The sequence below is a fragment of the Tropicimonas sp. IMCC6043 genome, from assembly GCF_004146235.1.
Lineage (GTDB): Bacteria > Pseudomonadota > Alphaproteobacteria > Rhodobacterales > Rhodobacteraceae > Tropicimonas.
In genome coordinates this window covers 1-55,745 of the sequence record NZ_SELO01000003.1, presented here as the reverse complement: position 1 = coordinate 55,745, position 55,745 = coordinate 1, and the positions used below count along the sequence as shown (strand labels likewise).

Annotated in this window: 52 protein-coding genes (1 of these 52 running past the window's edge); 30 read left to right on the top strand and 22 right to left on the bottom strand. The window is 66.0% G+C overall.

The genetic code is table 11. The annotated features are described in order from the left end of the window. From EU800_RS04565 to EU800_RS04540, 6 genes are all read left to right on the top strand, one after another. Positions 1-1,566, top strand: partial view of an ABC transporter substrate-binding protein gene (locus EU800_RS04565; protein WP_129629014.1) — the 3' portion only. Its footprint begins 18 nt before the window's first position; the window shows 1,566 of its 1,584 coding nt (coding positions 19-1,584); its start codon lies beyond the left edge, outside the window; its stop codon occupies positions 1,564-1,566. 179 nt (positions 1,567-1,745) lie between these two features. Continuing rightward, positions 1,746-2,429 carry a GntR family transcriptional regulator gene (locus EU800_RS04560; RefSeq protein WP_242500403.1) on the top strand — a complete coding sequence of 228 codons (684 nt, stop codon included), beginning with the start codon at positions 1,746-1,748 and terminating at the stop codon, positions 2,427-2,429. Positions 2,430-2,508: 79 nt separating this feature from the next. Next, positions 2,509-3,429, top strand: a complete 921-nt coding sequence (locus EU800_RS04555; protein WP_371685578.1) for a TRAP transporter substrate-binding protein — start codon at positions 2,509-2,511, stop codon at positions 3,427-3,429. A gap of 74 nt (positions 3,430-3,503) precedes the next feature. Further along, on the top strand, positions 3,504-4,004 hold the full coding sequence (locus EU800_RS04550; protein ID WP_129629010.1) for a TRAP transporter small permease: 501 nt from the start codon (positions 3,504-3,506) through the stop codon (positions 4,002-4,004). Between the two features lie 4 nt (positions 4,005-4,008). Next, complete coding sequence (locus tag EU800_RS04545; RefSeq protein WP_129629008.1) at positions 4,009-5,283, top strand: TRAP transporter large permease; 1,275 nt, start codon at positions 4,009-4,011, stop codon at positions 5,281-5,283. A gap of 11 nt (positions 5,284-5,294) precedes the next feature. Then, complete coding sequence (locus EU800_RS04540) at positions 5,295-6,338, top strand: L-idonate 5-dehydrogenase (protein ID WP_129629006.1); 1,044 nt, start codon at positions 5,295-5,297, stop codon at positions 6,336-6,338. 110 nt (positions 6,339-6,448) lie between these two features. Here the strand turns inward: EU800_RS04540 and EU800_RS04535 are convergent, their stop codons facing one another. The 6 genes from EU800_RS04535 to EU800_RS04510 all read right to left on the bottom strand — a co-directional run bounded on the left by EU800_RS04535 (position 6,449) and on the right by EU800_RS04510 (position 12,888). After that, a complete protein-coding gene (locus tag EU800_RS04535) occupies positions 6,449-6,691 on the bottom strand; it encodes a FeoB-associated Cys-rich membrane protein (protein WP_129629004.1) in 243 nt (80 codons plus the stop codon). Then, entirely contained in the window at positions 6,691-9,195 is a 2,505-nt protein-coding gene (feoB, locus tag EU800_RS04530; RefSeq protein WP_129629002.1) for a ferrous iron transport protein B, read from the bottom strand. The genes EU800_RS04535 and feoB overlap by 1 nt, the downstream gene beginning before the upstream one ends. Beyond that, positions 9,188-9,517 (bottom strand): FeoA family protein, encoded by a 330-nt coding sequence (locus tag EU800_RS04525; RefSeq protein WP_207209852.1) that lies wholly within the window; start codon positions 9,515-9,517, stop codon positions 9,188-9,190. The genes feoB and EU800_RS04525 overlap by 8 nt, the downstream gene beginning before the upstream one ends. 152 nt (positions 9,518-9,669) lie before the next feature. Continuing rightward, a complete protein-coding gene (locus EU800_RS04520) occupies positions 9,670-10,833 on the bottom strand; it encodes a UDP-galactopyranose mutase (RefSeq protein ID WP_129629000.1) in 1,164 nt (387 codons plus the stop codon). A gap of 94 nt (positions 10,834-10,927) precedes the next feature. Next, positions 10,928-12,160, bottom strand: a complete 1,233-nt coding sequence (locus EU800_RS04515) for a glycosyltransferase (protein WP_129628998.1) — start codon at positions 12,158-12,160, stop codon at positions 10,928-10,930. Beyond that, positions 12,157-12,888: an HAD family hydrolase gene (locus tag EU800_RS04510; protein WP_129628996.1), complete on the bottom strand. Its 732-nt coding sequence runs from the start codon at positions 12,886-12,888 to the stop codon at positions 12,157-12,159. Before EU800_RS04510 ends, EU800_RS04515 begins: the two co-directional genes overlap by 4 nt. Before the next feature lie 120 nt (positions 12,889-13,008). Here EU800_RS04510 and EU800_RS04505 point away from each other — a divergent pair, with 120 nt between their 5' ends. Continuing rightward, a complete protein-coding gene (locus EU800_RS04505; protein ID WP_207209851.1) occupies positions 13,009-13,632 on the top strand; it encodes a DUF2127 domain-containing protein in 624 nt (207 codons plus the stop codon). A gap of 29 nt (positions 13,633-13,661) precedes the next feature. On the opposite strand, the gene EU800_RS04500 is transcribed toward EU800_RS04505, so the two are convergent. Beyond that, the gene (locus EU800_RS04500; RefSeq protein ID WP_129628994.1) at positions 13,662-14,843 is read right to left on the bottom strand and encodes an alpha-D-ribose 1-methylphosphonate 5-triphosphate diphosphatase; all 1,182 of its coding nucleotides are present in this window, start codon (positions 14,841-14,843) and stop codon (positions 13,662-13,664) included. A 223-nt stretch (positions 14,844-15,066) separates the two neighbouring features. On the opposite strand from EU800_RS04500, the gene EU800_RS04495 reads away from it, so the two are divergent. Then, the gene (locus EU800_RS04495; protein WP_129628992.1) at positions 15,067-16,053 is read left to right on the top strand and encodes an aldo/keto reductase; all 987 of its coding nucleotides are present in this window, start codon (positions 15,067-15,069) and stop codon (positions 16,051-16,053) included. 249 nt (positions 16,054-16,302) lie between these two features. On the opposite strand, the gene EU800_RS04490 is transcribed toward EU800_RS04495, so the two are convergent. From EU800_RS04490 to EU800_RS04465, 6 genes are read right to left on the bottom strand one after another with little or no spacing between them, the layout of a single operon-like run. Next, positions 16,303-16,686 carry a Na+/H+ antiporter subunit G gene (locus tag EU800_RS04490; RefSeq protein WP_129628990.1) on the bottom strand — a complete coding sequence of 128 codons (384 nt, stop codon included), beginning with the start codon at positions 16,684-16,686 and terminating at the stop codon, positions 16,303-16,305. Between the two features lie 14 nt (positions 16,687-16,700). Beyond that, positions 16,701-16,970, bottom strand: coding sequence for a K+/H+ antiporter subunit F (locus EU800_RS04485; RefSeq protein WP_129628988.1), 270 nt, complete (start codon positions 16,968-16,970; stop codon positions 16,701-16,703). Further along, complete coding sequence (locus tag EU800_RS04480; protein WP_129629562.1) at positions 16,967-17,458, bottom strand: Na+/H+ antiporter subunit E; 492 nt, start codon at positions 17,456-17,458, stop codon at positions 16,967-16,969. The genes EU800_RS04485 and EU800_RS04480 overlap by 4 nt, the downstream gene beginning before the upstream one ends. A gap of 15 nt (positions 17,459-17,473) precedes the next feature. Continuing rightward, positions 17,474-19,000 carry a monovalent cation/H+ antiporter subunit D gene (locus tag EU800_RS04475; protein WP_129628986.1) on the bottom strand — a complete coding sequence of 509 codons (1,527 nt, stop codon included), beginning with the start codon at positions 18,998-19,000 and terminating at the stop codon, positions 17,474-17,476. Next, complete coding sequence (locus EU800_RS04470) at positions 18,997-19,413, bottom strand: Na+/H+ antiporter subunit C (RefSeq protein ID WP_129628985.1); 417 nt, start codon at positions 19,411-19,413, stop codon at positions 18,997-18,999. The genes EU800_RS04475 and EU800_RS04470 overlap by 4 nt, the downstream gene beginning before the upstream one ends. Position 19,414: 1 nt before the next feature. Next, positions 19,415-22,318 carry a monovalent cation/H+ antiporter subunit A gene (locus EU800_RS04465; RefSeq protein WP_256369754.1) on the bottom strand — a complete coding sequence of 968 codons (2,904 nt, stop codon included), beginning with the start codon at positions 22,316-22,318 and terminating at the stop codon, positions 19,415-19,417. Between the two features lie 241 nt (positions 22,319-22,559). Here EU800_RS04465 and EU800_RS04460 point away from each other — a divergent pair, with 241 nt between their 5' ends. From EU800_RS04460 to EU800_RS04445, 4 genes are all read left to right on the top strand, one after another. Then, positions 22,560-23,822 (top strand): SulP family inorganic anion transporter, encoded by a 1,263-nt coding sequence (locus EU800_RS04460; RefSeq protein WP_129628981.1) that lies wholly within the window; start codon positions 22,560-22,562, stop codon positions 23,820-23,822. A 135-nt stretch (positions 23,823-23,957) separates the two neighbouring features. Next, on the top strand, positions 23,958-24,923 hold the full coding sequence (locus EU800_RS04455) for a TAXI family TRAP transporter solute-binding subunit (protein WP_129628979.1): 966 nt from the start codon (positions 23,958-23,960) through the stop codon (positions 24,921-24,923). A 211-nt stretch (positions 24,924-25,134) separates the two neighbouring features. Continuing rightward, entirely contained in the window at positions 25,135-27,762 is a 2,628-nt protein-coding gene (locus EU800_RS04450; protein WP_129628977.1) for a TRAP transporter permease, read from the top strand. A 10-nt stretch (positions 27,763-27,772) separates the two neighbouring features. After that, positions 27,773-28,201: a universal stress protein gene (locus tag EU800_RS04445; RefSeq protein ID WP_129628975.1), complete on the top strand. Its 429-nt coding sequence runs from the start codon at positions 27,773-27,775 to the stop codon at positions 28,199-28,201. A 48-nt stretch (positions 28,202-28,249) separates the two neighbouring features. On the opposite strand, the gene EU800_RS04440 is transcribed toward EU800_RS04445, so the two are convergent. From EU800_RS04440 to EU800_RS04430, 3 genes are read right to left on the bottom strand one after another with little or no spacing between them, the layout of a single operon-like run. Beyond that, on the bottom strand, positions 28,250-29,485 hold the full coding sequence (locus EU800_RS04440) for an efflux RND transporter periplasmic adaptor subunit (RefSeq protein ID WP_129628973.1): 1,236 nt from the start codon (positions 29,483-29,485) through the stop codon (positions 28,250-28,252). Between the two features lie 4 nt (positions 29,486-29,489). Further along, a complete protein-coding gene (locus tag EU800_RS04435; RefSeq protein ID WP_129628971.1) occupies positions 29,490-31,874 on the bottom strand; it encodes an ABC transporter permease in 2,385 nt (794 codons plus the stop codon). Then, the gene (locus EU800_RS04430; RefSeq protein WP_129628969.1) at positions 31,868-32,596 is read right to left on the bottom strand and encodes an ABC transporter ATP-binding protein; all 729 of its coding nucleotides are present in this window, start codon (positions 32,594-32,596) and stop codon (positions 31,868-31,870) included. Before EU800_RS04430 ends, EU800_RS04435 begins: the two co-directional genes overlap by 7 nt. Positions 32,597-32,807: 211 nt before the next feature. On the opposite strand from EU800_RS04430, the gene EU800_RS04425 reads away from it, so the two are divergent. The 3 genes from EU800_RS04425 to EU800_RS04415 all read left to right on the top strand — a co-directional run bounded on the left by EU800_RS04425 (position 32,808) and on the right by EU800_RS04415 (position 35,545). After that, positions 32,808-33,440, top strand: a complete 633-nt coding sequence (locus EU800_RS04425) for an ATP-dependent Clp protease proteolytic subunit (RefSeq protein ID WP_129628967.1) — start codon at positions 32,808-32,810, stop codon at positions 33,438-33,440. 173 nt (positions 33,441-33,613) lie between these two features. Continuing rightward, complete coding sequence (clpX, locus tag EU800_RS04420; protein WP_129628966.1) at positions 33,614-34,873, top strand: ATP-dependent Clp protease ATP-binding subunit ClpX; 1,260 nt, start codon at positions 33,614-33,616, stop codon at positions 34,871-34,873. 288 nt (positions 34,874-35,161) lie between these two features. After that, positions 35,162-35,545: a RidA family protein gene (locus tag EU800_RS04415; RefSeq protein WP_129628964.1), complete on the top strand. Its 384-nt coding sequence runs from the start codon at positions 35,162-35,164 to the stop codon at positions 35,543-35,545. Positions 35,546-35,626: 81 nt separating this feature from the next. On the opposite strand, the gene EU800_RS04410 is transcribed toward EU800_RS04415, so the two are convergent. Further along, entirely contained in the window at positions 35,627-37,234 is a 1,608-nt protein-coding gene (locus EU800_RS04410) for a DUF1254 domain-containing protein (RefSeq protein ID WP_129628962.1), read from the bottom strand. Between the two features lie 235 nt (positions 37,235-37,469). On the opposite strand from EU800_RS04410, the gene EU800_RS04405 reads away from it, so the two are divergent. Genes EU800_RS04405 through EU800_RS04395 form a run of 3 tightly spaced genes read left to right on the top strand, consistent with a single transcriptional unit; the run spans position 37,470 to position 38,743 of the window. Continuing rightward, complete coding sequence (locus EU800_RS04405) at positions 37,470-37,856, top strand: NADH:ubiquinone oxidoreductase subunit NDUFA12 (protein ID WP_129628960.1); 387 nt, start codon at positions 37,470-37,472, stop codon at positions 37,854-37,856. Positions 37,857-37,913: 57 nt separating this feature from the next. Beyond that, a complete protein-coding gene (gene mlaD / locus EU800_RS04400; RefSeq protein WP_129628958.1) occupies positions 37,914-38,363 on the top strand; it encodes an outer membrane lipid asymmetry maintenance protein MlaD in 450 nt (149 codons plus the stop codon). After that, positions 38,363-38,743, top strand: a complete 381-nt coding sequence (locus EU800_RS04395) for a DUF2155 domain-containing protein (protein ID WP_129628956.1) — start codon at positions 38,363-38,365, stop codon at positions 38,741-38,743. Before mlaD ends, EU800_RS04395 begins: the two co-directional genes overlap by 1 nt. Here EU800_RS04395 and aat read toward each other — a convergent pair. The 3 genes from aat to accB form a co-directional block, all read right to left on the bottom strand. Further along, positions 38,707-39,342: a leucyl/phenylalanyl-tRNA--protein transferase gene (aat, locus tag EU800_RS04390; protein WP_129628954.1), complete on the bottom strand. Its 636-nt coding sequence runs from the start codon at positions 39,340-39,342 to the stop codon at positions 38,707-38,709. The two genes, EU800_RS04395 and aat, sit on opposite strands and share 37 nt — an antisense overlap. Positions 39,343-39,429: 87 nt before the next feature. Next, complete coding sequence (gene accC, locus EU800_RS04385) at positions 39,430-40,776, bottom strand: acetyl-CoA carboxylase biotin carboxylase subunit (RefSeq protein WP_129628952.1); 1,347 nt, start codon at positions 40,774-40,776, stop codon at positions 39,430-39,432. After that, the gene (gene accB / locus EU800_RS04380; RefSeq protein WP_129628950.1) at positions 40,776-41,261 is read right to left on the bottom strand and encodes an acetyl-CoA carboxylase biotin carboxyl carrier protein; all 486 of its coding nucleotides are present in this window, start codon (positions 41,259-41,261) and stop codon (positions 40,776-40,778) included. Before accB ends, accC begins: the two co-directional genes overlap by 1 nt. A 234-nt stretch (positions 41,262-41,495) precedes the next feature. On the opposite strand from accB, the gene EU800_RS04375 reads away from it, so the two are divergent. The 3 genes from EU800_RS04375 to preA all read left to right on the top strand — a co-directional run bounded on the left by EU800_RS04375 (position 41,496) and on the right by preA (position 44,968). After that, positions 41,496-42,119: a hypothetical protein gene (locus EU800_RS04375; RefSeq protein WP_129628948.1), complete on the top strand. Its 624-nt coding sequence runs from the start codon at positions 41,496-41,498 to the stop codon at positions 42,117-42,119. Positions 42,120-42,288: 169 nt separating this feature from the next. Continuing rightward, complete coding sequence (locus tag EU800_RS04370; RefSeq protein ID WP_129628946.1) at positions 42,289-43,650, top strand: NAD(P)-dependent oxidoreductase; 1,362 nt, start codon at positions 42,289-42,291, stop codon at positions 43,648-43,650. 10 nt (positions 43,651-43,660) lie between these two features. Next, the gene (gene preA, locus EU800_RS04365; protein ID WP_129628944.1) at positions 43,661-44,968 is read left to right on the top strand and encodes an NAD-dependent dihydropyrimidine dehydrogenase subunit PreA; all 1,308 of its coding nucleotides are present in this window, start codon (positions 43,661-43,663) and stop codon (positions 44,966-44,968) included. A gap of 97 nt (positions 44,969-45,065) precedes the next feature. On the opposite strand, the gene EU800_RS04360 is transcribed toward preA, so the two are convergent. Next, entirely contained in the window at positions 45,066-45,707 is a 642-nt protein-coding gene (locus EU800_RS04360) for a TetR family transcriptional regulator C-terminal domain-containing protein (protein ID WP_129628942.1), read from the bottom strand. A gap of 181 nt (positions 45,708-45,888) precedes the next feature. On the opposite strand from EU800_RS04360, the gene EU800_RS04355 reads away from it, so the two are divergent. Genes EU800_RS04355 through hydA form a run of 5 tightly spaced genes read left to right on the top strand, consistent with a single transcriptional unit; the run spans position 45,889 to position 51,134 of the window. Continuing rightward, positions 45,889-47,214, top strand: coding sequence for an aspartate aminotransferase family protein (locus EU800_RS04355; protein WP_129628939.1), 1,326 nt, complete (start codon positions 45,889-45,891; stop codon positions 47,212-47,214). Between the two features lie 11 nt (positions 47,215-47,225). Next, positions 47,226-47,636, top strand: a complete 411-nt coding sequence (locus EU800_RS04350; protein ID WP_129628937.1) for an ACT domain-containing protein — start codon at positions 47,226-47,228, stop codon at positions 47,634-47,636. Between the two features lie 3 nt (positions 47,637-47,639). Then, a complete protein-coding gene (locus tag EU800_RS04345; RefSeq protein WP_129628935.1) occupies positions 47,640-48,890 on the top strand; it encodes a Zn-dependent hydrolase in 1,251 nt (416 codons plus the stop codon). Next, a complete protein-coding gene (locus EU800_RS04340; protein ID WP_129628933.1) occupies positions 48,887-49,669 on the top strand; it encodes an endo alpha-1,4 polygalactosaminidase in 783 nt (260 codons plus the stop codon). Before EU800_RS04345 ends, EU800_RS04340 begins: the two co-directional genes overlap by 4 nt. Before the next feature lie 13 nt (positions 49,670-49,682). After that, positions 49,683-51,134, top strand: a complete 1,452-nt coding sequence (gene hydA, locus EU800_RS04335) for a dihydropyrimidinase (RefSeq protein ID WP_129628931.1) — start codon at positions 49,683-49,685, stop codon at positions 51,132-51,134. Positions 51,135-51,142: 8 nt separating this feature from the next. On the opposite strand, the gene EU800_RS27215 is transcribed toward hydA, so the two are convergent. After that, entirely contained in the window at positions 51,143-51,550 is a 408-nt protein-coding gene (locus tag EU800_RS27215) for a cupin domain-containing protein (protein WP_129628929.1), read from the bottom strand. Between the two features lie 13 nt (positions 51,551-51,563). On the opposite strand from EU800_RS27215, the gene EU800_RS04325 reads away from it, so the two are divergent. From EU800_RS04325 to EU800_RS04310, 4 genes are read left to right on the top strand one after another with little or no spacing between them, the layout of a single operon-like run. After that, the gene (locus EU800_RS04325) at positions 51,564-52,388 is read left to right on the top strand and encodes an ABC transporter ATP-binding protein (protein WP_129628927.1); all 825 of its coding nucleotides are present in this window, start codon (positions 51,564-51,566) and stop codon (positions 52,386-52,388) included. Between the two features lie 8 nt (positions 52,389-52,396). Beyond that, a complete protein-coding gene (locus EU800_RS04320) occupies positions 52,397-53,383 on the top strand; it encodes an ABC transporter permease (RefSeq protein WP_129628925.1) in 987 nt (328 codons plus the stop codon). Between the two features lie 41 nt (positions 53,384-53,424). Next, a complete protein-coding gene (locus tag EU800_RS04315) occupies positions 53,425-54,237 on the top strand; it encodes an ABC transporter permease (RefSeq protein WP_242500410.1) in 813 nt (270 codons plus the stop codon). 29 nt (positions 54,238-54,266) lie between these two features. Beyond that, a complete protein-coding gene (locus EU800_RS04310; RefSeq protein ID WP_129628923.1) occupies positions 54,267-55,250 on the top strand; it encodes an ABC transporter substrate-binding protein in 984 nt (327 codons plus the stop codon). Positions 55,251-55,745 lie beyond the last annotated feature (495 nt).

The window sequence follows — 55,745 nt, the reverse complement described above, 5'->3', positions numbered from 1 at the left end:
TCTCCGGCATTGCTGCGCCCCACACGGCGCACCTTTCTTCGCACCTCCGCAGCGGCGGCAGGCCTCGCCGGTACGGTTCCGCTGCTTGGTGCAAAACCTGCGCGCGCGCAGCAGAAGCGTGGCGGCCTGATCCGGTCCGCCAAGGGCCACGGCAACACGAGCGACACACTGGATCCGGCAACCTGGACCAACGGGTTCACCGTCGCGCTGACCTATGGGATGAACGGGTTCCTGACAAAGGTCGGCGTCGATGGCTCGCTCGAGCCGGACGTGGCCGAAAGCTGGGAGGCCAGCCCCGACGCGAAGACCTGGCGGTTCACGATCCGCCCCGGCATGACCTTCCATTCCGGACGGCCTGTCACGGTCGACGACGTGATCGCCTCGGTCAACTATCACCGCGGCGAAAATTCGAAATCGGTCGCCAAGCCGCTCGTCGCCCCGATCGTCGATATCCGCAAGGACGGCGAGGGTGTCGTGGCCTTCGACCTCGAGACCGGCAGCGCCGACTTCCCCTTCGTCTTCACCGACTACCACATGGCGATCCTTCCCTCGGATGGCGCGGGTTCCATCGACTGGCGCTCCGGCGACGGCTGCGGCGCCTATCGCCTGGTGGAGTTCGATCCCGGCGTGATTGCCCGTTTCGAGCGTTTCGAGGACGACTGGAACCAGGATCGCGGCTTCTTCGATGCGGTCGAGATGCTGTCGATCGTCGACCTGAATGCGCGGACGACGGCGCTTGTCTCCGGCGACGTCGACGTGATCGACAAGCTCGACCTCAAGACGGTGGCGCTCCTGGGGCGCAATCCCGGCATCCAGATCCATTCGATCGCCGGGCCGCAATATTACAGTTTCGCCGCGCGCGCGGACACGTCGCCGCTCGACGACGTCAACGTGCGGCTGGCGCTCAAACACGCGATCAACCGGGAGGAACTCGTCGAGAAGATCCTCTTCGGCCATGGCACCGTGGGCAAGGACCAGCCGATCGGGCCGAGCTACCGGTTCCACGATCCCGATATTGCGCAAACGCCCTATGATCCGGACAAGGCGAAGTTCTATCTCAAGGAGGCCGGGCTCGACGGGCTGAACGTGCAGCTCTCGGCGGCCGATGCGGCCTTCCCCGGCGCCGTGGACGCGGCGGTTCTCTACCAGAACTCGGCCGCGGCGGCGGGCATCACCCTCGACGTCAAGCGGGTGCCGAATGACGGCTACTGGTCGGATGTCTGGCTGAAGGCGCCGTTCTGCGCGGTCTACTGGGGCGGGCGCCCGACCGAGGACCAGATCTTCACCACGGCCTACGAGAGCGGTGCGGCCTGGAACGACAGCAAGTGGTCCAACGCGCGGTTTGACGAGTTGCTGGTAACGGCGCGGGCCGAACTCGACGAGGCCAAGCGGCGGGAGATGTATTCCGAGATGCAGCAGATCGTGTCGACCGATGGCGGCACGGTACTGCCGATGTTCGCCAATTTCGTCTTCGCCACTGGCAGTCGCGTCGTCCACGGCGACATGGCGTCGAATTTCGACCAGGATGGCGAGCGCTGGATGGAGCGCTGGTCGCTGGCCGACTGAAACTGCGGCGCGCCGGCCCGACCGGTCGGCGCGCCTGTTCCGGCTACCTGCCACGCGCGGAGCCTGTATACCACGCTGACGTGTTTGTCGCTGCAACGCGGCGAGTAAATCCGTTGACTAGTATGGAAGTTTGGGTTTCTTTCCCGTCCAGAGACTCGCCGAATACTGGTCGAAGCATCGTGAACTATGATCCGTCACACCCGATCGGCCCCCAGCTGCACGCGATCCTGCGCCAGCAGATCATCCGCAACGCCCTGCCGGCCGGGACGCAGATCTCCGAGACAGAGGTCGCTAAGAATTTCGGCATCTCCCGGCAGCCGGTCCGTGAGGCATTCATCAAGCTGGCCCAGGAAGGGCTGATCGAGATCCGGCCGCAGCGCGGCACGGTGGTCCGCAAGATCGACGCCGGCGAGGTACTGGACGCGCGGTTCGTGCGCGAGGCCGTCGAGGCCGACATCATGAAGTTGCTCGCCGCGGAGGTCCCGCCCGGCGTGGTGTCGGACCTGCGCCGCCAGCTCGACGAACAACGACGCGCCGCCGAACGCTCGCCGGCGGAGTTCATCCAGGCCGACGAAACCTTTCATCGCACGCTCGCCGACGCGGCAGGCAAGGTGAATGTCTGGGATGTCCTGCAAGGGCTGAAGTCGCAGATGGACCGGGTCCGGTTTCTCAGCTTCAATCCCATGCGCTACGACACGCTGATCGAGCAGCACGGCCGGATCGTCGATGCCATCGAGAAGAACGACGTGCGCGGCGCCGAACTGGCCGCGCGCGAACATCTCCGCACGGTCCTGGAGGACCTGCCCCTAATCATGCGCGCCAATCCGGACGTCTTTACCGACGCGCCGGCTGCGGCGGGCTGAGACTTCAACAAAGGAGGAAACCATGATCCTGAAACGCACGCTCGGGGGCCTGCTTGGCGCCGGCCTGATCGCGACGCTGATGTCCGGAACCGCGATGGCGGCCGACATGACGCTGAAACTCGGCCACCTGGCCAACGAGGAAAACCCCTGGCACCTCGCCTCGGTGAAGTTCGGCGAGGAGCTCGAGAAGCTCACCGATGGCCGCATCGCGGTCGAGGTCTTCCCCAACGAGTCGCTTGGCAAGGAGATCGACCTGATCAACGGCATGCAGCTCGGCACCGTGGACATGACGATCACCGGTGAGTCCCTGCAGAACTGGGCGCCGATGGCCGCGCTCCTGGCCGTTCCCTATGCCTACAAGTCGCTCGAGCACATGGACGAAGTCGCCTCCGGCGAGATCGGGGACGAGATCGAGGCGCAGATCATCGAGAAGGCGCAGATCCGGCCGATCGCCTATTTCGCCCGCGGTCCGCGCGACCTGACCTCCAACGAGCCCTACGCCCATCCGGACGACCTCAACGGGCTGAAGATGCGCGTGCCCAACGTGCCGCTCTTCGTCGACGTCTGGTCCGCGCTCGGCGCGCAGCCGACGCCCATGGCCTTCTCCGAGGTGTTCACCTCTCTGCAGAACGGCACCATCGGAGCGCAGGAGAACCCGCTCGCCCTCATTCGCTCCGCGAATTTCAACGAGGTCCAGAAATACGTGAACATGACCGATCACGTCCGCTCCTGGATCTACCTGACGATCGCCGAGCAGACCTGGGCGAAGCTCTCCGACGAGGACAAGGCCGCCGTCATGGAAGCCGCTGCAACCGCGCAGGCCTATGAGCGCGAGCTCTTCCTCAAGAGTCTCGAGGACGACCGTGCCTATCTCGAAGAGAAGGGCATGACCTTCGTCGAGGTCGACGGTGCAGCCTATGCCGCCAAGGCCAAGGACGCCGTTCTTGCCAACGTCAATGACGAGATCAAGCCGATCGTCGAAAGCCTCTTCAACAACTGAGTTCCCACTCACGACAACGCGCCGACGCCTCCGGGCGTCGGCGCACCCTTCTTTTTCCTCAGGACACCAGGAACATGGCTCTTCTCGACAGGCTCACGAAGCTTCTGGCGACGATATGCATGATCGGCGTCGGTCTCTCCTTCGCCACGCTGATCGTCGTCGTGCTGATCCAGGTCGTCGGGCGAACCATCGGCTCCTCGCCGGTCTGGACCGAAGAACTCACCCGCTTCGCGCTGCTCTATCTTGCCGCCTTTGGAGTCGGCCTGTCGCTGCGCTCGGGAGATCTCGTCAATGTCGACGTGATCTGCGACAACCTCCCCGCGCCGCTGCCGTGGCTGCTGCGGTTGATCTCGGCAGTGCTCTCCGGCGGGCTGGCCCTTCTGCTGATTTCGCACTCGTGGAAGTTCACCGCGATCGGCCGGATGCAGACCTCGCCCGCGCTTGGGCTCCGCATGACCTATGTCCATTTCACCGTGACTCTGCTGCTCGGGCTGCTCTTCCTTTTCGCCGCGCTCAAGGTGATCGGGATGCTCCTCGGCGACGACGGAATCCCGCTCAAGCACAAGGAACCGTGAGGCGATGGAAGTCTGGGTCCTCTTCTCTGTCTTCGTCACCGGTCTCATCATCGGCGTGCCGGTCGCGGTCACGCTCGGCCTTTCCTCCGCGACCTACCTGATACTCAAGGGCATCCCGCTCGTCGTCATGCCGCAGAAGATCTATGCCGGCATGGACGTCTTCGTGTTGCTCTCGATCCCGGGTTTCATCCTCGCCGGCAACCTGATGAACCGCGGCGGCATCACCAACCGCATCATTCGCTTCGCCAACGCGCTCGTGGGCTGGATCAGGGGCGGCCTCGGGCTGACCAACATCGCCGCCTCGATGCTCTTCGGCGGCATTACCGGCACCGCGGTGGCCGATGCCGCCTCGATCGGCGGCGTGATGATCCCCGGCATGAAGAAAGCCGGCTATCCCGCTGATTTCTCGGCCGCAGTCACCGCCGCCTCCTCAACCGTCGGGCCAATCATCCCGCCCTCGGTGCCGATGATCATCGTCGGCGCGCTCTCCGGAATCTCCGTCGGCAAGATGTTCATGGCTGGCGCCGTGCCGGGCATCCTGATGGGGCTGGCGATGATGGTGACCTGCTACATCATATCAGTGCGCAAGAATTTCCCGCGTCAGGCGTGGCAGGGCTTCGGCGAGGTGTTCGGCTCCCTGGCCCATGCCTTCTGGGCGCTCGCGATGACCGGCCTGATCATCTACGGCCTGCTCTCCGGCCTCGCCACGCCGACCGAGACCGCCGTCGTCGCCTCGGTCTATGCCTTCATTGTCGGCGCCTTCGTCTACCGCGAACTTCCCGTCCGCGACGTGCCCCAGGTGCTGATCGAAAGCGGCATCTCCTCGGCGGCGATCCTGGCGCTTGTCGGCTTCGCGAATGTCTTCGGCTGGATCCTCGTCTCGGAACAGATCCCGCAAGCCATCGCCAATGCGGTTCTGTCGATGACCGACAACCGGATCGTGGTGATCCTCATCATCAATGTCCTGCTGCTCTTTGTCGGCATGTTCATGGAGACCATCGCGGCGCTTATCATCCTCTTCGTGCCGCTCCTGAGCCTCGCGCAGGCCGTCGGCATCGAGCCACTGCATTTCGCTACCTTCGCGGTGCTCAACCTGATGATCGGGCTCACCACGCCGCCGGTCGGCGTCTGCCTCTTCGTCTGTGCCGGCATCGCCAAGCTGCAACTGACGCCGGTCGTCCGCGCCATCTTCCCCTTCCTGCTGACCAATATCCTGGTGCTCTTTGCGGTCTCCTACTACTCGCCGCTCGCCACCTGGCTTCCCTCGCTCCTGGAATGAAAGACTGAACCATGACCACCCGCGTCTGCCGCCTCCACGCCCAGCACGACATCCGCATCGAGGAGCTTCCCACCGAGCGGCCCGGCCGCGGCGAGGTGCTGGTGGCGACCGGTGCGGGCGGGATCTGCGGCTCGGACCTGCACTACTATCAGGATGGCGGCTTCGGTCCGATCCGGGTGCGAGAACCGATCATCCTCGGCCACGAGGCGGCCGGGACGGTGATCGAACTGGGCGAGGGCGTCGAGGGGCTCGCGGTCGGCGACCGCGTGGCGATGAACCCCTCAAACCCCTGCGGTGCCTGCAAGTTCTGCGCCAGGGGGCTCTACAACCACTGCCTCGAGATGCGTTTCCGGGGGTCGGCGATGCGGATGCCGCATGAGCAGGGGCTCTTCCGCGACCGTGTCGCCATCAACGCCGCGCAATGCGTCAAGGTGGGCGAGGGGATCTCGATCGGCGAGGCGGCCTGTTCGGAGCCGCTCGCGGTCTGTGTCCACGCCCGGGCGCAGGCGGGGTCCCTCTCGGGGCAGTCGGTTCTGGTCACCGGCTCCGGCCCGATCGGCGTGCTCTGCGCCGCGCTCGCGGCCGAGGCAGGCGCCGCTGAGGTGGTGGTGACGGATCTTCAGGACGTGCCGCTCAAGGTCGCGGAGGCCATGGGCGCGACCGAGACCATCAATGTCGCCACGCATGGCGCGCGGCTGGCCGATTTCGCCGCCGACAAGGGGCATTTCGACACCTGTTTCGAATGCACCGCCGCGGCGCCGGCGATCCGTTCGGCCATCGAGACGCTGCATCCGCGCGGCACGCTCGTGCAGGTCGGCGTGACCGGCGACCTGCCGCTGCCGGTCAACCTGCTGGTCTCCAAGGAGGTCAACCTCAGGGGCTCGCACCGCTTCCACCCGGAATTCGCCGAGGCGGTGGCGCTGATCAACTCCCGCATCATCGACCCGCGGCCGATGATCACCCAGACCTTCCCGCTGGAAGAGGCGCTTCAGGCCTTCGAGATCGCGGGGGACCGTTCGGCTGCGGTCAAGGTGCAGCTCGCTTTCGCAGGGTAGGAGCGTTGCCAGAGGCGCGACGTCATCCGCGTCATTCAAGGCGAATTGGTACGGTGTTCCTGCGGGATTCCAGGTCAAGAACTGAGAAAATGACTGGAGAGGGGGCGCCGTTACCCCCTCTCCCGGCCTTCCGGAAGCGGGAAGTGGGTGACGGCAGGGCATCCCCCGGTGGCGGTGCAGCCGGGGCAGCCGCTGCAGCCTTCGCCCGAGGCCGCCTTGGCGCGGCGGCGCAGGAAGCCGCGCAGCAGGTAGGCCAGCGCCAGCGCCCCGATCAGCGCGATGACGGCGATTTCCAGCGGCCCGGTCGCGGCCTCGGCACCGATATCGATCAGCGGTTGCGTGCTCTCGGTCATTACGCCGCCTCCCGCACGTGGCGCGGCCGCAACTGTGGCAGCCAGGGCTTGGGCAACGCCACCACCAGAAGCAACCCCAGCATCAGCAAGTAGACCGCCGTCATGGTCTGCAACCCGCTGAGGCCGAGCGCCGTGGCCGAGGTAAAGACGGCGGAGGCGACGGCGAGGCCGAGCATCGTCGAGAAGGCTATGGAGAAGGCCATCCATTTGAGTGAGCCGGTCTGCACCCGGATCATGATGACGGTGGCGAGGCAGGGCGGATAGAGCGCGAAGAACAGCATCAGCGCCACCGCCGAGACCGCCGTGCGGCCCTCGGCGGCCTGCTGCGTGCCCATCCGCTCGGCCAGCGAGAGGTTCTGCCCGTCTTCCTGATCATAGAGCACGCCGAGCGTGGCGACCGAGTTTTCCCGCGCGGCGAAGGAGGTCAGGAGCGTGATATTGATCTTCCAGTCGAAATCGGCATAGCGCGTCACCGGTTCCAGCCCGCGGCCGATGCTGCCGAGAAGGCTGGTCTCGAGCCGCTCCCGGCGCATCTGCCGCCGCAGATCGCTGCGCTCCTGTGCGAGCGTCGCCAGCGTCGCCTGCGCGCTGCGCTCTGCCTCGGTCGTTCCGCCGAGGAGGAAGGGGGCAATCTCCGGATGTGCAGCGCGGATCCCGGCGTCGAGCGCGGCGCGGTCCGCCGGATCGTCGGTGGCCTCGCGCTCCGCGGAATACGCCCCTTCGAGTTCGATGAGAGCGATCAGCTGCGCCGGGTCGAGGACCGTCTGGCGCAGCGGGTTCCCCTCGAGATCGGTGTAGAACTGCGCGATGGCCGCCTCGGCCGCGCTCTCGTAGCTCTCCAGCCGATCCGACGGCAGGCCGGGCATCAGCAAGAGACCGTAGATCACCACCGCGACGGCGACCACCACCGTCGCGACCTTCCTGACATAGAGCCAGGTCCGGCTGAGGGAGCGGTGCAGGACCGCCGAAAATTTGGGCAGGTGATAGGCGGGCAGCTCCATCACGAAGGGCGCGGTCTCCTCGTTGCGGAGCACCGAGGAGGTCAGCAGCTTGGCCACCAGCAACGCCACGATCACCGTGATCGTGGCGAGATAGAACAGCATGAGCCCGCGCGCATCGGGGAAGTAGATGTTGATGAGCAGCGTGTAGAGCGGGATCTTCGCCAGGCAGTTCATGAACGGCACGGTCAGGATCGTGGCCAAGCGGGCGCGGGCGTCGGGGATCGCCTTGGTCGCCATCACGCCGGGGACCGCGCAGCCGCCGGCGAAGACGCCGGAGAGGATGAAGGGCAGGGTGGACTGTCCGTGCAGGCCGAAGCGCTGCAGGATGCGGTCGAGGATGAAGGCGATCCGCGCCATGTAGCCCGAATCCTCCAGGATCGCGATCAGCGCGAAGAGGATCAGGAAGATCGGCACGAAATTCAGCAGCGTCAGCACCGCGTCGGCGATCCAGAGCCCCATCGCGCGGATCTGCGGATCGTGCAGGAAGCCGGGATCGGGCAGGAGGCTGGCCAGGAGGTCGCGCAGCGCGGCAAGCGCCGGCCAGGTCGCATCGGCGAGGTTCGACCCCTCGACGATGGAGAACTGGTAGATCACCCAGACGGTGGCGAGCAGGAAGACCGGTGCGGCAAACCGGTTGAGCAGCACCCGGTCGATCCGTTCGGAGACCGGAACCTCTCCGGCGCGCGTGTCGGTCACCGAGGCGGCGAGGATGGCCCCGGCATGGGTGTCCCGGCAGGAACTGACCTGATCGCCCGCGCTCAGGCCCTGGCGCGCCTCGAAGCCGGCGCGGGCGCGGTAAATCCGGTCGAGCAGGCCGTGCGGGTTCTCCAGGCGGTCGGCCAGCAGCGCCTCGGCCTCGCGATCGCCCTCGATCAGCTTGACTGCGAGCCAGCGGGCGGAGAAGTCCTGCAGCCGGGGCTCGGCGGCAAGCTCGGCCTGGATGGCGGCGACCTCATCCTCGAGTGGCCCGTAATTCAGCGTTGCCGGCGTGACCCGCTCGGCCGAGGCAGCCCGTGCGATCGCCGCGCGCAGCTCGGCCTCGCCCTTGCCGCTGCGGCCCACCACCGGGACCACCTCCACGCAGAGGCGGCGTTCGAGATGGGCGATGTCGATCTCGAGGCCGCGGCGCTCGGCGGCATCCATCATGTTGAGCGCAACCACGACGCGGAAGCCCATTTCGAGCAACTGGAAGGTGAGCGGCAGCGCGCGGCGCAGGTTGGTGGCGTCGATCACGTTGACGACGACATCGGGCCGCTCCTCGAGAAGGAACCTGCGCGCGACGCGTTCCTCCAGCGAAAAGGCCGCCAGCGAATAGGCGCCGGGGAGGTCGACCACCTCGAAGCGCCGGCCATGTGCGACGTAGCTGCCGGATTTCTTGTCTACGGTCACGCCGGGGTAATTGGCGATATGCTGGGTGAGCCCCGTCAACATGTTGAAGATTGTCGATTTGCCGGCATTCTGTTGGCCGGCGAGCGCGATCAGGGCGGGCGCGGAATCAGGCATCGGAGACTTCGATATGGGCGGCCTCGCGGCGGCGCAGGACGATGAAACTGTCGCCGAGCCGGAGCTCGATCGGATCGTTGAGCGGCGCGCGGCGCAGCACGGTAATCTCGCGTCCGGGCTGGAAGCCGAGGTCGAGGAGGCGCTGGCGGACCGGGCCATGCCCGTGCAGGCGGCAGATCCGGCAGGAGGCGCCCGGGAGGATGTCGCAGAGGCTTACATCCTCACCGCGTTCGCGGCAGCAGGCCTCGTGGCACCGGTTGCGGCGGCACGGCCGGCCCTTGCCTCGTCCGAGGCCCATCGTCTGAAGGATTGCGCGTCGCATGCGGCCCTTCCCTTACTTCCGTCGCGCCGGGTCGCGCCCGTCGACAGGTCCGCTCTACGCCGCCTGAGTAAATTACTCAACTATTTTCTTGGGCGACATTCGGTCGCGAACCGGAAGCCGGATACAGACCCGCGGGACCGGCAGATTCCGTATCAGGCCGCGGATTCGTAGAAGGGGCGGGGGAGGTCTCCGGTCTCGAGCGCGGCGCGGGCGGCGCGGCCGGCTTTCATCGCCTCGGCGATGGTGACGTCCATGTCGAGATAGCGATAGGTGCCGAGACGTCCGACAAAGGTCACGCGGCGTTCCGCCTCCGCCAGCGCGACGTAGCGGCCGAGCAGATCCTTGTCCGAGACGAGGCGGATCGGGTAGTAGGGAATGTCCCCGGCCTCGCAGGCGCGGGAGTATTCCCGGAATTGCAGGCTGCCACGCGTCTCGTCCAGCGACCAGGGCGCGAAATACTTGTGGTCGGTGATCCGGGTCCAAGGCACATCGGCGTCGCAGTAATTGAGTACCGCGTTGCCGATCCCCTCGTCGTCCGCGCTTCGGATCTCCTTGAAATCCAGAGTCCGGTAGCCGAGCCGCCCCAGCCGGTGACCGAAATAGCGGTCGATCGGGCCGGAATAGAAGAGATGAAGCGGAGCCTCGTCGAGATCCTCGAAGCGGCTGCCGAGCCGTGTCTCGATGCCCTCGTGATCGAGGATCGAGGCGACGAGCGCGGTGTAGCCTTCGGCCGGGATTCCCTGGAACGCATGGTTAAAGTAGTTGTCGTCATAGGTGAAGCGCAGCGGCAGGCGCTTCAGGATCGAGGCGGGCAGGTCGGAGGGTTCCACGCCCCATTGCTTGCGCGTGTAGCCGTGGAAGAACGCCTTGTAGATCTCGTCGCCGACGAATTTCAGGGCCTGTTCCTCGAAGGTCTGCGGCTCGGCGATGTCCTGGCGCGACCGTTCGGCGATGAAGGCGCGGGCCTCGGCGGGATTCATCGCGGTGCCGAAGAGCTGGTTGATCGTGTGGAGGTTGATGGGCAGCGAATAGACCCGTCCGCCGGAGACCGCCTTCACCCGGTTTACATAGGGCATGAATGTCGCGTGGGAATTGACGTAGTCCCAGACTTCCCGGTTGTCGGTGTGGAAGATGTGCGGTCCGTAGCGATGCACCATGATGCCCGTTTCGGCGTCGCGCTCGGTGTGGCAATTGCCGGCGACATGGTCGCGCTCGTCGATCACCAGCACCCGATGACCGGCCTCGGCGAACTCGCGTGCGATCACCGCGCCCGAGAAGCCCGCTCCCACGCACACGATCCTGCGATCCGCCGACATGCCGCCCCTCCATTTCCGGCTCCGTTCCCGGCGTTCCGACCATATCGGCGGCGCGAAGGCAAGGCCGCGGCGGTGTTTGTCCGCAGCCCGGAGGTCAGCTGCGCGGGTCTGGCTCGGGGCCGCCAGCTTCGCGGTAGAGCGCGGCATGAGCGGCCAGGAAGCGCTCCATCGAATACTGCGCTTCGACGCGCGCCCGCGCGGCATGGCCAAGTCCGGGCAGGGCGCCGGCGGCGCGTGCGGCGAAGTAATCGTCGATCAGCCGCACGATCTCGCCCGGCGGAACCAGCGCGCCGACTTCGGCATCCACCGCCTCTCCGATGCCGCCGGTGTCGAAGGCGAAGACCGGCAGGCCGCAGGCCATCGCCTCCAGCATTACCAGCGGGAAGTTGTCGGCATGAGTCGGCAGAAGCAGAGCCTCGGCGCGGCGATACGCAGCGGCGAGCCCGGCACGGTCGTCGAACCGGCCAAGATAGGAGAGCGTGAGCGGACCCGTCTCGACCCGGGCGCCGTCCTCACCGCCTCCGACCAAGAGGAGCTCCATACGCCGCCCCGTCCGCGCGAGGTGGCGGCGGATCTCGGAGACATAGGGGCCGCCCTTGCGCAGGTCGCCGATATGATTGGCGATAAACAGCATGCGGGGCGGGCCGTCCACGTCCGGGGGCGAGCCGTCAGGGCGGAAGATGTCGAGCGCGACGCCGTTCGGGATCACGCGCACCGCCGCACCGGGCGCGCGCTCGGACACCCGTCGGGCCAGCCACCGGCTCGGCGTGACGATCTCCACGCGGCCGGCGGACAGCACGGCGAGGCGGCGCTCCTGCATCTCGCCGGTGCGGTCGCGAGTGACGCGTAGTGGCCACTGGCCAAGCATCGGGCAGGCGCCGCAGCGCGTGCGCCAGGCGCTGCAACCGAGCGGATAGAGGCAGCCGCCTGTCAGCGCCGACATGTCGTGCAGCGTCCAAATCACCCGGCGATGGCCGCCGGCGAGGTGGTCGAGCGTGCGTGGGGCGAGGACAGTCGAGATATCATGCGCATGGACGATGTCGGCGCTTCGGATGCCGGGATCGAGGAAGGGCAGTTCGTATGGCGTGTGGTCGACCCAGCCGCGCCGCGCCGCGCGACGGCGCAGCTTCGCCACCAGTCCGGGGAAACGGGACACCACAGGCCGGTAGCCTGGCGGCGGCGTCGGGGTGAGCTTGCCGACGAAACGGTCGATGGCCAGATCGTCGGCATCCGCGAGCCCGGCATAAAGATCGTCGGCAACCCGGCTCGCCCCACCGCCCCGAGCATCGGCCTTGCTCAGCATCGCGATCCGTATCAGATGCGTCATCTGCCGTCTCCGGTCGGGTTGAGGGGGACGGCGATGCAGTCCGGATCGCGATCCGGCGCCTCCGGCATTTGTCGTGCCTTCAGCCCCTTGCGCCGCGCCATCTCGACATCGAAACGGGGCGACGCGCCGATATGCAGGATCTCGGCGCGGTCTACTCCGAGCCGCAGCGGGATCCACTCGTAGAGGCTGCCGCTCGCCTTTCGAAGACCGGTTTCGCCGGCGAGAAAACAGGTGACGTCCGGCGGATAGCCCATTTCGGCGAGCACCGTCTCGACGAAGTCCTGCGGCAGTAGGCTGTCAGACGCGATCACGAGCCGCTTGCCGGCAGCGCGGGCGGCATCGAAGACCTGGCGGCCGAGCGGATGAGGCGAGAGTAGTTTGCGTTCCTCGGCAAGCTCCAGCGCCATGAGTTCGTCAGCCACATCGACCCGCTCAAGCAGCAATTCGGCAAGCGTCTCGTGAATCTCCTCGAGCGAGGTGGCCTCCCGTCCGTCCGGCCGGTCGCGACGGCAGGCGATCTCGGTGGCCTGGCGCCGCGCGGCGATGATTTCGACCGCCCCGCCCGGCGGGGTGTGCCGGGCCGCGACCGCCTCTGCGAAAGCGCCAAAGACATCGTCGGGCGCGGTCTGCCGGCGTTGGATCAGCGTGCCGAACAAGCCGAAGGACACCACCCGGACCGCCGGGTCGCCGATGGCCTCGATCAGAGCTTTCTGCACATCCTTCGGCAAAACCCGTCGCTCCCGCTGCCGTTTGCCGGCATGCCCCGGCCGACCGCCCTGTCGGGACAGCTAGCCCTTTCGCCGAAGCAGGTCCAGAGGCGCAGCCCGGCTCCGCACCCGAATGGCCCAATGACGACGCGGCCTCCGAAAAACCGCCATGACCTTGGTCTCTTTGACATCGACTGGCGCGCCGTCGGCTGCGAAAACACCGCTGTGGCAAGCAATCCTGCCGGTGCCCACCGTCCTTCACCGAACGAGTCCGATCACGAGATGCAGATCGACGAGCACCGTGTTCACCAGGCGTTCCGCCTCAGCGTCATTCTCAAGGGACTGCACGCGCTGATCGAGATCGCGGGCGGGCTCGTGTTCTACCTCGTCCCTGCGTCGACCGTCCTACTCTGGGTCGAGCGACTGACGCTCAACGAGCTGACGGAGGATCCCCGGGATGTCGTGGCCACGCATCTCCTGCAGGCCGCGCACCAGCTGACCGACGCCACGGACTCCTTCTATGCCTTTTACCTTATCAGCCATGGACTTATCAAAGTCGTCCTCGTGGCCGGGTTGTTGCGCGAGAAGCTGATCGCCTATCCGCTGTCCCTCATCGCGATGAGTGGGCTCATCGCCTATCAGCTCTACCGCTACAGCTATACCCATTCGGCAGGGCTGATCCTGCTGACGCTTTTCGACATCGTCGTCATCGTCCTCGTCTGGCACGAATGGCGCCTGCAACGGAAGCGGCACCCAGCAGATTGACCGGTACCGACGCCGGCGGTCCGGGGTGGCTACTCGGCCGCGAGTGCCACGATGCGCGGGACGACGGCGAAACGGCGGGCGGCCTCGTGGCTCAGGTGGGTCAGCACACCGCCCGAGATCGTCATCTCGATCGCGCGGGTCTCCGCGTTGACGGCGACGACATCGGCGCGGCGGCCGAAATCGAGTCTGCCGCGATCATGCAGGCGAAGGATGTCGGCGGGCGCCTCGGAGATCATCGACCAGGCCCGCGGCAGGTCGCAGAGCCGGCGGTCGATCAGGTTCCAGGCCGCGCGGGCCAGGCTGGAATAGTCATCCTCCGATGCCAGCGCGTCGCAAAGCTTCTGCGCGATCAGGTCGGTCGCGCGGACGCAGCCCGGGCGGGGGCCGCCGTGCAGCACGTTCTGCGCGCTCAGGATCACCGGGTCATTCATCGCCTTGGCGGCAGCGGCCGCGCGGCGGGTGGTCGGGAACTCAGCGATGCTGGCGCCGATCATCGAGAAGGTCTCGCGCGTCTCGCCATCGGGGTCGGCATGGCTGCCGAAGCGAACGCCGAGCGTGTCAAAGGCGTCGGCCAGCCGGCAGAGATGCCGCGGAACTTCCTTCTCGCGGGCCAGCAGGACCTGTAGCTCCGCCTTGCGGCGCTCGAATCTCTGCGCATCGCGGAAAGCCCCGTCAGCAACCGTGGCGGGACCGGCACGCAACGCCTCGACCGCCCGTCCGAGATGGTTTTTGAAGATCACGTAGTCGACCGCGTGGCGGCGGATTGCGGCGAGCAACCGGTTTGCCGTGTCGATCATGTGGGTCTCGCTGCGGATCTGCACCCGCAGGTCGGTTCCCGTCCGGTCGCGGCAGGCGGCATGGACGGCGAGAAAGCGCTCGGCAAAATCCGGGCCGCGGATGCCGCCCTCCCAGGACCAGGAGAGCGCCAGCCAGGCTGTGGTGACGCCATGGGACGCGGCCTCGCACTCGGTCAGGTCGAGACAGCGGCGGATGTCGGACGCAGTTCCGGAAGAGGGCGCGACAACGCGCTCGAAGGCCACGCCATGGAGGTCGATGATGCCGGGCAGCAGGAGGTAGCCGCGCATGTCCACCTCGGGCAGCGGACCCTTGGTGATCCGGCCGTCTGCGAGTGCCAGCGAACGGCGCTGGAGCGCGCCGTCGCGAAGGATCTGCGCGCCGGTGAAGCGCACGGGAGGAAGTGCCGTCAGCATGGGATAACCCGGATGGTTCGCGTCGAAACTGTTCGCTGTGGATAACTCTTCTCTGTATCGCCCATGTGACATCTTCCGCGTTTCGTGCGCGCCGGTGGGCATTCCCGGAGCGGATCCTGCCGGCCGCGGCGGAAAAGTCGCGCTGCGGGAGGTTTGACGCCGCCGGGAAGGAGTCCGATAACGGGCGCGCTGGCGACGGGCCGGCCGAAAAGGAGCGTTCGCAATGAAGACACGGGTTCTGGGAAAAGACGGATTCGAGGTCAGCGAGGTCGGACTCGGCTGCTGGCAGATCGGTGCGGATTGGGGAGAGGGCGTGAACCGCGACATCGCGCGGGAGATCCTCGAGACCGCCGTCAATCACGGCGTACGCTTTTTCGACACTGCCGATGTCTACGGCGCCGGGCGCAGCGAGGGCATCATCGGGCAGTTCCTGAAGCATCACGAGGGCCCGGAGATCCGCGTCGCGACGAAGTTCGGACGCGCGCCGGGCGTCTACCCCGACGGCTACACCGAGGACGCGCTGCGCCGCGGCGTCGACGGCTCCCGCGAGCGGCTGGGGGTCGAGACGCTCGATCTGCTGCAACTGCACTGCATTCCGTCCCAGGTGATGCGCGACGGCGCGATCTTCGACTGGCTGCGGGCGTTGCAGCAGGAAGGCGCGATCCGGCATTTCGGCGCCTCGGTCGAGACCGTCGAGGATGGGCTGATGTGCCTCGAGCAGGACGGGCTGCAATCGCTTCAGGTGATCTTTAACCTGTTCCGGCAGAAACTGGTGACCGAACTCTTGCCGGAGGCCGAGGCGAAGGGCGTGGGCATCATCGTCCGCCTGCCGCTGGCCAGCGGGCTTCTGAGCGGGCGCTACACGACCGAGACAACCTTTGCCGAGACCGATCACCGCAATTTCAACCGCGACGGGGCGGCCTTCAACGTGGGCGAGACCTTTGCCGGGCTGCCTTTCGAGACCGGCGTCGAGCTGGCCGATGCGCTGAAGGCGTTCCTGCCGGAGGGCATGACGCTGGCCAAGATGTCCCAGCGATGGATCCTCGATCACCCCGCGGTCTCGACGATCATCCCTGGCGCGAGCGCGCCGGACCAGATCCTGCGCAACACGGACGCCTCGGACCTGCCGCCGCTTTCGCCCGAGCTGCACGCGACGCTGACCGAGTTCTACGAGACCCGCGTGAAGGACCATATCCGCGGAGCGTATTGAGACGGGCGGGACGGGCGGTCGTCCAGTGAGGCCGGTCCCCGTCCCTTTCCCCGGTAAGGTCGTAGCGTCGCGGTCTCTCAGATCCGGCGCGGCCAGCGCAATTCTGACCCTTGCTGCCGCGCCCGGTCGCCAGAACCGCCGCGGTGCATCCGCCGATTCGGACCCTTAGCATGACGGGGCGCGCGTGGGCCGTTTTGCGCTTCGATTTCCGGTCGCGGGTGACGCGTCCGTCGGATGGACGCGTTCCGGCTACTTCGTGTCGATCGGCTGCGGGCCGTCGCCGATCTCGTCATAGCCGGCCCAGCCGTATTTCCCAGTCGTCGGTGGCAGGTCCCGCTCCTTCACGTCTCGATGCATGTGCGCCTTGGCGACGAAATTCGCGGTGATCGGAGCGGTGATGAAGATGAAGGCCGTGATCAGCAGTTCATGGAAGGAGATACGGTCGGCGAACGCGGCAAAATAAATCATTGATGCGATCAGCACGCCACCGACCCCGAGCGTCGACGCCTTGGTGGGCGCGTGCAGCCGGCGCATCGTGTCGTCGAGCTTGATGAGGCCGAAGCTGCCCAAGAGGCAGAAGCTTCCGCCGACCACGAGTATGAAGGAAACGATGATTTCCGCGAAAAGCTCCATGGATCCGATCCCTCCTATTCGATGATGTTGCCGCGCAGGATGAAGCGGCAATAGGCGACGGTTGAGACGAAGCCGAACATGGCGATGAGCAGCGAGACCTCGAAATACACCGCCGTGTCCAGCAGGATGCCGTAGACATTGAGAAGTGCGATCGCGTTCACCACCAGTGTGTCGAGCGCCAGGATGCGATCGACGACGCCGGGGGCGAAACGGATGCGCCAGAGATTGAGCAGCATGCCGACGGAGAGGCAGGCGACGGCGTAATAGAGCGCGTATTGGATCATTCGAAAATCTCCTTCAGGCGGCGCTCGTAGCGGTGCTTGATCTCGTCGCGCACGGCGTCGGGATCGTCGGTGTCGAGGCAATGCACCAGCAGGTGGCTCGCATCGGCGGCGAGCATCGCGGTCACGGTGCCGGGCGTCATGGTGATGGTGCCGGCGAGGATGGTGATCGCCTCGGGCGAGCGCAGGTCCAGCGGCACAACGATCCAGTGGCTGTGCGTGTTTGCATTGGACTTGAAGAGGATGATGCGGGCGACCGTCACGTTGGCCACGCAGATGTCCCAGATCACCAGCAGGATGTAGCTCACAGCCTTGAACGGGCGGGCGATGCGGGGCTGGTTGGGCCAGAAGGGCTGGGTGATGCCCGGGATCGCAACGCCAATGATCAGGCCGAGGATCACGTTGCCGACGGTGACGTTGTTGACCAGCAGGAGCCAGATCAGCAGCAGGAAGGCGGTGAGCTGCGGGTGCGGGAAGACGCGGAGCAGGATGCGCTTAATCATGGCTCAGTGCGCCTCCTGCGGTCCGAGGACGGCCTCGATATAGGCGTTGGTGTCAAAGAGCTGGGCGGCGGTCTGCGAGAAATGCTCCATCGCTGGCCCGGAGCCGAGGGTGAACAGGAGCAGCAGTCCGATCGGCACGCAGGCGCCGACGATCGCCAGCGGCCGGATCGGGTGCGCCGGGACGGGGTTGCCGTCGGGATCGAGATTGGCGGGGTTGGCGAAATCGGGATCGAGCGGCTTCCAGAAATAGCGGCTGCCGCGCAGGGTGAAGCCGAGGATGAGCAGCAATGAACTGGCCAGGATGACCACCCAGACGACCGGCCAGAGCGGGTCGCTTCGGGCCGCGTCGAGCACCAGCAGCTTGCCGATGAACCCCGAAAGCGGCGGCATGCCGCAGACGGCGATGGCCGCGACGAAGAAGAGCGAGGCGACGAGGCCGCCGGGGGCGCGGGTCGTCGGGCCCTGACTGTCGGCAACGAGGTCGAGGACCAGGAAGAGCGCGGCCGCCGCGAAGGTGGAATGGACGAGGTAATAAAGCGCAGCCGTGGTGCCGGCCGGCGTGCCGATGGAAATGGCGATGAGCAGCGTGCCCATCGAGGCCAGCACCGAAAAGGCGGCGAGCCGTGGCAGCAGCTTGGCGCCGAACACGCCCACCGCGCCGATGAGAAGCGTCAGCAGCCCGGCGGGCATCAGCATCTCGTGGAAGAAGGTGTCGACCGCGATCGCCTCGGGGGTGAAGACAAGCGAATACATCCGCAGGATCGCATAGGCGCCGACCTTGGTCATAATGGCGAAGAAGGCGGCGACCGGCGCGGGCGCGTTGGAATAGGTGCCGATCAGCCAGAACTGCACCGGGAAGGCCGCGGCCTTGATGCCGAAGACGATGGCGAGCAGCATGCCGCCCGTGCGCAAGAGCGCCTGGTCGCCGGGGTCGAGCGCCTGAACCTTCACCGCCATGTCTGCCATGTTGAGCGTGCCGGTCACCGCATAGAGCGTGCCCATGGCGAAGAGGAAGAGCGTCGAACCCGCGAGGTTCATAACCACGTATTGCAGGCCCGCGCGGAGCCGCATGCCCCCGCCGGCATGGATCATCAGGCCATAGGAGGCGATCAGCAGGACCTCGAAGAAGACAAAGAGGTTGAAGGCGTCGCCGGTGAGGAAGGCCCCGTTCACCCCCATCAACTGGAAGGCGAAGAGGGCATGGAAGTGCCAGCCGCGCCTGTCCCAGTCCGAGCCCATGACGTAGAGCACGATGCCGACGGAGAGCAGCGAGGTCAGCAGCAGCATCATCGCCGAGAGCCGGTCGAGCACGAGGACGATGCCGAAGGGCGCCACCCAGTCCCCGAGCTGGTAGATATGGACGGTCCCGTCCAGTGTGGCGATGAAGAGCCCGCCGGCGATCGCGATCAGCGTCAAGCTCAGCGCCAGCGAGAAGACCCGTTGCAGCACGACGTCGTGGCGCATGGCCATGGCCATGACGGCGGCCATCAGCGCCGGCAGGACGACAGGGGCGATGATCCAGTGGCTCATTCGAAATCCCCCTTCGGGTCCTCGAGGCCCGGGTCGTGCGGGTCCTGTTCCCACGGGATCTCGTCGGGGTCGCTGTCGATGTCGCCGGCCTTCCGGCGCAGGTCGATATGGTCGATATCGGATTCGAGATAGGCGCCGAGCGCGATCAGCACCACGACGGCCGTCATGCCGAAGGAGATCACGATCGCCGTCAGGACAAGAGCTTGGGGCAGGGGGTCCGTATAGCTCGTCACATCCGGCGAATAGATCGGCGGCAGGTTCACCGCGAGGCGACCGGAGGCGAACAGGAAGAGATTGACGGCATAAGTCAGCAGCGCCGTTCCGATGATGACTGAGAAGGTGCGGCGGCGCAGCACAAGGTAGATGCCGCCGGCGGTCTGCAACCCGATGACGAGGGAAAGGAGGGCTTCCATCTCAGCGCACCTCCCCGGCCTGGCCGATCGGCGGCTCGTCGCGCACCAGATCCTCCGGGGCGAGCGCCGACGGGTCGTAGTCCATCGGCGAGACGTTGACGCTCTCGCCGGTCCGCCGCGCAATACGCGAGAGCGAGTAGAGCGCGAGCATCACTGCGCCGAGCACGGTGAGGAAGACGCCGAGGTCGAAGGCCATTGCCGTGGCCAGCTCGAACTCCTCGATCGGGGGCAGGTGCACGTAGCCGAAATCCGAGGTCAGGAAGGGAAAGCCGTTGAACCAGGCGCCGATGCCGGTGAAGCCGGCCACCAGCACGCCCCAGCCGATATAGGCGTGATAGGGGAAGTGGATCCGCTCGGAGGCCCAGGAAAAGCCGGAGGCCATGTATTGCATCAGCAGCGCGATGGCGACGGTGAGACCGGCGATGAAGCCCCCCCCCGGCTCGTTGTGTCCGCGCAGGAAAATGTAGACGCCGACCATCAGCGCGATCGGCATCATGACCCGCGTCGCCACCACCATCATCAGCGGGTGGCGGTCCTTCGAATAGTGGGTCTCATGCACCCAGTTGGCGAGCTTCTTGCTGGCGCGGCCGTCCATCAGCGCCTCGCCGAGGGCGAAGATGATGAGCGCTGCGATGCCGAGGACGATGATCTCGCCGAATGTATCGTAGCCGCGGAAGTCGACGAGGATGACGTTCACGACATTGGTGCCGCCACCGTCGGGCTTGGCGTGCTTGAGGTAGTAGCCGGAGATCGTCTCGAAATCGCGGGTCATCAGCGCCCAGGAGAGCGCCGCGGTGGCAAGGCCGGCAGTGCCGGCGATGGCCATGTCGCGGCCGCGCCGGACCCAGCTCGACTCGCGTGGCGTGTGCTTGGGCAGGAAGTGCAGCGCCAGCAGCATGAGGATCAGCGTGACCACCTCGACGGTGACCTGCGTCATCGCCAGGTCGGGGGCCGAAAGGCGCACGAAGATCAGCGAGACGATGAGCCCGTTGATGCCGATCAGCACCAGAACCAGCAGGCGCGAGCGGTGATAGGTCATGATCGCGATGGTCGAGGCAAAGAGCAGCACCGTGCCGATATAGTCGATGAGATTGGCCTCGATCATGTCCCGCGCGCCGGGCGTGTGCAGTCCGGAGGCCCAGGCATAGATTCCGAGCGCCACGGTCGCCGCACCGAAGATCGCGAGATAGTTGGTCAGGCGCCCGTTGTGCATCCTGTTGGCGATCACGCCGCAGACATTGCGCGTCGCGTCGATGGTGGCGTCGAACATGACCTTGGCCTCGGGCTTGGGCATGGCGTTCCAGGCACCGGCCAGCGGGCGGTAAAGGGCGAGGACGGCCAGGCCGCCGAGCGTGGCGATGACCGACATTCCGAGCGCCGGTGTCAGCCCGTGCCAGATCTTGAGCTTGTGCAGGTGCAGGTCGTCCTGGGTGATGGCGTCGGAAACGACGGCGAGGAACCCGCCCAGGCTCGCCTGCGGCCACATGCCGATGACGAGCACCAGCGCGGCGAGCAGCGCCGGCGCGGCCCACATGCCGAAGACCGGGTCATGCGGCGCGTGCGGGTAGTCGTCCCGTTCCGGACCGAGGAAGACATGCGCGACATAGCGGAAGGAATAGGCGGCCGAGAACAGCCCGCCGATCGTCGCCAGCACCGGCACCAGCCAGGGATTGCCGAGCCAGAGGGTGTGCGTTGCCTCCTCGAGCATTAGTTCCTTGGACAGGAAGCCGTTGAAGAGCGGCACGCCGGCCATGCCGAAGGCGGTGATCGCGGCCAGTGTCGCGGTGATCGGCATCAGTCGGCGTAACCCGCCCAGGCGCGGGATCGACCGCGTCCCGGCCTCGTGGTCGACGATGCCCGCGGTCATGAAGAGCGCGGCCTTGAAGATCGTGTGGTTGATGATGTGCAGCGCCGCCGCCGCGGCCGCCGCTGTGGTGCCGAAGCCGAGCAGCATGGTGACGAGGCCGAGATGGCTGACCGTCGAAAAGGCCAGCAGCGCCTTCAGGTCGTCCTTGAAGATGGCGATCAGTGCGGCGACCACCATCGTTACGAGCCCGGTGGTGGCCACGAGGTAGAACCAGAGATCGGTGCCGGCGAAGACCGGCCAGAACCGCGCCATCAGGAACAGCCCCGCCTTCACCATCGTCGCCGAGTGGAGATAGGCCGAGACCGGCGTCGGCGCGGCCATCGCGTGCGGCAACCAGAAGTGGAAGGGGAACTGCGCCGATTTTGTGAAGGCGCCGAGGAGGATCAGCACGAGGGCAGGGGCCATGAGTGGAGAGGCCAGGATCTCCTCGCGCCGCGTCAGGATCACCGAGATGTCGTAGGAGCCCGCCATCTGCCCGAGAAGCAGCATGCCGCCGATCAGCGCCAGCCCGCCACCGCCGGTGACCGCGAGGGCCATTCGAGCGCCCTGTCGCCCGGGCACCGTGTGCCGCCAGTAGCCGATCAGGAGGAAGGAGGACAGCGAGGTCAGCTCCCAGAAGATCACCATCATCAGCACGTTGTCGGAGAGCACGATGCCCAGCATCGCCCCCTGGAACAGCATCAGGTAGGTGTAGAAGAGCCCCATCGGGTCTTCGCGGCTGAGATAGAACCGCGCATAGAGGATGATCAGCAGGCCGATGCCGAGAATCATCGAGGCGAAGAGCAGGCCGAGCCCGTCGAGACGGAAATTGGCGGCGAGCCCGAGCATCGGCATCCAGTCGAGCTGAAAGATCACCACCTCGCCGCGCCAGACCTTGGTCGACAGGGTGATGAGCAGGATCAGTGCCGAAAGCGTTGCCCACCCGGCCGAGAGTGCGCAGGCATTTCGGCCGACGCGGATCATCAGCCCAGGAAAGAGCGCGCCGATAAAGGGCAGCGCCGCGATCAGGGCGAGCGTCGCGTCCGTTTCGTAATTCACCTGTGTCCCCCGTCCTTCCGCCACCCGGTGCGCCGTTGCGTCGATCCGGACGGCGTGCGCCACCCGATGCTCCGGAGGAGTTGTAGGAAGTTCGGACGAAAAAGCAAACCGGTCTCTGCCGGTTGCCTGTGTCCGGTCGCGTTCCGGCGCAGCGCCTCGTCCGGCAAGGGATGTGACACCGCGCCCCGCTGCGCGGCGACGCCGAGACCTGATAGCGCTACCCGCGAAAGGCCGGCTCTGCATGAAACCCAAGATCTTCACAACCCTGCAAGACTACACCCGCGCCCTGTTCCTGGCCGACGCGCTCTCCGGCTTCACCGTCGCGATGGTCGCGCTGCCGCTCAGCATCGCGATCGCCATCGCGTCGGGCGCCGATCCGGCGACCGGGCTCGTCACCGCCATCGTCGGCGGCTTCCTGATCTCGCTCCTCGGCGGCAGCCGGGTCCAGATCGGCGGCCCGACCGGTGCCTTCATCGTCATCGTCTACGGGGTTATTGCCGAGCATGGCCACGACGGCCTGGTGCTGGCGACCATGATGGCGGGTATCATCCTGCTGCTTGCCGGAGCGCTGCGAGCGGGAAACCTGATCTCCTACATCCCGGAGCCGGTCATCAACGGCTTTACCATGGGAATCGCGATCATCATCGCCACCAGCCAGCTCAAGGATCTCTTCGGGCTCCAGCTCACCGACCCGCCGGCGGATTTCTTCGGCCTCGTCGACGCCCTCTGGGCGGCGCGGGCGAGTTTCAACGGTGCAGCGCTTGGTGTCGGCCTGACGACGATGGCTCTCATCATGCTGCTGCGGCACGTCGCGCCGCGGTTTCCTGGCCTGATCCTGGCCATCGCGGTCACCTCCGCCGCGGCCGCCCTGCTGACGCTCCCCGTCGAGACCGTGCAATCCCGCTTCGGCGCGCTGCCACGGAGCCTGCCCGTTCCGCAACTGCCCGAGATCACACTCACGCGCATCGAGGAACTGCTGCCGTCAGCCGTCATCATCGCCTTTCTCGCCGGCGTTGAATCGCTGCTCTCGGCGATGGTCGCCGACCGCATGTTCGGTGGCCGCTACCGCCCCAATGCCGAGGTCATCGCCCAGGGCGCGGCCAATGTCGGCTCGGCGCTGTTCGGCGGGCTGCCGGCGACCGGCGCCATCGCCCGCACCGCGACAAATGTCCGCGCCGGCGGACGGACGCCGGTGGCCGGGTTGATCCATGCCGTGACGATCCTGCTGGTCATGATGCTCGCTGGACCGCTCGCCGGCTGGATGGCGATGCCCGCGCTTGCCGGGCTGCTTTTGCTGACCGCCTGGAATATGAGCGAACCGCACAAATGGCGGGCGCACCTGTCCGATCGCACTGCCGACAAGGTGTTACTGCTCCTGACCATGGTTCTGACCGTGGTGACGGATCTCACGGTCGCAATCGGCGTCGGCGTGGCGCTCGGCCTCGCAATCCGGCTCCGCAGGCGCCATGTTCCGCCCTCCGACTGGTCGATGCCGGAGCGCTGAGGTCTGCATTTTCCTCCGGGGGGCTGCCCTTTGGTAAGTCATACGGCGCCGGTGCTCGCCTTGACCTCCTTTGTTAAAAAGTTTCATTCTTGGGGCGGTTGCGGCCCGCTACGGCCGCACGACAGGGAGAAAAACATGAACAAACACTTCATTGGCGCGCTCGTCGCTGCAACAACAGCGCTTTCCGGAGCGGCTGCCTTCGCCGAGGAGTTCATCTCGATCGGTACCGGCGGCGTCACGGGCGTCTACTATCCGACCGGCGGCGCGATCTGCCGCCTCGTGAACAAGGACCGCAAGGACCACGGCATCCGCTGCGCCGTCGAGTCCACCGGCGGCTCGGTTTACAACGTCAACACGATCAAGGCCGGCGAACTGGAATTCGGCGTCGCGCAGTCGGATGTTCAGTTCAAGGCGTTTAACGGTATCGACCCGTTCGAGGGCGACGCTGCCTTCCCAGAGCTCCGTTCCATGTTCTCGATCCACCCGGAGCCCTTCACGCTGCTGGTGCGCGGCGACAGCGGCATCGAGAGCTTCGAGGACCTCAAGGGCAAGCGCGTCAACGTCGGCAACCCCGGGTCCGGGCAGCGCGACACGATGGAAGTCGTCATGGCCGCCTTCGGCATGACCATGGACGATTTCGCGCTGGCGACCGAGTTCAAGGGCTCCGAGATGGCCAAGGAGATCTGCGACAACAATATCGACGCAATGATCTACACCATCGGCCACCCGGCCGCGGCGATCAAGGAAGCCACCACCACCTGTGACGTCAAGCTGGTGGACGTGGTCGGCGAGCCGATCGACAAGCTCGTGGCCGACAATCCCTACTACCGCGTCGCCGTGATCCCCGCCGGCATGTATGCCGGCACCGACAAGGACACGACGACCTTCGGCGTCGGCGCCACGCTGGTAACATCGACCGCCGTGTCCGATGAGACCGCCTATATCGTCGCCAAGGCGGTGATGGAAAACCTCGACGCCTTCCGCGGCCTGCACCCGGCTTTCGAAAACCTCAAAGCCGAAGAAATGGTCAAGGACGGTCTCTCCGCGCCGCTGCATCCGGGCGCCGAGAAGGCCTACAAGGAACTCGGACTGATCGACTGATCGCATCCTGCGCGTAACGACGGGCGGGCGGGCGCCTGCAAAAAGCGCCCGCCCGCCCGACCCTTCGTTCCCGGGCCGGTCGCCGCCGTCAGCGTGTCACTGCATGTCCGGGAAGGAACCTGCGTCAGCAGGACGGGGAGATTGACCCCGGACCCGCCTTCCGCATGTGCCAAAGACATGGCTTCCGGCCGCCAGACGAGGGAAGATCCGCATGACCGACCAGGACACTCATCACAGCACCGCGCATGACATTGTTGCCGAGGCCGATACCGGCGCGCGCAACCCGGGCGGCTGGGAAGCGCTGCTGTTTCTCGGCATCTGCCTCGCCTGGTCGATCTTCCAGCTCTACATTGCCTCGCGGCTGCCGGGGATGCTTGCGCAGGCCACCGGCATCTCCTTCTTTGCCCACCTGGTGACCCAGGCCCGCTTCATCCACCTTGCCTTCGCGCTCACGCTGGCAACGCTTGCCTTCCCGCTCTACAAGGGCGCCCCGTCCGACCGCATCCCCTGGTATGACTGGCTCCTCGTCGCGCTCGGCCTCATTTCGACGCTCTACCTCATCGTCTTCCGCCTCGAGATCGCCGCCCGTCCCGGCCTCTGGAGCACCAGCGATGTCGTGATCTCTGCCATCGGAATGGTGGTGCTGCTGATCGCCGTCTACCGCTCGCTCGGCCTGCCGCTCGTGGTCATCGCCTCGGTCTTCGTGCTCTTCACCTTCTTCGGCGGTTATTCCGAATGGGTGCGGAACCTGACGAATTACGGCGGCTCCTCGCTCTCCAAGGCGCTCGGCCATTACTGGATGCAGACGGAGGGCGTCTTCGGCGTGGCGCTCGGCGTCTCGACCACGATGATCTTCCTGTTCGTCCTCTTCGGCGCGCTGCTCGACAGGGCAGGGGGCGGCAACTGGTTCATCAAGGTCGCCATCGCGCTGCTCGGTGCACTGCGTGGTGGCCCGGCCAAGGCGGCCGTGCTCTCCTCGATGATGACCGGCATGATCTCGGGCTCCTCGATCGCCAACACCGTCACCACCGGCACTTTCACCATCCCGCTGATGAAACGCATCGGCTTCCCGGCCGAGAAGGCCGGCGCCGTCGAGGTCGCGTCCTCCACCAATGGTCAGCTCACGCCGCCGGTGATGGGCGCCGCGGCGTTCCTGATGGTGGAATACGTCAACATTCCCTATATCGACGTGGTCAAGCACGCCTTCCTGCCGGCGGTCATCTCCTATATCGCGCTGCTCTACATCGTCCATCTCGAGAGCCTGAAGATGGGCCTCGAGGGGCTCGAGAAGAAGGGCCGCAAGATCGGCGTGCTGCTTATCCTGCTGCTCTTCCTGACCGGCTTCATCGGCCTTGGCGCCATCACCTTCCTCGTCATCGGGCTGCGCTCGGCGTTGCAGCCGCTGATGGGCGACGGCTCGATCTATGTCGCCGTGGCGCTGCTCGGCGTGGCCTATCTCGTCCTCGTCGCGATCGCCGCGCGTTATCCGGACATCGAGATCGACGACCCCGAACAGGCCCCCGTCGCGCCGCGGCTGACGCCCACGCTGATCGGCGGCGCCTATTTCGCCCTGCCGATCTTCGTGCTGGTCTGGAACCTCATGGTCTCGACCGATCATCTCGACCGGCTCTCGCCGGCGCTTTCGGCCTTCTGGGCCACGATCGCGATGATCTTCATCGCCGTGACCCACCGTCCGCTGAAGGCGATCTTTCGCGGCCAACAAGTCGGCAACGAGACCGCCGAGGGCTTCGGTGACTTCATCCAGGGTCTGATCGCCGGGGCACGCAACATGATCGGTATCGGCGTCGCCACCGGCGCGGCCGGCATCATCGTCGGCACCATCTCGCTCACCGGCGCGCATCAGGTGATCGGCCAGGTGATCGAGGTGATCTCGGGCGGCAACCTGATGGTGCTGCTGTTCCTCGTCGCGGTGCTGTCGCTGATCCTCGGAATGGGGCTGCCGACGACGGCCAACTACATCGTCGTCTCTTCGCTGATGGCGCCGGTCATCGTCTCGGTCGGGGCCCAGGCGGGGCTCGTGGTGCCGCTGATCGCCGTGCACATGTTCGTCTTCTATTTCGGCATCCTTGCCGACGACACGCCCCCGGTGGGGCTCGCCGCCTATGCCGCCGCGGCGATCTCGCGCGGGGACCCGATCATGACCGGCGTGCAGGGGTTCATGTATGACATCCGCACGGCGCTGCTGCCCTTCCTGTTCATCTTCAACACTGACTTGCTTCTCATCAACGTCACCTTCTTCCACGCGATCGTCGTCTTCTGCGTGTCGCTGGTGGCGATGCTGCTCTTTGCGGCGGCGACCCAGGGCTATTTCTTCGCGAAATCGCGCTGGTGGGAGACTCTCGTGCTGCTCTTCATCGCCTTCATGCTGTTCCGCCCCGGCTTCTTCCTCGACCAGATCGACGATCCCTACGACCACCTGACCGGTCCGGCGGCGCTCGAAGCGGCCTCTGCGCTCGAGGACGGCGCGCCGATGCGGATGGTCGTGACCGGCCCGGACTACGACACCGGCAAGCCGCGCTCGACTACCATCCTGGTGCGGGCGATGGGCGGCGACGCAGAGGCGGCGCTGATGGACAAGGGGCTAATGCTGCTGCCCGAGGGAGAGACACTGATCCTCGAGGAGCCGATGTTCGGCACGCCCTTCTTCGAGAAGCTCGCCAACCAGTATGATTTCTACGGCGACGAACCGGTGGTGATCGAGCAATTCGAGCTCGAGCGCGACCGGATGCCCAAGGAGGTCTTCTTCCTGCCGGCCTTCCTGCTCCTTGCTGGCGTTATCTTCCTGCAACGCCGCCGCGCCACGCAACCTGCCTTCTGAGGATATTCAGATGTTCAAGTCCATCCTGCTGGCCATCGATCTCAACGATTCGATCTCGGCGCACCGGGTCGCGGAGACCGGCTTCCGGCTCGCCCGTGACCACGGCGCGGAGGTGCATATCGTCAACGTGATTCCGGATTTCGGCATGTCCATCGTCGGCTCCTATTTCTCTTCCGACCAGACCAAGAAGATGGTCGCGGACGAGAAGCGCCGTATCGAGGCATGGGCGGCAGCGGAACTGCCGGACGACATTCCCTATGACCTCACCGTTATCAAGGGCCATGTCTACGACAACATCCTGAAGACGGCGAACCGGATCGGTGCGGACGTCATCGTGCTCGGCTCGCACAAGCCTGATCTGGAGGACTACCTTCTCGGGCCCAATGCCGCCCGGGTGGTCCGGCACGCGAAACAGTCGGTCTTCGTCGTTCGCGGCTGATCCGCGCCGCCAGACGCGAAAGATGGCGCGGACGCTGGCGCGCGCGTCTCAAGACGCCTGGCGTTGCGCGACCTTGGTTCCCTCAGCGAGGCCCGGGGCGGGGTAGAGCACGATCCGTTCGCCCGGCACGAGCCCCGAGGCAACCGAGGCTTCGAGCCCGTTCGACCGCTCCAGCTCCACCGGGCGCAGCGCGACCATGCCATCTTCGCCCACGACAAAGACCGCGTGCCCGCCATTCGAGCGGAACAGCGCCGAAGCCGGGACGATCACCGCGTCCGGCTTCTCCCAGACCACGATGCGCACCTCGACGCGGTAGCCATGCCCGAGCGCGGCGCGGGTTTCCGGCGGATCGGTGAAGGCGATGCGCGCGTTCACCCGCTGCTCCTCCACGCCGAGCGCCGAGTATTTGGTGAAGCCCCAGGGATCGATCCGGATTACCTTGCCGTTGAGCGGCACCGCGCCGCCCCATTTGTCGATGATGACCGGGTCGCCCAGTTCGACCTGCACGGCGTCGGTCGACAGGAGTTCCACCACCACTTCGAGATCGTCCTCGATATTGCCGATCTCCATGATCGGCGTGCCAACGGCCAGCGTGGTCTCACTCTTCTGCATCACCTGGAGGATCCGCCCGGTGGCCGGCGCGAAGAGCGGCGTGGCGTGTTCGGAACTTATCTGGAGGGCGGCGGCAAGACCCTGGTCATCGAAGCCGATGAGCTGGGCGCGGGCGGTGTCAACCTCGGCCTCGCGCATCGCGATCGCGGCTCCGGCCGTGTCCAGCGTCGCCTGCGCGGCGCGCGCGGTGGCCTCTGCGCGTTCCAGCGACGCCTCGCTGAGCGTGCCGCTCTCGGTGAGGCGCTTGGCGCGTTCCAGATCGGATTGTGCGAGATCATTGTCGGCCATGGCCTTGTTGAGATCGGCGCGCGCAACGCGGAGCGCGGCCTCAGCCGCGGTGACGGCGGCTCGGGCCTGTTCGCGGGTGCGGATGTCGAGCGCGGAGGGGTTGGTGGGCAGCATATGTGCCACCACGGTGACACCTCGGGTCACCACGTCACCCGGCTCCACCTCCACCCGCAGCAGTCGCCCGGTCACCGGGGTCGACACGACATAGGGCTCGTGCACCCGCGTGCGCGCCTCCTCGTCGATGGTGACCAGCATCGGCCCCTGCGTGACCTCGCCGATATCGACCAGGACAGGCTGCGGCCGGAACGCCCAGCCGAGCCCGGCGAGCACGAGCGCAAGCAGGAGGAATGTCAGGATCCTGCGGGTTCGTTTTTTGCCAGCCATACCGTTACTCCCGCGTCTTCAATGCCGAGACCAGCTCGATCCGGTCAAGGTCGCGTTTGACAAGCCACCCCGAGACCGCCGCGGCGACGAGAACAGCGACCGCCGCGGTCGCCACCGACTGGGCGTCGAACATCAGTGGAATGGAATAGACCTCGGTGGAGAAGGCGGCCGAGATCAGCGCCGCCATGCCGAAGCCGCCGGCCGCGCCGAGCGGCAGCGCGATCAGCGCGATCAGACCCAGTTCACCCAGCAGAACGAAAGCCGCCTCGGCGCGGCTGAAACCGATCACCCGCAGGCTCGCGAGGTCGCGGGCGCGCTCGGCATAGGCGATGCGGGCGGCGTTGTAGACGATGCCGAATGTGACGATGCCGGCGATGCCGAGCATGATGAAGCGCATCGCGCCCATGCCGCTGTCCATCATCGTCTGAATCGACTCCCGCATGTCGGCCTTGAGCGCGATGCCGGCCACGCCCGGCATGTCGCGGACAGCGCGGAAGATGTTCCCCGCCTGGTCGGAATCGATCCGCAGATAGGCGCCCGAGACCCGGCCCGGCTCCTTCAGCGCCCGGTCGAGCGCGTCGATGTCCATATAGGCCGGTGAACCCATGAGCGCGTCCGCCACCGCGACGACCGGGATTTCGAGCACCGGCCGGCGGCCCTCTCGGATTTCGGCGGTGATCCGGTCTCCCGGCGCGGCGTCGAGGATGCCGGCGAGCGTGGACGACAGGACCATGCCCTCTTCGGGCAGGGAAAGCGGGCGCTGCTCGGAATCCATCGCGCGGGCGAGGCGCGCCTCTGCGCTCTGGCCGTTGATCGCGCCGCGGTGCTCGTGGAAATCGTGGCGGAAGACCACGGGCGCCACCCTGATCGGCTCGACCTCGAGAATCCCCGGAACCCGGCCGAGTTCGTAGATCACCTTGTCGGACATCGCATGGGTGAAGGTCACCTGTGCGTCGGAGCGGTCGAGCACAGTGAAGCTGAGCTCGATGGCGCGCGCGAAGCCCGCCTGCACGCCGATCATGCCGACCGAGAGCGCCATGCCGGCGGCGATGCCGATGGCGGCGCCGAACATCCGCCCCGGCTGGCGCTCGAGCCGCCGCAGCACCATGCGGCCCGGCTGGTCGAGCAGGCGGCGGGCGAGGGCGCCCATCCGCCCCGTGCCGCTGAAATCGGCCGGCGCCGGCGGGCGCATGGCCTCGGCGGGGGCGAGCCGGAAGACGCCGCGCAGCACGCCGAAGCCGCCCGCGCAGGCCGCGATCACCGACGTGGCGAAGCCGGTGACGAAGCTCTTGGGATCGAGTTCGAAGACCAGGAAGGGAAACTTGTAATATTCCTGGTAGAGCCCTGCCATGGCGCGGCCTGCGGCGATGCCGCCGAGCGCGCCCGCCGCGGCGCCGACGAGAGCGATCGTCAGCATGAGCTTCAGGTAATGGACCGAGACCTCGGTGTCGGAATAGCCGAACGCCTTCAAGAGGCCGATCTCCTCGCGCTCGGCCTGAACGATGCGATTGACGACGATGTAGAGCAGGAAGGCGGAGACGCCGAGGAAGATCGGCGGCACGAAGACCGCGTTCTTCCGCCCCCCCCGGATCTCCTCGCTGATGAAGAAATTCGATGGCAGGTCGACGAGGCCGAAGGCTCCGAGGCCGCCGCGCGGCTTCAGGATGCGGTCGACGGCATCGATCACAGCGGCCTCGTTGGCGCCCGTCTCCAGCGCGATCAGCGCCTCGTTGAACGCACCCTCGAGATCGTAGGCGGCGCCGAGCCCTTCCCGGTTCATCCAGATCACGGCAAAGCGCGCGTCGTCGGGCACGATCTCGCCCGGCGCGGTGGTGTAGAGGAACTCCGGGCTCTGGGCGAGGCCGGTGACGCGGAAACTGTGCCGCGCGCCGTTCATCGTCGCCGAGAGCCGGTCGCCGGGACGCAACCCGCGCGCATCGGCAAAGCCCTTGAGCAGCAGCACCTCCTCGTCGCGACCGGGGCCGGGCATGCGGCCGGCGGCGAGGAAGATGTCGTTGAGCCGCGCCGCGCCGGAGGCCGGCAGAGAGACCGCGCGGGCGCGGACCGGGATGATCTCGCCCTCCACGTCGATCAGCGCCTGGCCGGTGACCCGGCCCTCGACGGCGCGCACGCCGGGGATCTCGGCCAGCCGCTCCAGCATGCGGTCCGAGGCGCGCTCGACGGGAGCGAAGACATCGGCCAGCCGGTATCGGTCGTAATAGGCCGCCCGCGTCTCATCCAGCGTGTTCACCAGACCGGTCATCATCACCAGCATCAGCACGCCGAGCCCGATCACCGTGGCAATGGCGGCGGCCTGGCCCTTGATGCGCCAGAGGTCGCGCAGGAGCTTGCGGTCGAGCGGGGAGAGGAGATGCGCGGGGCTCACCATTCGATCTCCTCTGGCGACAGGCGGGACGCGTTGAGCTCGGTGTCGCGGATGGCCCCGTCGGCAAAGTGGATCACACGGTGCGCCATGGCGGCGGTGGCGGCAGCATGGGTGACCATGAGGATTGTCGTGCCGAGCCGGTCGTTGACGTCTCGCAGCACCGAGAGCACGGCGCGGCCGGTGGCGCTGTCGAGCGCGCCGGTGGGCTCGTCGCAGAACAGCACGTCGGGCTGCTTGGCGATGGCGCGGGCGATAGCCACGCGCTGCTGCTCGCCGCCGGAGAGCTGGGCCGGGAAGTGGTGGCGCCGCGACCCTAGGCCGACCAGGTCGAGCGCGTGGGCCGGGTCCATTGGCGTCTCGGAGATTTCGGTGACCAGTTCGACATTCTCCTCGGCCGTCAGCGACGGCATGAGGTTGTAGAACTGGAAGACGAAGCCGATATGCGCGCGCCGGTAACGGGTGAGCGCGCGGTCCGACATCGCGGTAAGCTCGAGGTCGCGAAAATGCGCGACGCCGGAACTGGCGCGGTCGAGCCCGCCGAGGATGTTCAGCAGCGTCGACTTGCCGGAGCCGGAGGGGCCAAGCAGCACCACCAGTTCGCCGGCCGGGAGGTCCAAGTCGACCCCGCGCAGCGCATGCACGGCGGCGGCGCCGGTCCCGTAGGTCTTGGTGAGGCCCTCGGTGCGAAAGGCGGGCAGGGCGGTTCTGTCGGCGTGCTGTGGCATGGCCGCTCCTCCTGGGACCAGAGGTATGGCGGAGGCGCGCAGCTTGCAAGCGCGGAGGCCGGGTGCGGCGACACGCCGTCCGGGTGCTTAGGCGCCGGTTGACGTTGCCTCTTGCAGGCGCCCGCCCTTGCAACCCCCGCGGCGCGACACTACGACTCTGAGACGATGTTCCGCGGCGCCCCAGCAGCCGCCCCAGACCGAGGCAGATCCGATGCAAGACCCTGTTGAGACCTACATGAACCTCGTCCCGATGGTGGTCGAGCAGACGAGCCGCGGTGAGCGCGCTTATGACATCTTCTCCCGGCTCCTCAAGGAGCGGATCGTGTTCGTCAACGGCCCCGTTCATGACGGCATGAGCCAGCTCATCGTCGCCCAGCTCCTGCATCTCGAGGCGGAGAACCCGTCCAAGGAAATCTCGATGTATATCAACTCGCCGGGCGGGTCGGTGATCGCCGGGATGAGCATCTACGACACGATGCAGTATATCCGGCCCAAAGTGTCGACGCTGGTCTGCGGCCTCGCGGCCTCGATGGGCTCGGTGATCGCGCTCGGCGGCGAGAAAGGCATGCGCTTCGCGCTCCCCAATGCCGAGTTCCTGGTGCACCAGCCCTCCGGCGGCAGCCAGGGCACCGCGGAGGACATCCTGATCCAGTCGCGCCATATCGAGAAGACGCGGGAAAAATTCTATCAACTCTACATGAAACATACCGGGCAGGACTACGACACCGTCCGCCAGGCGCTCGACCGCGACAAGTGGATGACACCCGAAGAGGCCAAGGACTGGGGCCATATCGACGAGATCGTCGAGAGCCGCAAGGCACCCGAGGACGGCGCGGAGAGCTGATCGCGCACAGGTGAACCACCGGGTCGGGCCGCGTTCGCGCCGCCCGGTGATTTGGCATTGTGCCCCGGAAGGGGCTGCCATAATCTTGGTGGGACGGAGCGTGCCGCAAGCACCCTCCGTAGACGGGTCGGAAATCCGGCCGTAACAACGGGCCCGGGGCCCAGAGGAATGGCATGGCGAATACATCCGGTGGCGACAGCAAGAACACGCTCTACTGCTCCTTCTGCGGAAAGAGTCAGCATGAGGTGCGCAAGCTGATTGCCGGCCCGACCGTGTTTATCTGCGATGAATGCGTCGAGCTCTGCATGGACATCATCCGCGAGGAGACCAAGACCTCCGGGCTGAAGGCCACGGATGGTGTGCCGACGCCGAAGGAGATCTGCGAGGTTCTGGACGACTATGTGATCGGCCAGGATCGCGCCAAGCGGGTTCTCTCGGTCGCCGTGCACAACCATTACAAGCGCCTCAACCATTCCTCCAAGAGCGCCGAGATCGAGCTTCAGAAATCCAACATCCTGCTGATCGGCCCGACCGGCTGCGGCAAGACCTATCTTGCCCAGACGCTGGCGCGGATCCTCGATGTGCCCTTCACCATGGCCGACGCGACGACGCTGACCGAAGCGGGCTATGTCGGCGAGGATGTCGAGAACATCATCCTCAAGCTGCTCCAGGCCAGCGAATACAATGTCGAGCGGGCGCAGCGCGGCATCGTCTATATCGACGAGGTCGACAAGATCACCCGCAAGTCCGACAACCCCTCGATCACCCGCGACGTCTCGGGCGAGGGCGTGCAGCAGGCGCTGCTGAAGATCATGGAAGGCACCGTGGCCTCCGTGCCGCCGCAGGGCGGGCGCAAGCATCCGCAGCAGGAATTCCTGCAGGTGGACACGACCAATATCCTGTTCATCTGCGGCGGCGCCTTTGCCGGGCTCGACAAGATCATCGCCCAGCGGGGCAAGGGCTCGGCGATCGGCTTCGGCGCCGACGTCAAGGACGAGAAGAACCAGGACGCGGGCGAACTCTTCAAGGCGCTGGAGCCCGAAGACCTGCTTAAATTCGGCCTGATCCCGGAATTCGTCGGCCGGCTGCCGGTAATCGCGACGCTGGAGAATCTCGACGAGGACGCGCTGGTTACCATCCTGACCAAGCCCAAGAACGCCATCGTCAAGCAATACCAGCGGCTGTTCGAACTCGAGGATGCCGAGCTCAACTTCACCGATGACGCGCTGCGGGCGATTGCGCGGCGTGCCATCGCGCGCAAGACCGGCGCGCGGGGCCTTCGGTCGATCATGGAAGACATCCTGCTCGACACGATGTTCGAACTGCCCGGCCTCGAGGGCGTCGAGGAGGTAATGGTCAACGAGGAGGCGGTGACTTCCGAGACCCAGCCGCTGCTGATCTACGCCGAGAACCGCGACGCCACCGCGGGCTGACCGCTTTCGGTCCTCGTGCCGGCCACGACCTGACAGATTGCGATGAGGGGCGGCTCCACGGAGCCGCCTCTCGTCGTTTCGGGTGCGGTCGAAGCGCCGGGCGATCGTGCTGCTGGACTCCGTAGCTCTCTGCCACCTGCGCAGAGCGTTGACTGACGCGGATATCGTCAAACAAGCGTCACAAGACAGGACATGACAGCTGCGGAGCGATCCGCCGACGGGCGCCGCGGCTTTACCTTCGGCGCGGCGATATTAGGATGCCGCGGAATCCAGCCAGCGGAGCCCGAAATGCCAGATCGCCATATCACCTCCGGCTCGCTCTTCGAGCGCGAGATCGGCTATTCGCGGGCGGTTGTCGCGGACGGCTGGGTCTTCGTGGCCGGCACCACCGGCTACGACTATGCGACCATGACAATGCCCGCCCGAATAGAGGATCAGTGCGCCAACGCGCTGTCCACCATCGGCGCGGCACTGGCGGAGGCCGGCGCCAGCCTCGATGACGTGGTCCGCGTGCGCTACATCCTGCCCGACCCGGCGGACTGGCCCGCCTGCTGGCCGGCCACGCGGGAGGCCTTCGCAACGGCTCGCCCCGCGGCGACAATGATGGTCGCCGGATTGCAGGAGCCGGAGATGAAGATCGAGATAGAGGTGACGGCGCGGCTGCCCGGCTGACCGGCCCGCATCGACGGCAGTGCGGACTGTTCCGTCTCGTGGCGGAGAGCCTTATCGGTCTCCGCCGCGAGACAGTGCTTCCTATTCGACGATCTCGATTTCGCTCGGCTGCCAGGACTTGTCGAAGAAGGCCGGCATCGGGCTGTAGAGCCGCAAGAGAACGACCCAGCCCTTTTCCGGGTCCGTTTGGATCCAGTTGCCCCGCGCAATGCCCTCGGGTTGTTCGGGTGCAAACCAGACAGTCGTCGCGCCATCCTCGCCCGCCTCTGCCGCGGGAGACGGGTATTTCTGGCTTCCCGCACGCGGATACTTCTGTGGCGTCTTGAGCATCGAGCGGGTCTGGTTGTCGTAGAGTGTCAGGGACCAGAACGCCTCCGCCGGGATGCCCTTGGGCAAGGTCACCTTGTAGGTCTTGGCTCCATCAAACCAGTCGCCGTTGGCGTCCTGCGTGCCGAACAGGTACTGCGAGCCGACGCCGGTCAGGCGCATCGCCATCGCCGGAGTGATCCCGGTCGCGGCATAGAAGAACGAGGTGCGCGCATCGTTCTGCTTGTAGCCGGTCGGCGGATAGGGTTTGGCGCCGTCCTTGGTGATTTCGGGCAGAGGCGTCTCGAAATTGTAACCGCCAAGGAATAGCGGGTTCCACCAGTGCGAGCCCTCGTACCAATACCAGTCCGGGTCGCGCGGAGCGAAGCTCAGGGTGCGGCCCGTGGCGTTGGCGACCTTGACGGCTTCTTCAAGAATGCTCTTCATCCGCGCATGGGGCGCGAACTTTTCGCCCTTCTTGATGCCGATCGCCGCGATGGGGCCCATCAATTCGGGGTCCATCACGGCAGCGGGTTCGCTCTGCACCAGGCGGTCCAGCATCTCGTAGTAGGTGTAGTCGTTCGGCGGAATGGTATTGATCGAGAGCCCTGTGCCCTCGTGGAAGACCGGTGTCTTGGGCTCGGCATTGCGGCCGAGTTGCACCCCGCCTTCGAGATAGCGGGCGATCGACATGCCGACGCCGCCGGGCCCATAGGGATAGATCTTCAGGTGATCCTTGATAACCTTGACGGTGGGAGCGGGATCGTTGTCGGTCAGGAAGGAGCGGCCGAGAATGACCACCTGGTTGGTTTGGGAATGCGAGAGATAGAAGCCGTCCTCCGGGAGGAACCCGTCGTATCCTGGTCCCACGAGAAGGTATTTGCCCCCTTCGCCGCGATCCGGCCCCGGACGGCCGAAATCGCTGACCCAGCGGAACCAGTGATCGTCAAACGTGCCGAGTGCATCGGGTGGTGTCTCAACCACAACTGGTCCGTCGGAGAGGTCGACGAAGCCGAGGTAGTAAACCGTGTCGGCATTGGCCGTCAGGAACAGCGACTCGGAATCCATCAGTTCGGAGAAGATCAGGATCTCGCCGTCCTTGATGCCGGCCGCCTCGAAGCCCTCGAGAACCGCCTGCACGCTGACACCCTTGAACGTGTCAGTGAAGGCGCGGAAGGCATAGGTGAAATCCAGGTTGTCATAGACCGCCTTCGCGGTCGTCTCGTTCGGCGCGCCGTCCTTGAAGTTCAACGTGCCGATTTTGGATTCGACGGTGTCCGGTGTCGTGATGGTCGCGAGAGCTTCTGCGGAGACATCTGCCGACGCGGCGGTGCAAAGCAGGAAGGTGAGCGCGGTCGCGTGCGCGAAAGCGGATCTGGGCATTTGGGTGAATCCAATGTTGGTGAAATGAAAAGCATCGCGACTATGCAGAGACTCGAGGGCAGGGCGCAACAGCGGATGCGCCGCCCGTGCCGGGAAAGTTCGGTGGTCGGCCGCGCGGGCTGTCGGCGGGCGCGGTCAACGCAGTTCGCCGCGGACGGACCCCTGCGCCGTGCTGTCTCTGGACCTCGCGCGCCACTTGGTCCATACGGGGATCCAAGACCATTCCGGAGGCATCATGGGCATCCTCAATTCGGTTCTGCGGGCCCTCATCTGGTGGGACGGGCAGACCTACGGCACGCAACTTTTCACCTCGCGCCACGGCGAGAAGGTGGGAGAGGACGACGAGGGCAACGTCTACTACCGCAATGAAGACGATTCAAAACGCTGGGTCGTTTTCAACGGCGAAATGGAGGCGAGCCGGATCCCGCCGGACTGGCATGGCTGGCTGCACAAGACATTCGCGGAGCCGCCGAGCCAGGCGCCGCTGCGCCACAAGGCCTGGGAGAAGCCGCACCTGGAGAACGTTTCGGCGATTCCGGAGCTGTCCTACAAGCCCGCGGGCTCGATCCGCCGAGCCGACCCTGTCGAGCGCTCCGACTACGAGGCCTGGGCCCCCGAATGACCCGAAAGACCCGCGCAGAGCGCCGCAGCGCCCCGTGCAGGCGGGACGGAGAAATGCATGTCTGAGAATATCGGCGAGGTCATCGCAGGCGGCGCGACGCTGGCGGTCGCGATCGGGTTCCTGGTTTTTGCCGGGCAGGGCTCCGGCATGGCGCCGAGTTCGGACAGCTACGACCTGACGGCCTCCTTCCGGTCGGTCGAGGGCATCTCGCTCGGCACCGACGTGCGTATGGCCGGGATCAAGATCGGCTCGGTCAGCGCGCTCGATCTCAACCCCGAGACTTTCCGCGCGGAGATCACCATGTCGATCGGCGCACCGGTCGCGATCCCCGAGGACAGCTCGGTCGCCGTGTCCTCCGAGGGTCTGCTGGGCGGCAACTTTGTCGAACTCGTGCCCGGCGGCTCGCCCTTCGTTCTGGCCGATGGCGAGGAGATCGTGGACACCCAGGGCGCGCTGAGCCTGCTCGGCCTGCTTGCCAAGTTCGTCTCCTCATCCGGAGACGAGTGATGCGGCGGCCTGCGGTCTTCGCTCTCGCCCTGGCGAGTCTCGCGGCCGCCCCGGTCATCGCCCAACAGGAAACCGCGCGTCCGGCAACCAGCGCCCGCAGCGCCACGATCCGGGTGCTCGACAAGATCTCCGGCGAGACCACCGACATCGGGATCGGCCGCGGCGAGACAAAGGTCGTCGGCCGCCTCGCGATCGTGCTCGGCGATTGCCGCTACCCGACCAACAACCCCAACTCCGATGCCTTCGGATGGCTGGAGATTCGCGACTCGGACCTGGACAAGGTCTCCTTCTCCGGCTGGATGATCGCCTCGTCGCCGGCGCTCAATGCGCTGGATCACCCGCGCTACGACGTCTGGCTGCTCCGCTGCAGCATCGAGTGAGCGTCGGGCAGGGGGCCGGGCGCGAGGAAATCGGCGCGGGTCGCCAGCGCCGCGCGCAGCCGGCGCTGATATTCCGCGCGCGGGATCTCGATGGCGCCGAGGCTGGCCAGATGGTCGGTCAGGAACTGCGTGTCGAACAGGCGGAAGCCGCCGAGGCGCAGCCGGTCGACGAGATAGGCCAGAGCGATCTTCGAGGCATCCCGGCGGCGCGAGAACATCGATTCGCCGAAGAACGCGCCGCCGAGCGCCACGCCATAGACCCCGCCGACCAGGTCCTCGCCCTCTCGAAGTTCAAGCGAATGGGCAAAGCCGGCCCGGTGCAACTCTGAGTAGAGCGCAAAGATCCTGTCGTTGATCCAGGTCTCCGGCCGGTCGGCGCAGCCGGCAACCACGCCGGCGAAGTCGCGGTTCACCGCGACCTCGAACGGCGCTTGCCGGATGCGGCGGCGGAGCGAGCGCGAAATGCGGAAGCCGTCGAGCGGGAAGATTCCGCGCGCCTTCGGGTCGAGCCAGTAGATCTCTTCGCTCTCCCGCGTCTCCGCCATCGGGAAGATGCCGGAGGCATAGGCCCTGAGCAGCAGCGTCGGCGTGATCTCCATCACGCCGGTGCGACGCCCACACCCTGCCGGTGGCACCTGAACGTCGCCGCCCGGCGAGGAGTTGGGACGCCGGCCTGTCTCAGCCTGTCAGCCGCCATGGGCGGCCAGCCACTTCTCAAGCCAGTGGATGTCGTATTCGCCGGACTGGATCGCCGGTTCGGCCAGCAAGGCGTCGAACAGCGGCAGCGTCGTGTCGATCCCCTCGATCACCACCTCGCCGAGCGCGCGGGCCAGGCGCGAGAGCGCCTCGGGCCGGTCGCGGCCATGCACGATAAGCTTGCCGATCAGCGAATCGTAATAGGGCGGGATCGAATAGCCGCCATAGAGCGCCGAATCCATCCGCACGCCGAGGCCGCCGGGTGCGTGATACATGCCGACCTTGCCGGGGCTGGGGGTGAAGTTCGGCAGCTTCTCGGCGTTGATCCGCACCTCGATCGCGTGGCCGTTCACCTCGAGATCCTCCTGCGCGAAGGAGAGCGTCTGGCCTTGCGCCACGCGGATCTGTTCGCGCACGAGATCGACGCCGAACACGGCCTCGGTCACCGGATGCTCGACCTGCAGCCGCGTGTTCATCTCGATGAAGAAGAACTCGTCATCCTCGTAGAGGAACTCGATCGTGCCGGCTCCGGTATAGTTGATCCGCGCCACCGCATCGGCGCAGATCCGGCCGATCCGCTCCCGCATCTCGGCGGTGATCACCGGGCCGGGGGCCTCCTCCAGCACCTTCTGGTGGCGCCGCTGCAGCGAACAGTCCCGCTCGCCGAGATGGACCGCGTGGCCCTTGCCGTCGCCGAAGACCTGGACCTCGATATGCCGCGGCTTGCCGAGATATTTTTCGATATAGACCTCGTCATTGCCGAAGGCGGCCTTGGCCTCGGCGCGGGCGGTCCTGAAGGCGGTGTCCATCTCCTCGGGCACCCGGGCGAGCTTCATTCCGCGCCCGCCGCCGCCGGCGGTCGCCTTGACGATGACGGGATAGCCGATTTCGGCCGCCACCGTCTTTGCGGACTCGATGTCCGGCACGCCGCCGTCCGACCCCGGCACGACCGGCACGCCGAGCGCTTTCATCGTCTCCTTGGCGGTGATCTTGTCGCCCATGATGCGAATGTGCTCGGCCTTGGGGCCGATGAAGGTCAGCCCGTGATCCTCGACGATCTGCACGAAGGCCGCGTTCTCCGAGAGGAACCCGTAGCCCGGGTGGATCGCCTCGGCGCCGGTGATCTCGCAGGCCGAGATGATGGCGGGAAAGGACAGATAGCTCTGCGACGACGGCGGCGGACCGATGCAGACGCTCTCGTCAGCGAGGCGCACATGCATCGCGTCGGCATCGGCGGTGGAATGCACCGCGACGGACTTGATGCCCATCTCGGCGCAGGCGCGGATGACACGCAGGGCGATCTCGCCCCGGTTCGCGATCAGGATCTTCTGGAACATCATTCGATGATCATCAACGGGGCGCCGAATTCGACCGGGGCCGCATCTTCGACGAGGATGCGGCGGACCGTGCCGGCCCTTGGCGCGGGGATCTGGTTCATCGTCTTCATCGCTTCGACGATCAGCAACGTCTGGCCCTCGGTGACGGCGTCGCCGACGGAGACGAAGGCGCTGGCGCCCGGTTCTGGCGAGAGATAGACCGTGCCGACCATCGGCGAGGTGACCGCGCCGGGCAACTGCGCGGGGTCCTCGACCGGCACAGGCGCGGCAGCGGGCGTAGCCACCGGAGCGGGTGCGGCCTGGACAGCGGCCGGGGCCGGGGCGGCGGCGGGAAGCGCGGCGACCTGGCGGCTTACCCGGACATTCAGGCTGTCGCTCTCGCCATATTCGCGCATCACTTCCAGCTCGGTCAGATCCTTCTCCCGCAGCAATTCGGCGAGCGCCTCGATAAAGGCGACATCCGCATCCTGACTCGTCCTGGTCATGTGACCCCTGCCTTTCATCCGGTTCCAAAAACTGTGCCTGATGTAACGGAAGCGCGGGGGAGGTTAAAGAGAGGACGAATGACTCGCGTGCTGTGACGAATTGGGCCTCCAGTGCGTCTCGCAGCAGCATTGCCCGGGCGGGACCGCCCAGCACGGCGCTTGCCCGGTGCTGCGATTGCGCTATCCTGACGGCGGTTTCGCCGCGTCATCCCCAAAGCTTTCGGAGTCATCGCCATGCCCGCGCGTTTGCGACCCCTGCTGCTCCTTGCCGCCTGGCTTGTCGCGGTCGTCTCGCCGGCGTTGGCGGAGCGCGGCTATTCCAACGATCGTGGCGGTTCGAACGCGGCGCGCTCCGGTGCGGCCTCCATCGTGGAGCTTGCGCACGTCGCGCCCGGAACGGCGTTCAACGCGGGCACCACGAAAACGATCCTGTCCGCGCTGCGGCAGGGCACGGCGTTCTGCCAGCAACTTGCGCAGCGGGAATATGTGCTCGATTGCCTCGCCTACCAGTATTGGGAGGTACAGCGGCGGCTTCCCGGCACGGGCGACTATGCCGATGTGCGGGCGGCGCTCCGCGGCGCCGCGGGGGAACTCGAAACCCTCGCGAAGCGCAACAAGAGCAGCTCGGCGCCGTCGGCGCGCCTTTCGACGGCGGGCGGCCGGGCGACGACAACCCGCGCGATCGTTCCGGTTGCGACCGGCCGGCTGTCTGCCGCGGGAGACAGGGGCGCGGATCTCGTCGCGCAGGCGCAGTCTCAGCTGCTGCGTTCGCCCTCGCGGTCGCGGCCGGGCGGCGAGAGCCTGGTACAGATTGCCCAGGCGCTTGACAGCGGCGCGGCGCTCCTGCGTTCGCTCTGACGCTTGCGCCCCTTGGGCGCTCGCGCGATGCCCGCGTTTTCGGCAGGACCGGTGAAAAGTCGGGCGGAGGCCGGCGCGCGTCGCCGAGGAGAAAATTTACCGTTTGATAAAAAATCAGTCTCGTGTCAGCCTCGTTCGGATAAGACAGGTCTCCAGCAGGGGTTTGCGCATGCAAAACAGCCAGAGGACGCCGGGTGTCGTTGCCGGACGGCTCGACCAGGCCAGCTATCGCCGCAATTTCGATGATCTGCATCCGCCACTCGACGCGCATGAAGCCGCCGTGGCCGCCGACCGATGCTATTTCTGCCATGACGCGCCCTGCACGGCGGCCTGTCCGACCGAGATCGACATCCCGATGTTCATTCGCCAGATCCAGTCGGGCGATCCGGACAACGCGGCGCGGACGATCTTCGCGCAGAACATCCTCGGCGGCATGTGCGCCCGCGTCTGCCCGACCGAGACGCTCTGCGAGGAGGCCTGTGTGCGCCAGACGGCCGAGGGCAACCCGGTCGAAATCGGGCAGTTGCAGCGCTATGCGACCGACCACATGATGGAGCAGGGCATCCACCCCTACACGCGTGGCGGTGCAACCGGGCGGCGCGTCGCAGTGGTCGGCGCGGGGCCGGCCGGGCTGGCCTGTGCGCACCGGCTGGCGATGCACGGCCATGATGTCGTGATCTTCGACGCGCGGCAGAAACCGGGCGGGCTCAACGAGTTCGGCATCGCGGCCTACAAGGCGCCCGATTCTTTCGCCGCGGCCGAGGTCGCGTGGCTGCTCAAGATCGGCGGCATCGAGATCCGCTACAATCAGGTTCTGGGCGAAGGGCTGCTGCTCGAGGATCTGCAGGCGGAGTTCGACGCGGTCTTTCTCGGCATGGGACTGGCCGGGGTCAACGCGCTCCGAACCGAGGGCGAGGAACACGCCCATGTCCGCGACGCGGTGGATTTCATCGCCGAACTGCGGCAGGCCGAGGACCTGTCGACCATCCCCGTCGGCCGCGACGTGGTTGTGATCGGCGGCGGCATGACCGCGGTCGACGCGGCGATCCAGTCGAAACTGCTCGGCGCGGAGCACGTGACCATGGTCTACCGCCGTGGCAGCAACCAGCTCTCGGCCTCGACCTTCGAGCAGGAGCTGGCGACCGCCAAGGGCGTCAAGATTGTGCTCAACGCGCAGCCGGTGGCCTTCGAGAGCGAGGACGGCGAGACCGTCTCCTCGGTCACCTTTGCCTATACCGAGGACGGCCCGGCCGGCCTGAAACTCTCCGAGGAAACCTTCACCCTCAAGGCCGACCAGGTGTTCAAGGCGATCGGACAGAGCCTCAAGGGCGTGCCCGGCGTGCTGGAGACGACGGAAGGCAAGATCAAGGTCGAGGGCGCGGGGCGGACCTCGCTCAAGGGAGTCTGGGCCGGCGGTGATTGCGCCACCGGCGGCGACGACCTGACCGTGACGGCGGTGGCGCAGGGGCGCGACGCGGCCGAGGACATCCATGCGGTGCTTGCCGGCGCAGACGCCGTGGCGGCCGAATAGGGGAGAGACAATGGCAAATCTCGCGAACGATTTCGTCGGCATCAAATCGCCCAACCCGTTCTGGCTCGCCTCCGCGCCGCCGACCGACAAGGAATACAATGTCCGCCGCGCCTTCGAGGCCGGCTGGGGCGGCGTCGTCTGGAAAACGCTTGGCGCCGAAGGGCCGCCGGTCGTCAACGTGAACGGGCCGCGCTACGGCGCCATCTTCGGCCCGGATCGGCGGATGATCGGGATGAATAATATCGAGCTCATCACCGACCGGCCGCTTCAGCAGAACCTGCGCGAAATCAAGGCAGTAAAGCGCGACTACCCGGATCGCGCGGTGGTTGTCTCGTTGATGGTGCCCTGCGAGGAGGAGGCCTGGAAGGCGATCCTGCCGGTGGTCGAGGAGACCGGGGCCGATGGCGTCGAGCTCAATTTCGGCTGTCCGCATGGCATGGCCGAGCGCGGCATGGGTTCGGCTGTGGGGCAGGTGCCCGAATATATCGAGATGGTCACCCGCTGGTGCAAGCAGAACACCCGCATGCCGGTGATCGTGAAGCTGACGCCGAACATCACCAATATCGTCTACCCGGCGGAAGCGGCCAGGCGGGGCGGCGCGGATGCGGTCTCGCTGATCAACACCGTCAACTCGATCACCTCGGTCGATCTCGATGCGATGTGCCCGGAACCGATGATCGATGGCAAGGGCACCCATGGCGGCTATTGCGGCCCGGCGGTGAAACCCATTGCGCTGAACATGGTGGCGGAGATCGCGCGGAATGCGGAGACGGCGGGCCTGCCGATCTCCGGCATCGGTGGCGTCACGACCTGGCGCGACGCGGCCGAGTTCATGGCGCTCGGGGCCGGCAATGTGCAGGTCTGCACCGCGGTGATGACCTATGGCTTCCGGATCGTCACCGAGATGATCGCCGGGCTCTCGGCCTGGATGGACGAGAAAGGCTACAGTTCCACGGCGGACTTCGTCGGCAAGGCGGTGCCGAATGTCACCGACTGGCAGTTCCTCAACCTCAACTACATTACCAAGGCGGTGATCGACCAGGAGGCCTGCATCAAGTGCGGCCGCTGCTTCGCCGCCTGCGAGGACACCTCGCACCAGGCGATCCTGATGAAGGAAGGCCGGGTCTTCGAGGTGGACGAGTCGGAATGCGTGGCCTGCAATCTCTGCATCAACACCTGTCCGGTCGAGGGCTGTATCACCATGCGGACGCTCGCGCCGGGCGAGACGGACAAGCGGACGGGCGAGACGGTTCCGGAGGAATACGGCAACTGGACGACCCATCCGAACAATCCTGGCGCAAGCTGCGCTGCGGAATAGGCGGGGCAGAGCGGGCGCCGGTTCCGGACCGGCGCGCGCCTGAACACCACCGGGGCGTCACTGCGACCTTTTCCGATTGTGTCGCTGGCGGTGGCGGTTAGACCGCCGCCGCAGGCTTCAGGGTCCGCGTGAAGAGCGACACGAGATGCTGCTCCGCTTCCGGGAAGGGGTCGTTTTCGCCCGCCGGCAGCAGCGCACGCACCTGCATGTCGAAATCGGCATAGTGCTGTGTCTGCGCCCAGATCGAGAAGATCAGGTGATAGGGATGGACCGGCGCGATCCGCTCCGCCGCGACCCAGTCGCGGATCACCGCCGCCTTCTCGTCAACCAGAGGCTTCAGCACTCCGGTCAGCAGGTCCGCGAGATGCGGGCCGCCCTGCAGGATATCATTGGCGAAGAGCCGGCTCTCACGCGGCATCTGGCGGCTCATCTCCAGCTTGCGCCGGACATAGCGGAGGATCTCGTCGATCGGTTCCCCGCCAGGATCGAGTGCGCGCAGGGGAGCGAGCCAGCTGTCGAGCAGGCCGGTCAGCAGCGCGACGTGGATCGCCTCCTTCGAGGGGAAGTAATAGAGCAGGTTGGGCTTGGAGAGCCCGGCTTCGCGGGCGATCTGGTCCACCGTGGCGCCGCGGAAACCGCGGGCCGAAAACACGTCCAGCGCCGCTTCCAGGATCGCCTCGCGGTTGCGTTTCTGGATTCGCGTTTCGGGCTTGTCGGAAGGGAATTGACCACTGTCCATAATTCGCTCGATTCTTCATCGACACGGCCGGATTCCTGCGGTCCCATCGGGCGAGTGCACGGAATTCGACCAGTCGCTTGACTGGTTTCGACCTCGTGGTAGCGTGATCCTGACCAATTGGTCAAACCTATTGCCACGCGACCCGACCGCGCGAGAGTCGGGAGCCAACAGGGGACCCGACATGGCGCTCGACCGCAAACCCGCACCCAATGATCTTTCGGCTTTCTGGATGCCCTTCACGGCGAACCGGCAGTTCAAGTCGAAGCCGCGGATGTTCGTCTCCGCGGACGGGATGTTCTACAAGACAGATGACGGGCGCGACGTGCTCGACGGCACGGCGGGCCTGTGGTGCTGCAATGCCGGCCACAATAGGCCCAAAATCGTCGAGGCAATCCGCGCCCAGGCTGGCGAGCTCGACTATGCGCCGGCCTTCCAGATGGGCCATCCGAAAGCCTTCGAGCTTGCCAGCGCCCTGCGTGACATGGCGCCGGAGCCCTTTGACCATGTCTTCTTCACCAACTCCGGCTCGGAATCGGTCGAGACCGCGCTCAAGATCGCGCTAGCCTATCACCGCGCCCGCGGCGAGGGGCAGCGCACCCGCCTGATCGGTCGCGAGCGCGGCTATCACGGGGTGAATTTCGGCGGCATCTCGGTCGGCGGAATCGTGAACAATCGGAAGTTCTTTGGCACATTGTTGACGGGAGTCGACCATCTGCCGGCGACCCACCTGCCGGAGAACGCGATGACGCGCGGCCAGCCGGAGCACGGCGCGCAGCTCGCCGACGAGCTGGAGAAGATCTGCGCGCTGCATGGGCCGGAGACAATCGCGGCGGTGATCGTCGAGCCGATGGCGGGCTCCACCGGCGTCCTGCTGCCGCCGAAGGGATACCTGGAGCGGCTGCGGGAGATCTGCACCAAGCACGGCATCCTGCTCATCTTCGACGAGGTCATCACCGGTTTCGGCCGGCTCGGCTCCTCCTTCGCCGCCGAGCATTTCGGGGTGATGCCGGATCTGATCACCTGCGCCAAGGGGCTGACCAACGGCGTCATCCCGATGGGCGCGGTGCTGGCAACGAGCGAAATCCACGACGCCTTCATGACCGGGCCGGAGCACATGATCGAGCTGTTCCACGGCTACACTTATTCGGGCAACCCGATCGCCTCCGCCGCGGGCCTCGCCACGCTCGCGACCTATCGCGAGGAGGGCCTTTTCGAGCGCGCCGCGGAGCTTGCGCCCTATTGGGAGGACGCGCTGCATTCGCTCTCCGACTGCCCGCATGTGATCGACATCCGCAACATGGGCCTGATCGGCGCAATCGAGCTCGAGCCGATCGCCGGCGCCCCCACCCGCCGCGCCTTCCAAGCCTTCCTCGATGCCTTCGACAAGGGCTGCCTGATCCGCACGACGGGCGATATCATCGCCCTGTCGCCGCCGCTCATCATCGAGAAAGGCCATATCGACCAGCTCTTCGGCACGTTGCGCGACGTGTTGACCGGTCTCGATTGAGCGGCGCGGCGATGACATCTCGCGTGCGGGACGGACAGGAGATGATCCGGCAGATGGCGCCAAAGCTTCTGCCGGGACGCTTCGTCTTCCGCACGATATCCGATCCGGACGAGGCGGCGCGGCTCCTGCCGCTTGCGCAGGCCAGCTTCCGCGAGGCGGAGGGCCTCTCGCTGATCCTCGAGGCCAGACCGGAGGACCGGGACGCCTTTCGCCAGATCACCCTCGAGGTGCATTCCGCGCTCGACGGCGTCGGCCTCAGCGCGGCGGTAACCTCGGAACTCGCGGCGCGGGAAATCCCCGTCAACCTCGTCGCCGCAAATCATCATGACCACATCTTCGTTCCCGAACACCTGGCCGAGTTTGCATGCGATGCGCTCCTGCGGTTCAGCCGGGCGGCCGGGGCGGGGACAGAAAAGGACTAGGACATGGCAGCCCCCGGCGAAAACCTGAAGATCAACGGCACCCGGCTCTGGGACAGCCTCATGGAAATGGCGAAGATCGGCCCGGGCGTGGCCGGCGGCAACAATCGCCAGACCCTGACCGATGCCGATGCCGAGGGTCGGGCGCTGTTCCAGAAATGGTGCGAAGACGCGGGCATGAGCATGGGCGTCGATAAGATGGGCAACATGTTCGCCTATCGCGAGGGCACGGACCCCGATGCGCTTCCCGTCTATGCCGGCTCGCATCTCGATACCCAGCCGACGGGCGGCAAGTATGACGGCGTGCTCGGCGTGCTCGGCGCGCTCGAGGCGGTGCGCTCGATGAACGATCTGGGCATCAAGACGAAGCACCCGATCGTGGTGGTCAACTGGACCAACGAGGAGGGCACGCGCTTTGCCCCGGCGATGCTCGCTTCGGGCGTCTTCGCCGGAAAGCACGAGCTCGACTGGGCCTATGACCGGGTGGATGCCGAGGGCAAGCGCTTCGGCGACGAGCTGAAACGGATCGGCTGGAACGGCGAGGAAGAGGTCGGCGCGCGCAAGATCCACGCGCTGTTCGAACTGCATATCGAGCAGGGGCCGATCCTCGAGGCCGAGGGCAAGGATATCGGCGTGGTGACGCACGGGCAGGGGCTGCGCTGGATCGAATGCACGGTGACCGGCAAGGAGAGCCATACCGGCTCGACGCCGATGCCGATGCGGATCAATGCGGGCCGGGGGCTCGCGCGCGTGACCGAACTCGTCCACGAGATCGCCATGAAGCACCAGCCGAACGCCGTCGGCGCCATCGGCCATATCGACGTCTACCCCAATTCGCGCAACATCATCCCCGGCAAGGTCGTCTTCACCGTCGATTTCCGCTCGCACATCCCCGAGATCATCGAGGCGATGCTGGCCGAGTTCTACGAGAAGGCTCCGAAGCTCTGCGAGGAGATCGGGGTCACGTTCGAGAGCGAGGTGGTGGGCAGTTTCGACCCGCCCGCCTTCGACGAAGGCTGTGTCGCCGCGGTGCGCGCTGCCGCCGAACGGCTCGGCTACAGCCATATCGACATCGTCTCGGGGGCCGGGCACGACGCCTGCTGGATCAACGACGTGGCACCGACCTCGATGATCATGTGCCCCTGCGTCGACGGGCTGTCGCATAACGAGGCCGAGGAGATCAGCCCCGCCTGGGCCGAGGCCGGGGCCAACGTTCTGTTCCACGCGGTGCTGGAGACGGCGGAGATCGTGGAATGATCCGCGGGCTCGGCTGTGCATTCGGGCTGGCGGTGGCGCTCCTGCCGCCGCTCGCTGCGCTTGCCGGGCCGCACGACATCCCCGGAGTCGGTGCCTATTGGGATTGGCAGCTGACAGAGCCCTTCGACCTCGGGGTCGACGTCAGGGTGATCGACCTCGACCCCGACAGCGTTACGAAGGCCGATATCGCCCGCCTCAAGGCGCGTGGCATCAAGACCGTCTGTTACGTGTCGGTCGGAACGCTGGAAGACTATCGTGCGGACGTCGCGGCCTTTCCCGCCGGGATCGTCGGCAAGACCTATGGGGACTGGCCCGACGAACGCTTTCTCGACATTCGCCGGCGGGACGTATTGCTGCCGCTGATGCGGGCGCGGTTCCAGAAATGCAAGGCGCTCGGCTTCGACGCGATCGAGCCGGACAACGTGGACCTCTACCAGCTCGACACCGGCTTTGGCATCACCGCCAGGGAACAGGTTGCCTACCTGCGCGAACTGGCAGCCATGGCGCGGAGCCTCGGGCTGGAGATCGCCCAGAAGAATGCGCCCGAACTCATCGGGGTCTTGGCGACGGAGTTCGATTTCCTCGTGCTGGAGAGCTGCCACGAATATGGCTTCTGCGACCTTGCCAAACCCTATCTGGAGGCCGGCAAGGACGTGCTGGCCTGCGAATATGCCACCCCGCCTCCGGAGCAGAAGATCATCTGCACCTATGGTGAACAGACGGGCATTCACTTCATCTTCAAGGACTGGGATCTGACCGCGGGCGGCCGGGCCTGCTGAAAGAGAGGACGACATGAGCACCATCATCAAAAACGGAACCATCGTCACCGCCGACCTGACCTACAAGGCGGATGTGCTGATCGAGGACGGCAAGATCGCGGCGATCGGCGAGGGGCTCGTCGGCGACGAGGTGCTGGACGCGACCGGCTGCTACGTGATGCCCGGCGGGATCGACCCGCATACCCATCTCGAGATGCCCTTCATGGGCACCTATTCGAGCGACGATTTCGAAAGCGGCACCCGCGCGGCACTTGCCGGCGGAACCACGATGGTGGTCGATTTCGCGCTGCCGAGCCCGCAGCAGGGCCTGCTCGACGCGCTCAAGATGTGGGACAACAAGTCGACCCGCGCGTCCTGCGACTATTCCTTCCACATGGCGATCACATGGTGGGGCGAGCAGGTCTTCAACGAGATGGAAGACGTGGTGAAGCGCGGCATCACCACCTTCAAGCATTTCCTGGCCTACAAGGGCGCGCTCATGGTCAATGACGACGAGCTCTTCGCGTCCTTCCAGCGCTGCGCCGCCCTGGGCGCGATCCCGCTCGTGCATGCCGAGAACGGCGACGTGGTGGCCGAGCTGTCCGCCAGGCTGCTGGCCGAGGGCAATACCGGGCCGGAGGCGCATGCCTATTCCCGCCCATCTCAGGTCGAGGGCGAGGCCACGAACCGGGCGATCATGATCGCCGACATGGCCGGCGTGCCGCTCTATGTCGTCCACACCTCCTGCGAGGAGGCCCACGAGGCGATCCGGCGGGCCCGGATGCAGGGCAAGCGTGTCTGGGGCGAGCCGCTGATCCAGCACCTGACGCTGGATGAGAGCGAGTATTTCGAAAAGGACTGGGACCATGCGGCGCGCCGCGTGATGAGCCCGCCCTTCCGCAACAAGAAGCATCAGGACAGCCTCTGGGCCGGGCTGCAATCAGGCTCGCTCTCGGTCGTGGCAACCGACCACTGCGCTTTTACCACCGAGCAGAAACGCTTCGGCGTCGGCGATTTCACCAAGATCCCGAACGGCACCGGCGGGCTCGAGGACCGGATGCCGATGCTCTGGACCCACGGGGTGGGCACCGGGCGCCTGACGCCGAATGAATTTGTCGCCGTAACCTCAACGAATATAGCGAAAATTCTCAATTGCTACCCGAAGAAGGGTGCGATCCTCGTCGGCGCGGATGCCGATATCGTGGTCTGGGACCCGGAAAAGACCAAGACTATCACTGCGTCCAACCAGCAATCCGCCATTGATTACAATGTCTTCGAGGGCAAAGTTGTGAAGGGTCTGCCGCGCTACACGCTGACCCGGGGCCAGGTCGCGGTGGTCGATGGCGAGATGAAAAACGAGCCCGGGCATGGGCAGTTCGTCGGCCGCGAACCGAACGGCACCGTCAACAAGGCGCTCAGCACCTGGAAGGAACTCACCGCGCCGCGTCCCGTGGAGCGCACGGGCATTCCGGCGAGCGGGGTCTGAGCGTGGGGCTATTCCGGGACCAGGCTCTCGAGATCGGGACGAAGGACGACGGATTCCTGCTCATGCGGATCGGTGCGGGCGATCACCGCCCAGGCCGAGGTTTCGTAGGGGTTGAAGGGCAGGTGCGGGACACCGGCAGGAATGTGGATCATGTCGCCCTTCGACATCTCCATGAGTTCTTCGAGCTTTTCGCCCCAATACATCTTCGCCGCGCCCTCGGTCACGTAGATCGCCGTCTCGTGGGCTTCGTGAAGATGCGCCTTGGCGCGCACACCGGGAGGAATCTCCAGCAGGTGCATGCAGATCGCCTGCGCGCCGGTGGTCTCGCGAGAAATGCCTTCGAAATAGTCGAAACCCTGCTTGCCGGAATAGGTGCTTCCGGTGCGAAGACAGCGGCATTGGGGCGAGGACGACATAGGGTGATCCTTCATGGAAAGTGACATTGCCGCCAATGGAGCGGCGCAGGTCGTCTCCGAGTCAAGCGTGATCGTTGCAGACAGTCTGGATCTCACCTTCCAGACCAATGACGGCCCGGTGCAGGCGCTGCGCGACGTCAACCTGACGATCAACCGGGGCGATTTCGTCTCCTTCATCGGTCCCTCGGGCTGTGGCAAGACCACGTTCCTGCGGGTGGTCGCCGCGCTGGAACATCCGACCGGCGGGACGATCAGCGTCAACGGCATGAGCCCCGACGAGGCCCGGCGCGCCCGCGCTTATGGCTATGTCTTCCAGGCGGCGGGGCTGTACCCGTGGCGGACGATTGCGAAGAACATCAAGCTACCGCTTGAAATCATGGGATATTCGAAGGAGAGTCAGGAAGAGCACGTCGCACGAGTGCTGAAGCTCGTCGATCTCGAGGGGTTCGGCGAGAAGTTCCCTTGGCAGCTTTCGGGCGGCATGCAGCAACGCGCCTCGATCGCCCGGGCGCTGGCCTTCGACGCCGACATCCTGTTGATGGACGAGCCCTTCGGGGCGCTCGACGAGATCGTGCGCGACCATCTCAACGAGCAACTCCTCGCGCTCTGGGAGAGGACGGGCAAGACCATCGGCTTCGTCACCCATTCGATCCCGGAAGCGGTCTATCTCTCGACCCGGATCGTGGTGATGTCGCCGCGGCCGGGCCGGATCACTGACGTGATCGAGAGCACGCTGCCGCTCGAACGCCCGCTCGACATCCGCGACACGCCGGAGTTCCTCGCCATCGCGCACCGCGTGCGCGAGGGGCTGCGGGCGGGGCATGCCTATGACGATTGAGGCGTGCCATGACTGACGCGACGATAGCCAAGCCATCTGGTCTCGGTGCCGGTGTCCGCGCCGTATCGGACGCGGTCCTGCCCGTCGTTGCCGTCGTCGCGGCGATCATCGGGCTCTGGTATCTCGCCTGCATCCCGATGAACATCCATACCGCGCTGACCGACGCCGAGCGGGCCGGCGCCGTCGTCACGCCTGCCGGCGCGGCCGAGCGGCGCGACATGGGCGGGATCGGGCTGGCGCTGGCCAACACCGAAATCGTGCCCGACGTCTTCAGCCAGGAACGGCCGCGGCTGCCGGCCCCGCACCAGGTCGGCATGGAACTCTGGAAGACCACCGGCGAGATGGTGCTAACGGGACGCGGTTTCTCCAAGCGCAGCCTGCTCTACCACGCCTGGGTGACGCTCTCCTCGACCGTCCTCGGCTTCCTCATCGGCACTGTGGCCGGAGTCGGCCTCGCCATCGGCATCGTCCACAGCCGGGTGATGAACATGGCGGTGATGCCCTGGGCCATCGCCAGCCAGACTATCCCGATCCTCGCCGTCGCGCCGATGATCATCGTGGTGCTCAACTCGGTGGGCGTGACCGGCATTCTGCCCAAGGCGCTGATCTCGGCCTATCTGAGCTTCTTCCCGGTCGCGGTCGGCATGGTGAAGGGGCTTCGCTCGCCCGGAGCGATGCAGCTCGACCTGCTGGCGACCTATAACGCCTCGCAGGCAGAGACCTTCTGGAAACTGCGGATGCCCTCCTCGATGCCGTATTTCTTCACCTCGATGAAGATCGGCATGGCCGCTGCGCTGGTCGGCGCGATCGTCGGCGAGATGCCGACCGGGGCGGTGCGCGGGCTCGGTGCGCGGCTGCTGGCCGGCAGCTATTACGGGCAGACGGTGCAGATCTGGTCGGCGCTCTTCGCCGCCGCCATTCTCGCCGCGGTGCTTGTCGGCTTGATCGGACTGATCCAGCGTGCGGTGCTGAAGAAGATGGGGATGGCGTCGTGAACTGGAACTGGCTCATCGGCGCCGGCACGGCGCTCGTCGCGATCTCCTATGTCAACCTGCAGGTCGCCAATTCCGACGGACGGGACCAGCCGATCAGCCGGCTCTTCGTGCCAACAGTCTTCGGCATCGGCCTGCTGCTCTTCTGGGAAGGGATCGTTCAGGGGATGGGCGTGCCCGGGGTGATCCTGCCCGCGCCTTCGGCGATCTGGGCGGCCTTTACCGCCAGCACGGACATCCTCTGGCTCGATTTCGTGCAGACCTTCGTCAAGGGCGCGCTCTCGGGATACATCATCGGGGCGGCCGCGGCCTTCCTGGTGGCTCTCGTCGCCGATGCCAGCGATTTCCTGCGACGCGGGTTGCTGCCGGTGGGCAATTTCATGGCCGCGCTTCCCATCGTCGGCATCGCGCCGATCTTGGTGATGTGGTTCGGCTTCGACTGGCAGTCGAAGGCGGCGGTGGTCGTCGTCATGGTGTTCTTCCCGATCCTGGTGAACACCGTCGAGGGGCTGCGCGCCACCGACCGGATGCAACGCGACCTGATGCAGACCTATGCCGCCTCCTACTGGCAATCGCTCTTCAAGCTGCGCCTGCCGGCGGCCATGCCCTTCATCTTCAACGGGCTCAAAATCGCGACAACTCTTGCGCTGATCGGTGCAATCGTGGCCGAATTCTTTGGCTCGCCGATCAGGGGCATGGGATTTCGCATTTCAACCGAGGTCGGGCGGCTCGCGCTCGATATGGTCTGGGCCGAGATACTCGTCGCTGCAATCGCGGGCTCGGCCTTTTACGGTATCGTCGCGCTGATCGAGCGGCGTGTCACCTTCTGGCATCCGTCGCAAAGGCGGGGCCGATAAACAGAGAAGATCAACAGAGAGGACCAACCATGAAGACATTTCTTGCCGGCGCTGTCTCCGCGCTCGCCCTCGCCACGGCCGCCCAGGCCGCCGACGAGGTCACGCTCCAGCTCAAATGGGTCACCCAGGCGCAGTTCGCGGGCTATTACGTGGCCGAGGACAAGGGCTTCTACGACGAAGTCGGGCTCGACGTGACGATCAAGCCGGGCGGCCCGGACATCGCACCGGCTCAGGTGATCGCCGGTGGCGGCGCCGACGTGGTGCTCGACTGGATGCCCTCGGCGCTCGCGTCGCGCGAGAAAGGATTGCCGCTCGTGAACATCGCCCAGCCCTTCAAGTCGTCCGGCATGATGCTGACCTGCTGGAAGGACACCGGGATCGAGACGCCCGAGGATCTCAAGGGCCGCACGATCGGCGTCTGGTTCTTCGGCAACGAGTATCCGTTCCTGAGCTGGATGAGCAAGCTCGGCATCCCGACCGATGGTGGCGAAGAGGGCGTGACCGTCCTCAAGCAGGGCTTCAACGTCGATCCGCTGCTGCAGCGCCAGGCCGATTGCATCTCGACCATGACCTATAACGAGTACTGGCAGGTGATCGACGCGGGCGTGACGCCCGAGGAGCTTGTTACCTTCAAGTATGAGGATATGGGCGTGGCAACGCTCGAGGACGGGATCTATGTTCTTGAGGAAAACCTCGAGGATCCGGCATTCGTCGACAAGATGAAGCGGTTTGTGGCGGCCTCCATGAAGGGCTGGAAATGGGCCGAGGAAAACCCGGACGAGGCGGCAATGATCGTGCTCGACAATGACGAGACCGGCGCCCAGACCGAGAAACACCAGAAGCGGATGATGGGCGAGATCGCCAAGCTCACGGCCGGTTCGAACGGCGCGCTGGATCCGGCCGACTACGATCGCACCGTTGCGACGCTGCTCGGCGGCGGCTCCGACCCGGTGATCACCAAGGAGCCGGAGGGCGCCTGGACCCATATGATCACCGACGAAGCGCTCAACTGAGCCTGCGGGGGCACCTGAGCCCCCGTATGAGACACGATCTGGCGGCGCGGTCCCGGAGGGCCGCGCCGCTTTTCTTGCGCGCGGCAACGGCCACTCCAAAGGGTGGACCGGCGATACCCGATGGTGGAAGCGCGTCCGTCCTTCGCGCCTAACTGTCCCGGACCATCTCGGAGGTGGAACTCTCCTGAACGGATTGGGGCAGATCCTCCGGCCCGGCCTCGGGCGCAGTGGTCTCCGCCTCCTCAGGCACGGCTCCGGCAATTCGCTCGGTGGAAACGGGCCCCTTAGAGCGTTCCCAAGCTGATCGGATTCAGGATTCCCAAGATGTGGCGCCCATGGTTCTCTGTTTGTGAGGCAGATATAGGGGATAGGAATGGGCAAGCCACATCCTATGGAATTGCGGGAGCGCGTTGTCGCATTCGTGGAGGAGGGCAACACGCACCGGTCTGCGGCGGCGCATTTCCGGGTTTCGATCAAGTTCATCAACGACATGAT

Excerpts from the sequence above, each read along its gene's own strand:
- EU800_RS04555 (WP_371685578.1), top strand. The coding sequence starts at position 2,509 with ATGTCCGGAACCGCGATGGCGGCCGACATGACGCTGAAACTCGGCCAC.
- EU800_RS04550 (WP_129629010.1), top strand. The coding sequence starts at position 3,504 with ATGGCTCTTCTCGACAGGCTCACGAAGCTTCTGGCGACGATATGCATG.
- EU800_RS04545 (WP_129629008.1), top strand. The coding sequence starts at position 4,009 with ATGGAAGTCTGGGTCCTCTTCTCTGTCTTCGTCACCGGTCTCATCATC.
- EU800_RS04540 (WP_129629006.1), top strand. The coding sequence starts at position 5,295 with ATGACCACCCGCGTCTGCCGCCTCCACGCCCAGCACGACATCCGCATC.
- EU800_RS04535 (WP_129629004.1), bottom strand. The coding sequence starts at position 6,691 with ATGACCGAGAGCACGCAACCGCTGATCGATATCGGTGCCGAGGCCGCG.
- feoB (WP_129629002.1), bottom strand. The coding sequence starts at position 9,195 with ATGCCTGATTCCGCGCCCGCCCTGATCGCGCTCGCCGGCCAACAGAAT.
- EU800_RS04525 (WP_207209852.1), bottom strand. The coding sequence starts at position 9,517 with ATGCGACGCGCAATCCTTCAGACGATGGGCCTCGGACGAGGCAAGGGC.
- EU800_RS04520 (WP_129629000.1), bottom strand. The coding sequence starts at position 10,833 with ATGTCGGCGGATCGCAGGATCGTGTGCGTGGGAGCGGGCTTCTCGGGC.
- EU800_RS04515 (WP_129628998.1), bottom strand. The coding sequence starts at position 12,160 with ATGACGCATCTGATACGGATCGCGATGCTGAGCAAGGCCGATGCTCGG.
- EU800_RS04505 (WP_207209851.1), top strand. The coding sequence starts at position 13,009 with ATGACGACGCGGCCTCCGAAAAACCGCCATGACCTTGGTCTCTTTGAC.
- EU800_RS04500 (WP_129628994.1), bottom strand. The coding sequence starts at position 14,843 with ATGCTGACGGCACTTCCTCCCGTGCGCTTCACCGGCGCGCAGATCCTT.
- EU800_RS04495 (WP_129628992.1), top strand. The coding sequence starts at position 15,067 with ATGAAGACACGGGTTCTGGGAAAAGACGGATTCGAGGTCAGCGAGGTC.
- EU800_RS04490 (WP_129628990.1), bottom strand. The coding sequence starts at position 16,686 with ATGGAGCTTTTCGCGGAAATCATCGTTTCCTTCATACTCGTGGTCGGC.
- EU800_RS04485 (WP_129628988.1), bottom strand. The coding sequence starts at position 16,970 with ATGATCCAATACGCGCTCTATTACGCCGTCGCCTGCCTCTCCGTCGGC.
- EU800_RS04475 (WP_129628986.1), bottom strand. The coding sequence starts at position 19,000 with ATGAGCCACTGGATCATCGCCCCTGTCGTCCTGCCGGCGCTGATGGCC.
- EU800_RS04470 (WP_129628985.1), bottom strand. The coding sequence starts at position 19,413 with ATGGAAGCCCTCCTTTCCCTCGTCATCGGGTTGCAGACCGCCGGCGGC.
- EU800_RS04460 (WP_129628981.1), top strand. The coding sequence starts at position 22,560 with ATGAAACCCAAGATCTTCACAACCCTGCAAGACTACACCCGCGCCCTG.
- EU800_RS04455 (WP_129628979.1), top strand. The coding sequence starts at position 23,958 with ATGAACAAACACTTCATTGGCGCGCTCGTCGCTGCAACAACAGCGCTT.
- EU800_RS04450 (WP_129628977.1), top strand. The coding sequence starts at position 25,135 with ATGACCGACCAGGACACTCATCACAGCACCGCGCATGACATTGTTGCC.
- EU800_RS04445 (WP_129628975.1), top strand. The coding sequence starts at position 27,773 with ATGTTCAAGTCCATCCTGCTGGCCATCGATCTCAACGATTCGATCTCG.
- EU800_RS04440 (WP_129628973.1), bottom strand. The coding sequence starts at position 29,485 with ATGGCTGGCAAAAAACGAACCCGCAGGATCCTGACATTCCTCCTGCTT.
- EU800_RS04435 (WP_129628971.1), bottom strand. The coding sequence starts at position 31,874 with ATGGTGAGCCCCGCGCATCTCCTCTCCCCGCTCGACCGCAAGCTCCTG.
- EU800_RS04430 (WP_129628969.1), bottom strand. The coding sequence starts at position 32,596 with ATGCCACAGCACGCCGACAGAACCGCCCTGCCCGCCTTTCGCACCGAG.
- EU800_RS04425 (WP_129628967.1), top strand. The coding sequence starts at position 32,808 with ATGCAAGACCCTGTTGAGACCTACATGAACCTCGTCCCGATGGTGGTC.
- clpX (WP_129628966.1), top strand. The coding sequence starts at position 33,614 with ATGGCGAATACATCCGGTGGCGACAGCAAGAACACGCTCTACTGCTCC.
- EU800_RS04415 (WP_129628964.1), top strand. The coding sequence starts at position 35,162 with ATGCCAGATCGCCATATCACCTCCGGCTCGCTCTTCGAGCGCGAGATC.
- EU800_RS04410 (WP_129628962.1), bottom strand. The coding sequence starts at position 37,234 with ATGCCCAGATCCGCTTTCGCGCACGCGACCGCGCTCACCTTCCTGCTT.
- EU800_RS04405 (WP_129628960.1), top strand. The coding sequence starts at position 37,470 with ATGGGCATCCTCAATTCGGTTCTGCGGGCCCTCATCTGGTGGGACGGG.
- mlaD (WP_129628958.1), top strand. The coding sequence starts at position 37,914 with ATGTCTGAGAATATCGGCGAGGTCATCGCAGGCGGCGCGACGCTGGCG.
- EU800_RS04395 (WP_129628956.1), top strand. The coding sequence starts at position 38,363 with ATGCGGCGGCCTGCGGTCTTCGCTCTCGCCCTGGCGAGTCTCGCGGCC.
- aat (WP_129628954.1), bottom strand. The coding sequence starts at position 39,342 with ATGGAGATCACGCCGACGCTGCTGCTCAGGGCCTATGCCTCCGGCATC.
- accC (WP_129628952.1), bottom strand. The coding sequence starts at position 40,776 with ATGTTCCAGAAGATCCTGATCGCGAACCGGGGCGAGATCGCCCTGCGT.
- accB (WP_129628950.1), bottom strand. The coding sequence starts at position 41,261 with ATGACCAGGACGAGTCAGGATGCGGATGTCGCCTTTATCGAGGCGCTC.
- EU800_RS04375 (WP_129628948.1), top strand. The coding sequence starts at position 41,496 with ATGCCCGCGCGTTTGCGACCCCTGCTGCTCCTTGCCGCCTGGCTTGTC.
- EU800_RS04370 (WP_129628946.1), top strand. The coding sequence starts at position 42,289 with ATGCAAAACAGCCAGAGGACGCCGGGTGTCGTTGCCGGACGGCTCGAC.
- preA (WP_129628944.1), top strand. The coding sequence starts at position 43,661 with ATGGCAAATCTCGCGAACGATTTCGTCGGCATCAAATCGCCCAACCCG.
- EU800_RS04360 (WP_129628942.1), bottom strand. The coding sequence starts at position 45,707 with ATGGACAGTGGTCAATTCCCTTCCGACAAGCCCGAAACGCGAATCCAG.
- EU800_RS04355 (WP_129628939.1), top strand. The coding sequence starts at position 45,889 with ATGGCGCTCGACCGCAAACCCGCACCCAATGATCTTTCGGCTTTCTGG.
- EU800_RS04350 (WP_129628937.1), top strand. The coding sequence starts at position 47,226 with ATGACATCTCGCGTGCGGGACGGACAGGAGATGATCCGGCAGATGGCG.
- EU800_RS04345 (WP_129628935.1), top strand. The coding sequence starts at position 47,640 with ATGGCAGCCCCCGGCGAAAACCTGAAGATCAACGGCACCCGGCTCTGG.
- EU800_RS04340 (WP_129628933.1), top strand. The coding sequence starts at position 48,887 with ATGATCCGCGGGCTCGGCTGTGCATTCGGGCTGGCGGTGGCGCTCCTG.
- hydA (WP_129628931.1), top strand. The coding sequence starts at position 49,683 with ATGAGCACCATCATCAAAAACGGAACCATCGTCACCGCCGACCTGACC.
- EU800_RS27215 (WP_129628929.1), bottom strand. The coding sequence starts at position 51,550 with ATGTCGTCCTCGCCCCAATGCCGCTGTCTTCGCACCGGAAGCACCTAT.
- EU800_RS04325 (WP_129628927.1), top strand. The coding sequence starts at position 51,564 with ATGGAAAGTGACATTGCCGCCAATGGAGCGGCGCAGGTCGTCTCCGAG.
- EU800_RS04320 (WP_129628925.1), top strand. The coding sequence starts at position 52,397 with ATGACTGACGCGACGATAGCCAAGCCATCTGGTCTCGGTGCCGGTGTC.
- EU800_RS04310 (WP_129628923.1), top strand. The coding sequence starts at position 54,267 with ATGAAGACATTTCTTGCCGGCGCTGTCTCCGCGCTCGCCCTCGCCACG.